Here is a 57,671-nt window from a genome sequence, read left to right as displayed (position 1 = left end):
CAAAGACGAAATCGGCGGTCTGGTTGGCGGTATTAATCATATGAGCGATCAATTGAAAGAACGCCATCAAGAATTGGAAGAAAGTCTCCGTCAAATGGGAGAACAGCATGATGAATTGGAAGCGCAGAATGAAGAGATTCTGATGCAACAGCAAGAGCAAGAAACGATTTTGGAACGATTAACTGAACGTGAGACACAGTTACAACTGATTAATTCGTATCAGGAAAAACTTACCGGTTTTGCACAAATGAATGACTTTTTGGAAAGCAGTCTGCGTGCATTGATGCAAGCTACTCGTCATGATGCTCTGATGTTAGTGGTGCAAGATGAGATTGGTAATCCTGCTTCTTCACGGATGGTGTATTCGATTGGATGGCCGCGTACGATACATGGAGAAGCGATTGAACATTTATTTGGCCCAGCATTACAAGTATTAGAAGAAAAGCTTCCTGTGGTACGTAGTCGCAGTCTAAGTATGGAAGAAAAAGGCATTCATCACGGATATGAGCGGGCTGACGATCATTATTATCCTATTTTCAACGAAGAGATGAATGTGCTCGGATTTGTTCTGTTTACCACATACGGTAGTCTTATGGTTCATATCAAAGACAAGCTGATGACTGAAGGATTAATCGGGCAATTCGGACTGGCATATCAAGCTCAATTAGCGAGTGAAGAGCGGCGTAAGCAAAGTGTTCGTCTGGAAGAACTCAATCTTGAATTGGAATTGGAAAAGCGGATGCTCAAGCAACAACGAGATACGATTCAGCAAATTATCGATTCTTTGCACGAAGGCTTAGTGCTGTGTGATCCTGAAGGTACCATTTCGTTTTGCAACCAGCAGGTCAGTCGTGTGAATCCAGAACTATCTACCGGTGCTAATATTACTTCGCTTGCCCAATACCTAGATCAGCATACCGTAGAACATACGATGCTTAGTGAGCAGATTCAACAGTTACTCACCAATGAGACGAAAGAATGGAAAACGCAGTTCTCCCTACAAGGTCGGGATGGTTCTATTTATTATATGGAAATGTATATGAATATGATCAAAGGGATGAATCTGGAAAATTATCATCTTTTTGTATTCCGTGATCGTACAGAAGAAGAACAAGCCGATCAGTTGAAAAACGAATTTGTAAGTATTGTATCTCATGAACTGCGTACACCGCTTGCGAGTATTTTAGGTTTTGTAGAGATTCTGCTTCATCGTGAAGTAAAACCGGAAAAAGCGAAGAAATACATGGAAACGATTCATAGAGAAGCGAATCGGTTGTCCAATCTGATTAGCGATTTTCTAGATCTACAGCGGATGGAATCAGGCAAGCAGAATTATACATTGGTTCCATTTGATATGAATCCGATTATACAAAATGTCGCCAAGCAATGGGATAACAAGCAGGGATATACGATTGGTATTGATGTGCCTGAAGGCGTATGTCTAGTACGAGCAGATAGTGACCGTATTACACAGATTATGCATAATTTGATCAGTAATGCGATTAAGTATTCGCCCGGACAAGAACGGGTCGATATTCGATTGATGGATGGAGATACCCACTGGATTGCGGCGGTACAAGATTATGGTCTGGGCATACCTGAAGAATCGAAGCCCCATATGTTCGGTAAATTTTATCGGGTAGACAATTCAGATCGTCGTCAGATTGGTGGAACAGGCTTAGGATTGGCAATTGTGAAAGAGATCGTGGAAGATTTGGGTGGAGAAGTATACTTTGATTCGATTTTAGGAAAAGGCAGTACATTTTATGTGAAATTGCCTAAATTCCATCTGCGTACACTGGATAACAAAATCGTTGTGATCGAAGACGATGAAAATCTAGCACGGCTGATCGGAGCTACTTTTGAAGAACAGCATTACGAGATCTTGCGTATGGATACCGCAGAAGAAGCATTGTTAGCTCTAGAATATAGTGAGCAACCGCCACTATTATGTCTGGTCGATGTACAGCTTCATGGCCCTCAAAATGGCTGGGACTTTATTCAAGTGCTCAAAAACAATAAAGCGTATCGCCATGTGCCTGTGATCATCTCTTCTGCTTTAGATCAACCCGATAATTATGCAGAGACTTCAAATGAACGTTATTTGCAGAAACCATTTAGTGTAGAACGGTTGCTAGAGCTAGGGATGCATTTAATTCAGAGTGAAACCAAAAGTGCAGGGCTGGTAATTGCTATGCAAAATGAAGATACGGTCAAGACTACGTTGCAAAAAAATGGACTTGGCGAAGCGGAATTACAAGTAAATGAAGATTTTATTCAAGTGGATTGGATTAAAGAAGACCCTCACAATCCTGAATAAGCATTCCATCATAGAACACCTTCTACTGAAAAAATAAGCTAAGTCGATCCAATTGATCTATAGCCATTTCAGTGTGAAGGTGTTTTTGTGATACGCTTAGAATAGTAAAGATTTACTCTGTTCATTTTATATGATATTATCGCAATACTACATATAACAACCGATTTATTTCGTGTATACACTTACGGATTCAAATTTATTTATTGTTATAACCTTGAAATTAAAGGAGTGAACATTCATGGATCAGGTGGATCAACATATTCTACTCTGTCTGCAAACCCAAGCACGTATTTCAATGACCGAATTAGGAAAAGAAGTAGGGCTGTCTCAACCAGCCGTCACGGAACGAGTACGTCGAATGGAAGAGAGTGGAGTGATTCAACAATACCGAGCAGTGGTCGCACCGGATAAGATTGGACAACATACAACAGCGTATTATTTATTCCGTGCGCATGATGGTATTTCGTTTGTGCAATTTTGTCAGGATACTGCTCAGATCGTAGAATGTCACCGAGTAAGCGGAGATTACAATTATTTGATTAAAGTAGTGACTGCATCTATTATGGATTTGGAACCTTTTGAAAATTGCATTACTAGCCACGGCTCGTATACTACGTTAATTACACTTTCTTCTCCTATCGATCACAAATCTCTTGTTCCTGCTATGAGCAAAGATCAGCAAACGATCTAATGTTGTTTGGTGTTAGCCAAAAAAGGATCTTGTAGAGACAAGATCCTTTTGCGTGCTATAGACTGTTCTGGTAGTGATTATGATGTATCTAAGGCGTCTCTAATGTACTGCGACGATGTTGATGATGCCATTGTTCATAGATTCCACCTATTTCAGAAAAGGCTTGATTGGCTTGTTCTTCGATAGATATTTCATCTCTAGCTGTATAAGAAGAATCCTGTTGACGTTGTAATCGATCAGTATGTAGAATCAGTTGAATCGTATCTTCCAAAATCCAGTACACCACATCATCTACATCGGTCGTAAGTTTGTTGAGCATTTGCACATTGCGTTCGTACATTTGTAATACATATCCTTCGTCTGTAATCTGAACATATGGAGAAAGTTCAAATGGCTCTTGATCGAAAAAAGGAGCACGTACCCATTTCATATGGTGCTGTTGATCATAGATTGTTGTTTTCTGAAGTAGTGTTGTGATCTTTTCTATAATTTGATTGGCAGGATAGATCATTATAACAAGAACCTCATTTCTAGAGCTTGAGTATAGCTCGTGTGTCATTTTGTCGTGTCTATTATAGTATAAATAAACTGAATGACTGCTTCAATCTCATCAAATAGTTACAAAATCTCAACCTGCAATCGCTTTCAAATATAGTCATATGTATGTTTTAATAGATATACATCACCAATTTATAGCCAAAGGAGTGTCTACAGCAGATGCAAATTTCTTCTTTTTTATTACCTAAAGAACAAGTCGCTTATATTCCTTCAACGATTTCGATGTTTGAAGCCTTAGAGATATTAGAGCGTCATTCTTATACTGCTTTGCCGATTATTGATGAATCTGGACGGTATGTAGGGACTCTTTCTGAAGGGGACTTATTATGGAAACTCAAAAATACATGCAATCTTGATTTTGAAAAAATGCGTGAGATTCCGGTCTATGATATTCAAAAGCATGTCCGCAACGAAAGTGTTATTATCACCGCAGCGATGGAAGATATGTTATCGCTTGCCGCTGATCAGAACTTTGTACCTGTGATTGATTCTAAAGGCATATTTCTAGGGATTATTCGTCGCAAAGATATTATTGAATACTATAATGATAATATTACAGACTAAGTGGTCTGTATCTAGAGATAGCATACGATTATAAAATCATACACGCCCAACTGCTCATCAGATATGAACAGTTGGGCGTGTATTGTTGTTCTCTTATTAGCTAAAATCCATCGTTGCGATCGAAGCACCAATACCAGGATCATTAGGATTATTGATCCCGCGCGGTTGATCAAAATTACTGATATATAATGTGTTACCTACAAAATGAAGACTGGCAGGAAATTCTAACGGCCCATTGTTATTATTGCTAGCGATATCACGTACCTGTCCATCCAGACCAACACGTACAATGGCATTTCGTTCGTTAGCTGCTACATAGATAGCACCATCCGGTCCGAAATTTAAGCCGTCTGCTCCATATAATAGCGGGCTTTGAGCAACAAGTTGTCGTTGTCCTAGAGAACCATCGCTGTTGATCGCAAAGCGATTCACTTCTCCAGAACTTGTATTGCTTACATATAATTGTCCATCTGTACCGAAAGCAATTCCATTCACTACAATTTTTTGCTCTTCACGTGTAGGCAAGATCCCGCTGGCATACGTACTGACTTGTCCGCTTGCCGAAACTTTATAGATAGCTCCGGTAGCTCCACCGCTTACATACAGATTACCACTACCATCAAAGGCTAATCCGTTCGCTCCCGGAACTCCACTGGCATAGGTGACTACTTTGGAAGAGTCAAAAGCCGCACTGGATAAGTCTTCTTCATTGATCCGGTAAATAAGACCTTCTTCGCCTCCGCTTGCAATATAGAGATTACCATCCGTATCAAGTGCCATTCCTGTACCTGAACGTGGTAATTCGGTCAATGCATTCATTTGTCCGGTATCTGCGGCAATCCGGTATAATGTTTTACTTCCCATTTCGACAGTAAACACTTGATTATCTGCATTAGCAATCACACCTTCTATCCGCAGACCTGTAGCTGTGCTTGGATCAAGGTCTGTTAAAATCGAGACTGATTGGTAAGTGTCTGATGTTGCTGTAGGCGTAGGATTAGAGATAACAGGAGCAGAAGGTTGAATAGTGACAGAGCGAGTAGCAGAAGTGTATATCACTTTGTAGTCAAAAGCTTCAAAAACAGCACGTACAGATACGAATACTTGGTCCCCTACAAGTTGTAGTGTAGGATACGATGCGGTTGTAGATGTAGCACGATCACTGAGAGTGATTTTGGTTGTACCTTTGGTCAGTGTTAAGGTGCCTTGATCGGCATCCCATGTAGCTTGAGCATCTAACTGATCAGCTACCAAGGCATAAGGACTGTACAAGGTCTGACCGATTAATCGGCTGACTTGATCGGTACTTTTGCCATCTACAATAGTCTGCATATTCGAATCTACCTTATCTGCTGCCCACCCAGTCGATGGTGATAATAATAAACACCCCGTCATAGCGACAATAACCCCAAGCGACTTACACTTTTTCAAAAATAATCCCTCCTGTACATTTCATTTGGCATCATAAGCCTAAGGGTAGCATTCGCTATCGAAAGGGAGCATCCTTCTTTTAACAACAAAAAGACAATAGTTACATATCTATCGAAAAATATACAAGAGTATCTAGTCTTTCAAGAATGATCTGCATCGTATTTTGACTGGAATTATATTACATTTGTAGATAACAAGAAAATAATTATCTTTTTGAGCTATTTAAAAATAACCTGAGTCATGATTTATCGTCTGTATAAGTGAAGAGTATATGTAGCACAAAGGAGAGCCTATACGTGGAAGATAACGAAATTATAGAACTATTTATAACGAGAAATGAAGCAGCGATAGCAGAATCTTCCCGCCATTACGGAAGATATTGCTATACGATCTCTTATAACATTTTGAGTGATTCCGAAGATGCAGAAGAATGCGTTAATGACACATGGTTTCGTACATGGAATGCCATTCCTCCACAACGACCGAGTAAACTGTCTTTTTTTGTAGGCAGAATTACTAGAAATCTATCACTTGATAAATTTAAAGCGAAAAAAGCCCAAAAGCGTGGTGGAGAAATGACTATTATTCTTGGCGAACTCGATGATTGTATCCCTTCTGATCATGATGTCGAACAAGCTATTTTGGAAAAAGATTTAGCGAAAACGATCAACCAATTTCTGCATACGTTACCTGAGCGTGAATGCAATTTGTTTTTAGCCAGATACTGGTATAGCCGTTCACAAGCAGAGATGGCTGAGCAATTTGCTATGAAAGAGAACAATGTCAAAGCTAGTCTTTTTCGTACACGTACCAAGCTTAAAGCTTATCTTCTAGAGGAAGGAATCTACTTATGAATAGTGAACAACTTTATCGTGCTATTGGACAGATCGACGATGATTTATTGACCCGATATGAAGCACGTCGTCAACCAAGATCGAAGTATTGGCTGAAATGGTCAAGTGCTATAGCTTTTGCCGCGGCGGCAGTTATTATTTCATTTATGGCTACAAATGTCTGGAATCAACAAGATCCGATCTATACAGCACCTGGAACGGTTATTCAAAGTGAAACTACTCCTTCAGGCGGTATTCCATCAGATAGTTATGCGACACCTGTCAATGGAAGTAAATTCTATAGTCCAGAAGTTCAACAAGCTTTGAAGAAAAACGCAGGGAAAGATGTGAAATACTTTGTAGCGATTGATGTATTTAACGATATGAAGCCTATAGAGGTTAACAGTGCAGAAGCTGTGAACGAATTAGAACGTCTGACTGCGCTCCATTATAAGGTAGGTTATGCTACAGCGTGGACGTATCAAGGCAATCAACAACAAGTCGATTACTCCTATATTGCAGGTTATTTTACAGCCGATCAATTAAAGAATTTTGTAGCAGATTCGCAGTATGGTTACGGATTCCGCTTTGCTACCAATGGTGATGGTTTGCCTGTAGATGCAGATCAAGGTATTGATATCGATTTTAAAAAATAATGGGAAGCAAAAATAACCTGATCTGCTAAACGTCGTCTTTTATAGTGTAAGCCATTATTGTTCAAACATTCGAGGAGGAATTACCATGAATAACAAAAACAACAACATCAATAAAAAAATCGTAACATCAATCTTATCTGCATCTATTTTATCTTTATCACTAGGGAGTATGTCTTTTGCAGCTACATCTAGCGTTCAAGACTTGAATGGTGTAACCGGACAAGAAAGAATGGTGAAATTACATGCTCAACCGACTATTAATGGAGTTAGCAATACAACTATTGCATCCAGTAAAACATTAACACAAGCACAAGCGAGCCAAATGATTGAAAAAGCATTCAAACTGAAATCCAAAGCAGCACATTCTAACCAAAAGATTAGTCGTGAACGCTATATTGATGAAGTAATGACTGCTCTACAAACAGCAGGAAACATGCCAGCGATTGATGTGATTACACCTAATATCAAAGATATGAAAAAGTTAAATCCTTCATTCTTAGGTTCAGTACAATTGGCTATCGTGCTTGGAATTGTAAAGTTAGATCACAACAAAAACTTGAATCCGAAAAAAGAAATCACTCGTGCAGAAGCAAATGCGATCCTGCATCATGCTTTAGGATATTTGAAAAAGATCAAAAACGATAAAGTAGCAAAACCGAAAGACAAAGGAGTAAGAATCGATGTATTACCGCACGAGAAAAAAGGATCTGACCCTGTCGCTCAGCCCAATAGTGGAGGCATGGTATCTGAAAGTTATGCAACACCGAACAACGGAGAAATATTGTACGTGAGTGGAGTGAAAAAAGCTTTAGATCAATATGCCGGAAAAGATGTGAAGTATTTTGTAGCGATCGATTTATTTTCGAACGGCACTCCTTTAGAAACCCATAGCAAAGAAGTACAAGCCGAAGTCAAACGTCTACAAGGATTGAATTATGATGTGAATGTTGCCAAAGCATGGACATATGAAGGAAATGCGCAAAAAGTAGACTACAACTATGTAAGTGCGTACCTCACAGCCGATCAATTGCAACATTTCAAAGCAGATACCAATTACGGCTATGCTTTTCAATTTGCAAGTAATGGCGATGGTTCACCTGTCACTGGTCAAGCAGGCAGTATCAATGGAGTAAGTGGTAACAGCAATATTGCAGATTAATCATATAAATAGGTAAAAAAACGACTGTGGATGATCTACAGTCGTTTTTGGTGTACATTTGATTGATATTATGTTGATCAAATAAAATTCGGAAGTACCAATGCACCATAGACAAAAGCCGCTAGAATCACAAAAGCAGGATGAATCTTGCGAATTTGCATCGCCCAGAAAGCGACAGCAGCAATACCAAGACTTTGCCAGATGCCTATCGAGACAAACGAACCTGCTGTTAATTGCCATGTCAGTACTGCCATCATTACAGCGATGACAGGCTGAACCAGTAATGTTAATCCTTTGACTACAGGAGAAGTACGGTATTTCTGCAATAGATTAAGCAGTAGAATCAAAGCCACTGCCGAAGGGACAATCGTCGCAAATAAAGCGATAAATATTCCGCCTATCCCTGAGACATCATACCCGACAAAAGCAGCAATCTTCGTGGCAATAGGCCCGGGAAGTGTATTACCAAGCGCCAGCACATTCGAAAATGTTTTGTCATCTAGCCAGTGGTAATGCGCTACAATCTCGTTGTACATCAGTGGAATCGAAGCAGGGCCTCCACCATAACCAAGTACATTGGCTAGAAAAAAGCCCCAAAATAAACGAAGCCATTCGATCCAATCAATAGTCAGTGTCACCATTAAGCACCACCGCCTTCAGTCGGCTTTACAGGCGGATTAGGTGGGTTACGGCGATCTTTCAGCCATTGAACAAATTTGAAATGAACCGCTCCATAGGCTAAAAATAATGCAATCACAATAGCCGCATGGACATTTACCAGTTGCAACAGAATAAACGCTACAATAAATAGTCCAATACCGACTTTAATACCTAGTCCTTTAACCGCTTTTTCGCCAAATTCGTATGCCATTACGCCCAGCATGACAGCAATTACAGGCACCACAGCAGCAATCATCCCTTGAATGATTTTGGACTGGCTTAAGTAAGAGACTGCTGATAATAACACGATCATCGCTAGACAAGAAGGGAGAATATGAGCGATCACAGCTAAAATAGCCCCGAGCACACCTTTGCCACGATAGCCCAAGTACGCCGCCATCTTCGTAGCAATCGGACCGGGTAAAGCATTGCCAAGCGCTAGAATTTCGCCAAATTCATCATCACTTAACCAGCGATAACGAGTCACTGCTTCATAACGAAAAAGAGGCATAACCGAAGGCCCACCGCCATAACCAAGAATACCGGTACGTACCATCGCCCATGATAATTCACTATAGGTCGCTTTATGATAAACAGGAGTCGTAGATGTAGATTTGGAAGGTGTAGTCGATGGTTTACTCATATATTACAGCCTCATTCCCATCCGACTTTTGTAACGGGTAATCAATACCTGGCAATCTACGCTCATAATACCCGGCATATTGTATAATTTATCTTTTAGAAAAGACTCCATTTCTTGATTGTCGATAAATAATCCGTGCATATGCAATTTGCTAGGGCCTGTCATATGGTAAAGGCTAGTGACAAACGGTTCTTCGGCTAATTGATCCGCAGTTTCTTGAAGATGCTTGGGTTCTACTTCTACATTGAAGAATGCCGATACAGTAATCCCAATTTTGGCAGGGTTAATAACAGCAGTGAAGCGCTCAATCACTTCATTTTCTATCAAAGCATTGATTCGAGCTTGTACAGCTACACGAGATAAACCAATATCTTTGGCAAGGTCAGTATATGAAATTCGACCGTTTTTATTCAGAATGGTAATAATTTTGCGATCAATCTCATCAATATCGACAGGTTGATCGGTTAAAGAACGGTGATGATTCATCTTATTTATGCCTCCTAATCATTTTTATTTACATCGTTATCTTATTTCGTTTTGGTTCGAAAATAACTCTTTCATTTACGATATGTTTAAATATATAATGATTAAAAATCGTTTTCAACATAAAAATTGAAATTTACTTACACAAAGCTTACGTGGATATGTAGGAATGAATAGAGATGGTATCGGTAGGGAGGAATAGAGATGAGTTCAACATGGAATGCCTTTATGAACGAGCAATTGACGATGGCTTCATCTTCACCACAGGCGCTACAAGGATCACTTTCTGGATGGACATTCGGAGTTAAAGATGTATTTGCTCTTGCAGGTCATACAGCTAGTGCAGGGAATCCAGACTGGTTGCGGACTCATTCGCCTGCTAGTTACACTTCTTCAGCGATAGAGCGATTACTCGAAGCTGGAGCTATTCTACAAGGAACAACACATACCGATGAATTGATGTATAGCTTAAATGGGCAAAATATTCATTATGGAACACCGATTAATCCACAAGCAGCAGATCGTATTCCGGGAGGTTCTTCTAGTGGTTCAGCTGTAGCTGTTGCCGCAGGTCTACGAGATTTTGCGATCGGTACAGATACAGGAGGTTCTGTACGTATTCCTTCATCGTATTGTGGTATTTATGGAATGCGCCCTACACATGGTTTGGTTCCGATCGACGGAGTGATTCCACTTGCACAAGGATTTGATACCGTAGGTTGGATGGCGAACTCTGCTGATATGTTATTAGAAGTAGGCAAAGTATTAATCGATTCCTTAGAAGAGCATAATGAGCATTCTCTATTCGATCATATTTATTTTCCAGAAGAAGCTTGGGCATTAGCAGAACCTGATACACGTACCGCTTTGCAAGAATCGTTGGAAGAAATGACTCACTATCTTAAAGAAAACAACGGTCATACTTCATGGACAGAGATTGCACCGGAAGGATTGTCGGCATGGATGACTGCTTTTCGTACGATCCAAGCTTTAGAAATCTGGCAAGAACATCAGCAGTGGATAGAAGCCACACAACCTTCTTTTGGCAAAGATATTGCAGATCGATTTGCATGGGCTTCCACATTACGTCTGGAAGATCATTCATATTCATTTGCTCTAAAACAACAAGTGAGTGAGCGTCTATATCAATTATTGGGTACTCATGGACTACTGGTGTTGCCAACAGCAACAGGTGCAGCTCCTTATCTTAATATTCAAGGAGAAGAAAATGAACGTCGTCGTTCCCAGACGATGCAATTGTCTTGTATTGCAGGTCTAGCCGGTCTGCCACAGATTAGTATTCCAGTCGCTACAGTACAAGGTGCACCGATTGGATTGTCAGTGATCGCTGGGAAAGGGCAAGATATTCGCTTGCTTGAATGGGTGAAAGACTGGACTCATAAACGTCAGAAATGAGTAAATATCACATAAGCTCTATATCGCAAATTCCTTTTATATCTCGAAAGGTTTTCGATGAGAGCTTGTTTTATTTTACCAATATCTGGAGCAGAATTAATATGGTTTAACATTTGTTGACAAGCTATCAACATATCTATTACAATAACAATGAATTATATAGATAGTTACTAAATGTTACTTAATTCACAAATGAAATTAAGTTTATCGTTATCTTTCATCAACCCCCACCCCAAAGGAGAATAAACCTATGTCTAACGCAATTAAGCCAGAAACGATTCAAGTGATAGAGCAACGCCATTCTGTAAAATCGTATGAAAAAGGTTACCAAATTCCGCAAGAAGATATGGATACAATTCTGACAGCAGCTAATGATGCTCCATCTGCTTGGAACCTTCAACACTGGAAATTCCTTGTCATTGACGATGAAGCGAAAAAACAAGAATTGTTGCCAATCGCTTATAACCAATCTCAAGTGTCAGACAGTTCTTTTGTAGTTGCTATTCTTGCGGATCTAGAAGCGAACAAAAATGCAGGTACAATTTATGATGCAGCTGTTGAAGGAGGAGCATTGACTCAAGAAATTCGTGATTCATTAGTGGCTCAAATTGATGGAGCTTATCAAAGTGCTGAATTTGCACGCGATAGTGCAAATGTCAATTCTTCTTTTGCAGCGATGAACTTAATGCTTGCAGCAAAAGCATTGGGTTATGATACTTGTGCTATGGGTGGATTTGATAAAAATAAATTTGCAGAACATTTCAATGTACCTGCTCGTTATATCCCAACGATCCTAATCAGCGTAGGTAAAGCAGCAAAACCTGCTTATGCTTCTGGACGTTTTGATTTAACTGAAGCAGTTATCAAAAACTCATTCTAAGATTATTTCTTCTAAATGAGTAGATGATATATAATCAAAAAGCCTGACGTGATATACGTCAGGCTTTTTGATATGTCATTGATCTTAAAGTGGATTATTTTGTCATAATTAGCTTTAAACTATGAACTATTTGGAGTAATATGTCGAATATAGAGAAAGGATAGCAGATTCGTTAGAGGATGTGAGGATATACCCTATGGTACTTGAATTGATTAATAATTTAACGTTAACCTCAACCTTTTTGTTTTTAGGTAATTTGTTACTAAATAAAGTTCGTGATGAATTAATAAAACGAAAATGGTTTTTTATAAGTCTAGCTGGTATTGTGTATGGTCTTTTTGGATTAGTTCTTATTCTGTGGGGATTCCATCTTCCTGAAAGTCATGTTGTAATTGACCTCAGAGCATTAGCAGTGATTGGAGCCGTCTATACAGTAGGTAGACTATCTGGTTTGATTGCAGGAACAATTATTATTTTCGGGCGACTGTTCCTTTTTGAATACGGTGATATAGATGTATTAATGGTCAGCATAGCGATAGTACTAGGCGCATGGATATGTTCTTCACTATTATTGATTGGAGATCGTCGGGTACTGCTAAGTCGCTGGTTGATTACGATTTGTTGTTCGATGATTTTGCCGCCGATCTTATTTTATTTTACGTTAGAAGATCCAATGTTATGGCAATTTCTGATCGTTTTAAGTGTGTTTTTGGTAGGCGGATTATTCACTTATATCATTCTTGTGTACCTTACACGATCGAATCATTTGTTTCTATTATTGAAAGAGTTAGCGAATCGAGATCATTTAACAGGGCTGCACAATCCACGTGCTTTTGAAGCTTTATTCGAAGAAACGATGAATTATGCCAAAGCCAATCAAAAAAGTTTTTCTTTATTAATGATAGATATCGATTATTTCAAATCAATCAATGATACGTATGGACACAGTAGCGGAGACGCTGTGTTATCTCAGATGGGAGAATTACTACAAGAATTTGTACGCTCAGGGGATACCTGCGCTCGCAAAGGTGGAGAAGAGTTTATTGTTATTTTAAATTACTGTACTCAAGACAATGCTAGTCATGTAGCTGAAAAATTGCGGAATGTGATTGAGCAGACTACATTTCTTTTACCTGATCAACGTACATTATCGATTACTGTATCTATAGGTGTAGCGACTTTTCCAGATACCAAGCCGAATGTTATGCTAGCCAAAGTGGATGAAGCTTTATATGAAGCGAAGCGTCAAGGACGTAACCGAGTCTGTGCTGTTTAACAATGTTGTATAATGTGGATATAAGAAATAGAGTATTTTATTACACAAGGAGGTGAACCGGAGTCGTTATCTAGACTCTGGGGAATAATGAAAATTGCAGATCATATCGAAATGTTAGAAATTAAAATACCGATGGGCGAACATGAAATGGTGATCCATCCAGTGGTTATTTATACAGAAGATCAAGCGGTGTTAATTGATACGGGTGTTCCAGGTTGTTACGACACTATTATGCAACAGATTGATCCTGCGTATCCAGTCAAAACGATTATTTTGTCTCATGATGATCTCGATCATGTGGGAAGTTTACCTCAGTTTTTGGAAGCTACTCAAGATCAGTTAAATGTATATGCACAAGCTAAAGATGCAGGGGCGATCAATGGAACACATCCTTTTGCCAAAGCCAAACCTGAACGGATCGATACAGTACTTGAACCGCTATCCGAGCATTTACAACAATCATTCCGCAAAGTATTTTCAGCGAATACGCCGGATAATGTGACTCATGTTCTACAAGGAAATGAAATTCTTCCTTTTGGTGAAGGTCTACAAGTGATACATACACCGGGGCATACGCCAGGGCATACGAGCTTTTATGATATCGCGAGTAAAACGTTATTTGCCGCAGATGCGATGATCGTTGAAAATGGTGAATTGCAAGGGCCTAATCCTATGTTTACATTAGATATGGAACAAGCCACCGAATCACTTCGTGCTTTTCAACAGCTTCCGATCGAAACGGTTATTTGTTATCATGGCGGATTATTTAAAGGGGATATTCAGCAACGACTTAACGAGATCGTGAATCCTTCGTGATTGAGCCAAAGCCATGGATCAGATGGTTATATACGCTGACACTTGCATTGATCGGTGGATTATTATTTAAAGTCATTCATCTACCGATTCCGTGGTTGCTCGGACCGATGATCGTTATTTTTATCAGTTCCAAATTATTCCCCTCATTACCGCCACTATGGCCGAATGCAGCACGTAATGCAGGGATGATTATCGTCGGTTATTCGATTGGATTATCATTGACTATCGCAACTTTGCAACAGATCGGTGGACAATTGCCTTCGATGATCGGCTTAACCGCTCTGCTGATTTTATTTGCAGTGTTTACAGCGTATATCATTACCAAAATCTCAGGAATTTCATTTCCAACAGTATTGTTAGGGAGTATTCCAGGTGGATTAACACAGATGGTTATTTTGGCAGAAGAAGTCAAAGGTATTGATATAACTGTTGTTACTTTTCTTCAAGTCTCACGCTTAATGATGATTATTATTGGTGTACCGCTTTTGATATTTAGTCCTATTTTCGGTGTGGATATGGACAGTGTAACCGAAGCATTAGCCCATTCGACAGCCAATTGGAGCGGATTGTTTCCGAATATCTTTTTATTTGCTATCGCTTGTACAGGTATGGCTATACTGGGTAAAAAAGTTCGGTTTCCTACCGCTTTTATTTTGCTTCCGATGATTACGACTGCTGTGATCCAGTTGGCAGGGATACACGCACCTGCTTTGCCTTCTGCGATTCTTGATGCGGCGCAATTGCTGATTGGTAGTGCGATTGGATTGATGCTCCAGCCAGAACGATTGACCAATAAGTTGCAAATGATCGCTTTGGCATTAGGTAGTGGAGCAGTTTTGTTGTTATTTGCTGGTATGCTTGCTTTTATATTGTTGAAATGGCATCATGTCTCTCCAGCAACAGCTATGTTAAGTATGTCACCGGGTGGTATGGATCAGATGAGTATTATTGCTCATGAAGTCAATGCAGATATCGCAACGGTAAGCTGTTATCAGTTATTTAGAACGCTGTTTATTTTTCTAGCAGTTCCGCCATTATTGAAATTGATTTTTCGGCGAATTGCCAGATGAATGATTCAATCCCCTCTCGGAGTCGTTATAAGATAGAGGAAGTCTTTATGTAGTTGATGACTGAAAGGGGATATAATCATGTCTGTTTTTGAAAATGAAGTCTGGTTCTATATCGGTACGTATTCAAGTGAAGAAGAAGTAGGTATTCAGACAGCAGTAATGAACACAGATACAGGTGAATTACGTCTGGTTGGTGGGATCAAAGGTATCGAAAATCCTTCATATCTCGCATTATCCACAGACAGCACCGTATTATATGCCGCTAGTGAAAAAGGCGAAGGTGAAATTTTAACGTATCAAATCAATCCCGAAACACGTGAACTTCATTTGTTAGATCGTAAGTCTACAGGTGGAGGCGCTCCTTGTTATGTACAATTAACACCAGATGGTAAGCATCTATTGGCTTCTAATTATACAGGCGCTAATATCAATGTTTTTGCTGTAGGTGATCAAGGTGCTCTAGCTGAAATGACGGGTGAAGTGAAGCATACCGGAAGTGGAACCGACCCAGATCGTCAAGATGCTCCGCATCCACATTCAGCAGTCTCTTCATTAGATAACCATCATGTGTATGTATCTGATCTAGGTTTGGATAAGGTATTTACATATCGTTTAGAAGATAACGGTACATTGACAGAAGAAGGTGCTACTGAGCTTCCTGCACAATCGGGCCCTCGTCATTTGATTTTCCATCCTAATGGTCAATTGGCTTATGGAATCAATGAACTCAATAGTACAGTAACAGCGTATGGTCGTAATCCTGAAGATGGTCAACTAGAGATTATCGGTCATGTCTCTACATTGCCAGAAGATTTTACAGGTGAAAATACAGGCGGAGATATTCGTATCTCTCCATGTGGACGTTTTGTCTATGCTTCTAATCGTGGACATAACAGTCTCGTCCATTACAATATTGATGAACTTACAGGCGAATTGTCGCCGATCGAATGGGTCACTGTCAAAGGAGAAACTCCACGTAATGTAGCTGTTGTACCTGGTGGATATATTCTGGTGAGCAATCAGGACAGCAACAATATTGTACAATTTGCGATAGAAGCAGATACAGGAAAGTTATTGCTAACAGGTAACGAGTTAACACTGAATCGTCCAGTCTGTGTGATGGCTGAACAACCTGAACCGGGCGTACAATAAATAGACAATCAATAAAAAACACTTCAGTACTCAAGCAGATCAAGGCTGCTGAACTGAAGTGTTTTTTTCTTATTTGATCTCATTAGCTAAACCTTATTCATATTCTCCTACATAAGGACGTTCTTTACGCTTCGGTTCACGTGTAAATCGGAATCCACTAGCAAAAATAAGAACTTGAGCTATCAATAGATAAGGTGCGGCTTGCAGACTTAACATATGTAAAAGACATAATCCGCTGATCAATAACGATAACCAGATAAATACCAACCTACGTGCATTTTGACGAAAGTCGGCTGTGATAATCGCATACAATAACACGAGAGCGCCTGTACATGAAATAAAGCGCAAAATAGCGAATAAAACCGCAGGAGCTTGTAGATATCGAGCCGCCATAAGATCATTCCATAGATTCCACAATAATAATGATTCTATGACTAAGACGAGAAAAGGAATTGCCGGGCAGATCGTAAGCCATAATAATAGTCCCCAACGTGGATGTTCTCCACGAGCTAATATCATTTTGCGCTCACGGGTCAACCGCCGAATATCGCTGTCCAGTGTGCGATACAGTAAAGCCAGACTTTTGCGATCACGATCTTCCATATACTGATCAATCCGCTCCAACAATTCATCAGAAGCATACGTAGCTGCTTTGCAAGCCAGTACACTTTCGGCTGGAACCGGTAAAGAAGCTGGATTTGCATGAGTAGAAGAAAGACTTTTGCTAATCAGTACAGGATAGACTTGTCCTGCCGCTTGCGTTAAGCGATCCAGACTATTTTGAATACGGCGCATACGTTCATCATCTCTATATTTACGTTGCTTGGCTGTAAATCCGTACACGACTGCAAAAGCGAATAGCCCTACCATTCCGATCAGATATAAGCCTATAGCATGAGAACGCAGTAAAATAGACCAATCCAACAGATTCACTCCTTTATCTATCATTCATGTGTTACACATTGTATTTGGATCATTACATCATATCCTTAACCAAAATGGTTATTACAGAATAAGAACGACTGGAATAATTCTGGCTACAACGTAGTAACTTTCTTTTAGAAGTATAACTCTTTGATGTATACTATAGTATATAAGTGCTTGAATACAATGCTTTTTGAAGCTTCAAGATAATCTATCTTATTTGTCAAAACAATCATTCTGATATAGATGAGTAGCGTATAGCTTATTTTAAGGTTAGCAAATAGATAAAGAAGGGGTGCACACTTATGGCATATAATAGCCGTTTTGCAGTGGCTATTCACACATTGTCATTATTGGATGCAAGTGATGGACATATCACTTCGGAATGGATTGCGGCAAGTGTTAATACGAATCCAGTTGTGATTCGCCGTATGATCAGCCAGTTAGCCAAAGCAGGGATTGTACGTACACAGCCCGGTGTAGCAGGTGCCCAAATGACACGTCCTGCCGCTGAGATTACGTTATTGGATATTTATCGTGCAGCGCAAAATGATGCCAAAGATGAACTGTTCGCTATTCATGAACATCCGAATCCCAATTGTGATATTGGACGTAATATTCAAGCGGAACTGGAAAGAGTATTTTATCGTGCACAAAAAGCGATGGAAGATGAGTTAGAAAAGATTACACTCCAGCAGGTGACAACTGATTTGCAGGAAATGGAACAGGTTCGTCAAGCGATCCAGAACTAATACTGAATCATCATCGGCTGAGCAGGGTATGTAAAAAGAAAGACCGCTCATGACGGAAAGGATGGAATCTTAAATGAAAATTGCTATTATTGGTGCAACCGGAACCATCGGACAACGCCTTGTACAAGAAGGACTACGACGTAAATATGAGATCACCGCAGCGACTCGGGATTCTTCCAAAATTGATAAGAATACAGAACGTCTACAAGGAATCAGTGTCAATGTACTGGATCCGATTAGTGTCGAAGCTGTAGTCGCAGGGCATGATGTAGTTATTAATGCTTTTGGCCCGCAATTTGGAAATGAAGGCGAACTGATCGAAGCCGCTAGTGCTGTGGTAGAAGGTATGAAAAGAGCAGGTGTACAGCGTCTATTAGTAGTTGGTGGAGCAGGAAGCCTAGAAGTAGAACCGGGTGTACGCTTGATGGATACACCTGATTTCCCGGCAGAGATTCGACCGCTTGCTCAAGCCCATGTCGATGCTTATGAAATCTATAGCCAGAGCGATCTGGATTGGACTTATGTCAGTCCAGCCAGTTGGATCGAGCCGGGTAAACGCACAGGGAATTTCCGCATCGGTACAAATCGCCTTGTTACCGATGATGATGGAGCAAGTCGCATCTCTATAGAAGATTATGCAGCTGCTTTATTTGATGAAGTTGAAGATCCATTATTTACACGTACTCGCTTTACTGTGGCTTATTAAGCTGAATCTAGATGTAATCAACACACCGTCCTTAGGGGCGGTGTTTTTGTTATCTAGCAAATACGGTTAATACATAATAAGGCAATCGTATAAATACATCCTAAACATAAATGATGTATATAGAGGAGCGAATCGATAATGTATATTGTGACTGCACAACAAATGCGTGACTTAGACCAACATACAATTCAACAGCTAGGTATTCCTGCACTATCCCTGATGGAGAGCGCTGGTAAAGCGATCGCTGAAGAAGTGATTCAGTGGAGTAACAGCGCTAAGCCAGAGCAAGCCGATATTCCTTTCGGTTCAAGCTTGTCACGTGTTGGACAGATTCGAAGCGATAAGAACCTTACTGTACATGATCAGAAGCAACACTGGCTTATTCTGGTCGGTAAAGGAAACAATGGTGGCGATGGATTAGTGGCTGCTCGTTATCTGCAAGATGCAGGCATTAAAGTCACTCTGTTGTATGCTCAAAACCCGGCAGAAATGACCGGTGATGCAGCTATTCAGCGTGATGCAACCCGGCAATCAGGTATTGATGTTGCAATCTGGAATAAGGACTGGGAAAAAGAATCCAACTGGCATTCCTATACAGGTATTGTAGATGCTCTACTAGGAACCGGAAGTAAAGGGGAACCGCGTGCACCTTATGATGCGATGATTACAGCCGCAAATCGTAGCGGTAAGCCTATTATTGCGGCAGATATTCCAAGTGGGCTTCATGCAGATACAGGGGAAGTGGCAGAGACATGTATTCAAGCATCGGTAACCGTCAGTCTGGCTTTTCTCAAGCGAGGATTAGTTCAATATCCGGGAGCAGGAGTCGCTGGCGATGTAGTTGTACGCCAGATTGGGATTCCACGATTTACTGCTCAAACGTTAGATGTAGATACTCATCTGGTTACGAATGAAGTGCTAGAACATGTGTTGGAAGTCGATCCTGAACGTGCACGTGCAGTAGACGGACACAAAGGAACCTATGGGCATGTATTGATTGTAGGAGGAAGTATGAATATGAGTGGAGCTGGATTATTGGCTTCGCGTGCAGCATTGCGGATAGGGAGTGGATTAGTGACATGGGCGCTTCCACAAGCTTTGCTACCACATATTGCAGGTCATGTGCCTGAACTTATGCTTGCTCCTGCTGTAGAAGGCGTAGACGGGAAGTGGGAGCGTTCTAGCACAGATGCTATTCTTCCTTTAGCTGAGAAATGTGATGTACTTGCTATAGGACCGGGTTTAGGTCGATTTGAACAGGATGGAGAATGGTTACAGACGTTATGGGAAAAAACAGATCAGCCACTGGTCTTAGATGCCGATGGTCTGAATATGATCGCTGAAGCAGATGGATTATCCAGCTGGCAATCTCGATCCGCGGATACTGTGCTCACGCCACATCCAGGAGAGATGGGTAGACTTGCAGGTATCTCTACGCCAGAGGTACAACGAGATCGGATCGGCATCGCTCGTGACTTTGCGATCAAGCATGGAATTACACTGGTGCTCAAAGGCGCACGAACCGTGATTGCTTCAGCAGATGGGAGAGTCTATGTAAATACCACCGGACACCCGGGAATGGCAACAGGAGGCTCCGGTGATGCGCTGACAGGCATTATAGCAGGATTACTTGCTCAAGGTCTAAGCGGCATACAAGCGGCTACATTCGGTGTACATTTGCATGGACATGCCGGTGAAGTGGCAGCGAATCAGCGTACAGGTAATCCTGCTTCATTACTAGCAGGTGATCTTATCGAGTCGCTGTAAGACCGAAAGCGTAATTTAAAGATTCAATATCAAGTAGCGAGATATGAGTATAATCTTGTTCAAGATAACGTGTAATCCATGGGTACGTAGACGTTGCTGTCCATAAATGTTGCGGGTGGGTGGCAATTCTACATACCCTGTCTACATATAAGCCCAGTATCGCTTGATTATGCTGGCGTAATATTAAGATGCGTGCAGTCATACATGATTTGGCAAAATCAGCTGAATCGTTGTCGTTCGAATTAGGTTGTAGACGCACAACAGGTAACGTACGACCATACCAACTGATTGTACCTAATACTTGTGGATCGAGTTGAGGTGTAGGGTTAAATAACTCAAAACGGATAATTTCCTGTACTGCATGAATAGGCAGAGCAATCCGCTGGTTATCAGCCATACATTCAATATATTGGTCGGACGATCTGATCATCATAAGTAGGACCTCCATTTATTATTATTTTGACTATACACCAGATCCAAAACTAGATTTTAAACGTAGTTACAGAAGAGTGGAGTTGATCTGCTAATTGAGCTAATGTCTGAGAAGAAGAAGCTGTTTGTTCACAAGCAGAAGCCACTTCTTCCGTAGCCGCAGCAATTTCATTGACTGAATGCATGACATCTACAGATTGAGCACTTTGTTGTTCACTCGCCGCAGCAATACCGTTAATTTTGAGTGAAGAATCACTCACCCGATGAACAATATCTTCAAAAGCATCACTGGTTAAAAGAGAGTGTTCTGCATTGCTGTTAACCGCTTCAATGCTATGCTTCATATTGGTCTGCATCGAGCGAATAATGCCTGTGATTTCTTTGGTAGCTGCGCTACTACGTTCTGCAAGCTTACGGACTTCATCGGCAACCACAGCGAATCCAAGTCCTTGTTCACCTGCACGAGCAGCTTCAATAGCAGCATTCAAAGCAAGCAGATTCGTCTGATCTGCAATCTCATCAATCACTTCGATAATATCACCGATACGAGTAGAATCATTTTCAAGTTTGGACATTTGTTGATTCACTTCTTGAATCGCTTGTGTACCTTGAGCGACAATATGACCGCCATGTTGAGCTTTTTCAACTGTAGTATTGGATAGTTCAGCAGCTTCTTCTGCACTTCGAGCTACATCATCAATAGCAATAGACATATCTTTGAACAATTGAGCAATCGCTTGAGCCGATTGAGATTGATTTTCACTACTTCCAGCGATTTCTTCGGTGCTGGCTGAGATTTCTTCTGAAGTGGCAGCGACACTTTGCGCCGATTCGATAATATTGGCAATTAAGCCGTTAAGACGATTGGTCATATCATTAGCAGCAAGAGCAAGCTGTCCAATTTCATCTTTGCCTACAAGTTTGGATTGTTCACGTAGATCCCCAGCAGCTACTTGTTGAAGTAGACGACTGATTTGTTTTAATGGCACACTGATCATCCGAGAAATCAACGTTCCTAATAAGATACAGAATAAGAAGGCTACCACAATCCATAAGGTCGTCCAGAACTTCGCATTGGCAAAAACAGCTTTGGCTGTGTTATTCGCTGCACTGGCTGTTTGTTCGTTAATTTGGTTTAATTTGGCAATACTATCATACATATCTGTTCCCGCCGGCACAACAGAATTTTGAACAAATGTCTGAAATTCTTGAGGTGTAGCATTTTCGGCTAGGTTGACCGCTTGACTGTATACATCATTATAATTCGCCCAAAATTTATTAAAGTTCTGCAATTCATTACGTTCTTGATCAGACAACGGTGTATTGCTATATTGAGACATATTTTCTTGAACAGCAGTGATGAGATCAGGGATCGAACCAACGACTTTTTGTTTAGCCGTATCATCGGCAGTTAGCGCAATATCTCGAGAAGCGACACGCATTTTTTGCAAAGACAATTCAGCAGCAGAGAGAGCTTGCATAGATACCAGATTATTATTGTACAGACCGTTGACACTTTCATTCATCCGATTCTGATTACTCAAACCGTATAAACCAATTGCAGCTACAATCAAGGCTACACAGATAAAGGCAGCGATTAATTTGGTAAACGTTTGAAAATTAGCACCTATTCTCATCTTGTCCACTCCATATCGATATGTAATTCAATTATCAATTACATCGATCAAATTTTTTGAAAGCAACTTACTTTCGCATTTATGCAAAATAAGTTTTTATACTTACTATGTCGTCTTATAAATTACAATTATTAATACTATTTTTCAAATTTATGTAAATAATTTATGTAAATAAGTGGATAACAATTCAATTGTAAAAAATGTACCGCTGAAAATGTAAAGGTCAATTCATCATCGTGTAAGCTGTCAAACCGTATAAAATAAGGCTTTGTTCAAATTGATCATTTGGAAATAATATAATCTTGTGGGTCTCTCTATTTACAGTCATATACATTTTCTGACTATAAAAAATAATAAATTTTCTTCTGATATGATCAATAATAAAAAAAGCGTCTATAAACCGTAGAAATGACACTCTTTTCTAGGTTTAACAGACGCTTTTTATGTTATCTATTTATTCAGAATCATGGTCAGTCGATTGAGAAGTCGCTCTTTTGCGGCGAGCACTTAACCATTTCCAACCGATCCATGCGACCAGAACGACAAGAATCACAATCGCTACAGGGGTCAAATATTGAGAAGCGAGTGGACCCACCTCTTCCCAGCGTGGCCCTAACTTATAACCGAGATACACATACAGACTGGTGATCGGCAACATCGCAGCAAAGGTATAGATGCTGAATTTCCAGACATTCATATTTGCCATCCCGCAAGGAATCGATACCGCTGTACGTACTCCCGGAAGAAATCTTCCGAAGAAAGCAACGCCACTTCCATACTTTGCAAAAAACTGTTCGGCTTTCACAATTTCTTTTTCCCGAACAAGAAAGTATTTACCGAAGCGAAGAACAAGAGGTCTTCCTCCATAACGACCCAGTGCATACAAGGTCAACGGCCCAGTGACTCCGCCGATTGTACCTGCCAAAATCACCAGAATAATATTGAAATCACCTTCATACACCCAGAAGCCGGCGAGTGGAAGAACCAACTCTGCCGGGACGAATTCGAAGGTCAGGGCTAATGCAATGCCAACATAGCCCAGACTTTTGAATCCCTCGATCAGGCCTATTAACCATTCATGCATCGGCTAATTATAGATCTTCTTTAATCTCTTTTTCGACTTCACGTACAGCATTGTCTTCATCTTTAACTTCTACTTTGCTAGATAACAACCAACCGCATACAGCGATCGCTACAAGTACAATATAGAACGACAATTTCCAGATCGTATTTTCAGGGAAATGCTCAGGCAATATACCTAGCGCTGGATGTGCAAGCGTGATGACAGCAAGCTTCACACCTACCCAACCTACGATAACAAAAGCAGCAACTTCTAGACCTGGGCGACTTTGCAACAATTTCACGAAATAAGAAGCGGCAAAACGCATAATGATTAGACCGATAAATCCACCCAAGAAGATAACGATAAAGTGTCCGCCATCCATACCACCGATAGCAGGCAATCCACTTGCAGGCAATGCAACAGCTAGGGCAACAGCTGCTAAGATTGAATCTACTGCAAATGCAATATCAGCCACTTCGACTTTGAATACAGTCATCCAGAAACCAGATTGCTTTTTAGGCTTACCATCTGGGCCAGCTTCTTCAGCAGCTTCATCAATTTTGGAGCGATGAGAAATAATTTTACGAATAATATGATTAAATGCGATATACAGAAGGTAAAGTGCACCAATCGCTTGAACCTGCCATACATCGACAAGGAATGAAATAATGAATAGTGAACCTAATCTGAAAACAAATGCACCGAATAGTCCATAAAACAGTGCCCTTTTGCGTTCTTCTTCAGGTAAATGTTTAACCATAATTGCGAGTACCAAAGCGTTATCTGCTGCGAGCAGACCTTCCAGTACGATCAGTACAAGTAATACCCATCCATACTCCAATAACAATGCTACATCCATTGAATTGCCTCCCTAAAATCTCGTTTTTTTGTCGTTAGTATATAAAAAAGACCTTTACCATGATTGGTAAAGGTCTCCCAGAAAAATAACGAGTCTTCACCAAAACATGGTAAAGGTCTCGCTAACAATGTTTATCATTGCCAAGCAAAACCGGGGATAAATCCCGTAATGACGACTTTGCCTGTACAGCTACTCCCCTTTAACAGGAATATAGAGTTATGTGGTTAGTAAATCTCTTACAATTCTTACTTAACCATTATCTTACTAAACAAATCATAAGCAATTTAAGAAGATAAGTCAATTATGTTAATGTAGTCATAGCGTTGATATCGGCACTTTTATAGCCAATGTCACTGGATTGACATAAAATAGGTTTTTGCTGGATAGCACTTTGCTGAATATCAATAATTCGTTGATTACGACTTCCCCGATAACGCAAAGAAACATCACGTTGTGACTCTACAAATGGGCCATCAATCAGTATATCGCATTGGTTTAATAATGTCTGAACACCTTCTATAGAAGAAGTATTCAATTCTTCCCATGTATATCCGCTATAGATCCAGATTGAGAAATGAGAGAGCTGATGCCGAACTTCCTGCACAAATGAAGAAACTTCGATAGCGGAGAAAAAAGGATCTCCTCCAGCTATCGTTATTCCATCCAATAAAGGATTCTGCTTCATCTCATCAATAAGTTGTTGTTGAAGCTTCTGGGTAAAAGGTTCTCCTGCTTGAAAAGACCATGTATGTCGACTAAAACAACCTGCGCAACCATGCTTACAACCGCTGATAAAAATGACAGCTCGTAATCCATCGCCTTCATTGACTGACTCGGGAATATAACCACAGATATTCATCGTGAATGTTTCAACCGATCCCGTACTTCTGCTTGCTTGGCAGGATTAAATCGAGTCTGATAATCACCTGTAAGATACCCTGTTACACGGCGCAAGCGAGCGATAGGAACATTCAATTCAGAGGCACCACAAGCAGGGCAGTGACTTCCTATAATGCCTTCGTGTCCGCAACCGGTACAGCGATCAATCGGATGATTAATACTAAAGTAACTAATATGTTGAGCCAGCGCATATTGAATAATCTGTTGCATCGCTTTTACATTATGACGGGCATTACCATCCAGCTCAATATACGAAATCGCTCCTGCATTACAATAACTGTGGAAAGGCGCTTCTAACTGAATTTTGCGAGCAGCGGTAATCGAATAATAGACAGGAATATGAAATGAATTGGTGTAATACTCACGATCGGTCACTCCTGCAATCGCACCATAGTGTTCACGATCAACAGTCACAAATTTACCGGATAATCCTTCAGCCGGTGTTGCCATCAGTGAAAAGTTAAGATTATAGCGCTCACTAAGTTCATCACAAGCAGTTCTCATATAAGCAATCAGTGTCAATGCTTGTTGATAAACGGTATCATTTTCCCCGTGATGTGCTCCATATAGAGCTTTCATACATTCAGCCAATCCAATAAATCCGATCGATAATGAACCATGCTTCAGACAATCTTCTACAGTATCATCGGGAGCAAGAAGGTCGCCGCCTTCCCATACCCCTTCACGCATCATAAAATCAGATGCTTTGGCAGGTTGAGACGCTTGAAGATGATAACGATGCAATAATCCTTGTGCAGCAAGCTCTATACATTCATCTAACTCATGGTAGAATCCTTGCTCGTCAGCGACCGAGCGTTGTCCAGCGATAGCCATACCATAATCCAGTCCCAGCTTCACCAGATTAATCGTATTGAAAGAAAGATTCCCTTTACCAGACAGATGATTACGTCCGAATCGATCAGCCATTACCCGTGTACGGCAACCCATAGTAGCAAATTCAGTATCCGGTTCGCCTGGAATTTCAAGCTCACGGTTGATCGGTGCATCCAGATTGGCGAAGTTGGGGTATAGACGACGAGCCGAACAATCTATGGCTTGAAGAAATAGATCATAATTAACATCGCCAGCTTGCTGGTTCACGCCTTGTTTACATTTGAAAATTTGAATCGGGAAAATCGGTGTCTCGCCATGACCAAGTCCTCGCACAGTAGCAGCTAGCAGACATTGTACGATCAATCGTCCTTCGGTAGAGGTACATGTTCCATAATTAATACTGGTAAAAGGAATCTGCCCACCTCCACGGCTAGACATCGTATTCAGGTTATGGATTAGACTTTCTGCGGCTTGTAATGTTTCGACTTTCGTTTCTTCTAGGGCATATTGATAAGCACGCGGATACTGTTCAGCTAAAGCAATATCATCCATAATAGACTTCTGGAGAAGCTGTTCACTTAACTCGTTACTTTCATCAAAATAACGGAATCCTTTACGCAGATGTTTACGGAAAGACTTGGTGACATAAGGAGCCAGATCGTAATCCAATTTATTAGCGGCTACACCGCCATACTGCGCATTTTGCTGACATTGAAAAATAATCGCTACTTGCGCCATAGCTGTCATAATCGAGTTTGGAGTACGTAGACTGCCATTGCCGCTACTGAATCCATCTCGTAATAATTTATCAAAAGGAATAAAGATACAATTGGTTGTACCGACCGCATAATGATCTAGATCATGAATATAGATGCGATTTTGTGCAACTGCTTGAGCAATCGGTTGAGGTAACAACTGACGCTTGGTATACCATTTAGCATATTCACTACCTAGACGGCTCATTTTACCGGAAAAGCTTGCTCCATTCAGATTGGCATTTTCACGTGCTGATTCATGTTCACCATCAATAATATGTTCACCCATATCCAGAATCGATTGCAATTCAGGAGAAGGTTGAGGTGCTATGTAAGCTGATTTGCGATGTGAAGTCAAAATAGACATTAATCACACTTCCTTTCATTAGATAGAACAGGGATCATCACCTAACAGATAAATAACACCCGACATCATAAAGAGAGAAGGTGTCGGGTGTTAAGGTTACCATTCAGCTAAAGTAGCTATACGTACACATCATCACAAATAAATATTTTTCATTACAAATCTACAGATGATCTATATATAGTTATTACTTTATTAATTTATATCAATATGTTGATTATGTAAGTGATATTTATCTCTTTACAACTTCAATCAATGGAAGAACCTAGCTACAATAAGGTGCACAGAAGATTCACCATAGGCATACCAACCGTAGAATGGGTAAACTATATAATAAGATTAATATTATCTACTCAAGGAGGAGAATAAAATGGCTATAGCTGAAGTAACGGTTATTCCGTTAGGAACAGGAAGTACCAGTATTAGTAGTTATGTAGCACAGATGCAACGGGTATTAAGTGAGCAGACGGGTGTACAGACACAATTAACACCGATGAGTACCATCATTGAGGGAGAGATAGGGGATGTGATGAAAGCGATCCTTGCTTTGCATGAATCTCCTTTTCAAGAAGGAGCAGGACGTGTATCTACATCGATCAAAATAGATGATCGACGAGATTATCCGACTTCAGCACAATATAAGCTAGATTCAGTCAATCAAAAGCTACATTCTTAAATAAATCAAAAAAAATGAATTTTAATGCGATTTTTAGGTGCATTTCATAAAGTTTTAAGATACAGCGGTTATAGTAATGACATACCCCTTTTGAATATATAAGCATTACTGAACTCCATGGACTGCGACCGTGGAGTTCCTTTTTTTGTAAGACATTATAAAGCAAGATACCTAAAATTGAAAAATTAATGTTTCTTTCAGGTTCGCCTAAGGTAATATTAAGATGTACCTATTATAATGACTGTAATAACCCCTTTTGAATTACTATACCTTGACCCCCGCGGCTGCGACCGTTGGGGTCTCTTTTTTTGTTTTGTTAGAGAAAAAGATTATTTTTTACTTTTGCATCGAACGGGATTGAGGATATTTCCAGCATGCAATGACAATAACCATCGCTACCAGACCTACTGGAATCCAGCCGAGCAGTAGAGGAAAGTGGCGTTCTAATACAGTAGCGATCATTGCACCACAAGCATACAGCATAATACCTAAGATGCGTAATCGAGATTCAGTCGATAATAAGCGACTGGTTGTTTGGGTACGATTGAAAAAGAGCTGGCGTAGATGAGCAACCATATCTTCTACAGCATTGACTAGATTGTTGGTGAGTACCGTTGTCGAGATACCGGCAATCCCTAATCGTCTAGCCGCTGTTGTCTGAATCCCCATAGCCATACTGAGGCAACCAAGACAGACAAACACAAGTGTTTCGGTTAAAGGAAGATATGCTATAACAGCAAATGCACAAAGTAGAACCCATTCCACAATCAATGCAGTTGTCACACGAGGATGCCAGAGAGAAGGGGATTTATCACTTCCGATTAGAATAGCAGCAATAATATTACCCAGTATGAATCCAACTAATGCGGTTAATACACGTGCAATCGCCAGATCTTGTAATCGACCGAGCGACATACCCAGTACAACAATATTTCCTGTCATATTCGCTGTGAATACATGCTCTAATCGTAGATAACCAATCACATCAACCAGTCCAGCTGTAAAACATAATAGTAATAACAATACATAACGCAAATGTTGCTTGGACATATCCAATCCTCCAATCGGTTAAGACATAGAAATCCCCGAAAACATAACCTGTAAGCAGGTCTAGATGTTTCCGGGGATGTGTGGGCATAATATCCAAAAGTTATGCCGTTATTGATTGCAACCTAAAAGCCATATGTGTAAAAAATATCAGAAATATGTGATAAATCATTATATTCAAAGTTGCCGCGTATACAAAATACACTTCGTAGGAGCATGATTACTGTAATCTGCCCAGTCTGATGATAATATGGCTGCTGACTGCAGCTATTTTTAACCCGTAACCCCGAATTTGGAAATGGACGGGGACGGTTTTGGTTCGCTCTGTATAACATCTAAGTTACAGTTGAGTCCAAAACAACAAAAGCCCTACCTCTCTCTTGTCCTTGCGGCTCCGATGACCGCGCCAGTGTGAATCGGCAAACTTCAAATTTCTTGGGTTTTAATCATAAAGGAAATTTGAGATGATTCCGGCAGCATACCGAAAAAAGAATGCGAAGGATAAAACCGAGGGTTAAACAATAACAGTAATTATTATACGCTTATTTCAGATAAAAAGCAAGAATTAACTTTTGAGCCATAGACTGTATATTTTGAAAAGAAAAAAGACACCCTCATCGAGGATGTCTTTGCTTATATGTGCTCTACTGAATATCAGCAGATTAATATGTTTTGTTAATTGTAATCATGTTGTTGCTAACGTTCATATCCCACTCAAAGTTATCTACAAACCAACGTACAGGTACAAGAGTTTGTCCGTTACGGGAAATGACCATATCGTTCAAGCCTTTACGCATGTTGTCGACTTTGTATACTTTAGAGTTTACCCAGAACTCATAACGTTGGATACCAGTATCCAACCAAGTTGTAGACGTTTCTTTATTGTAAGATACTTTCATGTTTGCATTCATTGCAAGTTGACGCAATGGTACATATGTAGTTCCTTTATATACAACAGGAGCCATTGGCATAGACATTGAAGCGCCATTAACCATGTACATTTTACTTCCCATTGTAAATTGAATCACTTTCGTTTTTAGTTCAGGACTCATATCTGCTGTTGTTGGTGTTGCTGCAAATGCTCCAGCAGCTGGTAACAATAGGGACAATCCAAGTACAGGTGCAAGCAATTTGTTTAATTTCATGTGTAGTGCTCCTTCGTCTAATAGATATATTTTTTGCTCTCTTACTAACTTATAAACCAATTTAACAATAACTAATCAGTTCGTAATTAAAAAAAATGACAAATGAGTAATATATTAAAGCGAATACAAAAATTAAAGATAAAATGGTCTATACATCAACTAACAATGAACACCAAACAACACCTTGCGCATAGATCTGCACAAGGTGTTGTTTGGCGTCAAACGATTAAAGACAGATCATATTTATAATGATCTAAATATTAATACGTTTTGCTGATTATAACAGTGTTGTTATTCACGCTCATGTTCCATTCAAAGTTGTCTACAAACCAACGTACAGGGATAAGAGTTTGTCCGTTACGAGAAATGACCATATCGTTCATACCTTTACGCATGTTGTCGACTTTGTATACTTTAGAATTGACCCAGAACTCATAACGTTGGATACCAGTATCCAACCAAGTTGTAGATGTTTCTTTTGTATAGAACACTTTCATATTTGCATTCGCTGCAAGGTAACGCAACGGTACATATGTTTTTCCTTTGTATACAGTAGCTGGAGTACTCATCATCATAGATACACCATTAACCATGTACATTTTGCTACCTGGTGTAAATTGCATTACTTTTGTTTTCAATTCAGGACTAGTATCTGCACTTGTACCATTCGCTCCACCTGTAGAAGGTGTTGTTGGTGGTGTAGCAGGCATATTAGGCATACTTGGCATAGAAGGTGTAGCTGGTGTTGCCGGAGTTGGAGTAGCAGTACCACCGAATTTAGCAGGGTATTGCATTACGATTGCTTCGCTTAAAATGTCTGCAAATCCAAACATGTGGTGGTAAGACATACGTGCTTCAGAATAAGCTGTTGTGTAATCTTTAGCTACATAGGAATCGAATGCTTTAAGCAACATTGCGATATGTTCTGTAAGTCCAGCTTCAAGAGCAGCTTGAGGTAAGTTAGGGTTAGCATCAGCGAAGAATTTTGCTTGAGTTACTTTGTACTCAGCTAATTCATCAATCGCTTTTTGTTTTGCTGTTGTATCACCAGCAGCAGTTGCTTTTACATAATCGACAAAGTATCCGATATGAGAAGCCCAGATTGTTTTGAAAGCAGCGCCAGCTTCGTTACCATAAACAGAAGCGACAGCAGCACTTAACTCATCTGTGTTTTTGTTCAAAAGACCAGCGGCTTGTTCGAAATCAGGCGCACCGTCAATTCCTTTTTGCATTGCCCAGACAGCTAATGTTGCATGCTCGCCCAAAATGATACCTAGAGCAGAGCGCAAATCAGAAGCTCCCATTGTAGACATGTCTGTTGTAAATTTGTCAGGATATTGTTTTACAATTGCAGCGCTTAAGATATCACCAAACATATACATATGTTTGTAAGCTTCATCAGCAGTTGTGTATGCTTTTGTATAATCTTTTGCTACATATGCATCAAATGCAGTTAATAGCATATTAATATGTTCTTCCAATCCTGCTTCCAATGCAGATTGTGGCAAATTAGGATTTGCATCTGCAAAGAACTTGGCTTGTGTTACTTTATATTCTTCTAATTCGTCTTTCGCTTTTTGTTTGGCAGCAGTGTCATTAGCAGCTGTTGCTTTCACATAATCCACGAAATAACCAATATGAGAAGCCCAGATTGTTTTGAAAGCAGCGCCAGCTTCATTACCATAAACAGAAGCGACAGCAGCACTCAAATCATCTGTATTTGCATTCAAAGCAGCGGCAGCTTGATCAAAATCAGCTTTGCCATCAATACCTTTTTGCATTGCAATCACTGCGAGTAAAGCATGTTCACCAAGAATTTGTCCCAATGTTGAACGAAGATCAGCACCAGCGCCCTTAGATGTTGCAGCGGCAGCTCCAACGGTTGTTGGTAAGATCAAGACTACTGCCATAAGCAGCATGATGACCTTAGATAGAACAGATTTGTACATGTTTCCACTCTCCTTAAAATAATGTAGGATCAATTGCATACTGTTCAATTAAGAACAGGTATTACGTAAAAGGATACGCTTACTTTGGAGCAGTGGATCATATTTCTGCGTAAACATGAAAAAGATTTAACTGATTTGTAACCCCTTTGTGACGCAATTCTCAGAAGTATAGCAATTAAACTGTCTACTCTACTTAATAAGCCATTGACTTAGAATTGAATCAAGATTTCCAAAATAAACTTAAATTGTAAATTCGAGAATGACAAAATAATATTTTTTGAAAAGTCATCCGTAGCAAAATTTCTTGCGAAGGTTATAATATAAGGGAACGGGAAAGGAGCCCTTGGATGAACGATATAGCAGAAGACAGAGAACTTATGCGACGGATTTCTCAAAAAGACGCCGAAGCACTTGAATGCGTATATGACCGTTATGAACGGGCAGTGTATTCGTTCGCCTATCGGATCGTACAAGATACGATGGCAGCAGAAGAAGTTGTACAGGAATTATTTCTGCGTGTGTGGAATCATGCAGAACGATATGACCAAAGTCAGGGGAAGCTGTCTACATGGATGTTCACGATTACGCGCAATATTGCTGTAGATATGCTGCGTCGTAAATCATCACGGGCGCCTGTTGACCCTACCAAAGATGAAACGCTTCGCGGTATCCCTGATCTGAAGGCGAACACGGAAGAACAAGTTACGCTGAACTGGGAGCGGCAGCGTATTAAAGAAGCGATGAATGAACTTAGAGAAGATCAGAAGCAAGTTATTGAATCTATATATTTTCAAGGATTGACTCAGCATGAAGTCTCCGAGCGATACAGTATTCCGTTAGGGACAGTCAAGAGCAGAGTAAGACTTGCCATAAGGCAGCTTCATAAGAAGCTTGCTGGAGCGGTGAGGGGGGAAAACTATTTATGAATAATGATAATCAATATAAGAAAAGTGATATGCACGATATGATTGAAATGTATGTACTGGGTGGTCTGAACCAAGAAGAACAGCAACGCTTTGAAGCGTATCTGCAAGAAGACGAACAATGCCGTCTGGCGGTTGAAGAACTTCGGGAGGTGATGGATACTTTGCCATTCGCCGTTGAAGACGTTGCGCCACCAAAAGGTATGAAAAATCGTGTGTTGAGTCATATACTTACACCTAGCCATACAGAACAAACGATATCAGATGATCGGGGAACCACTCCTATCGTAGTGGAAAAATCATCGGATGATCAGACTGTGAAGCCATCAGTAGTATACAGCACTCAAGAAGACAAAGCTTGGGTTCAACATAAAGGTAAAAATAGATTCTGGCGTGTTGCTACAACATTGGTTGCTGCTGCCGCTGTGATTATAGGTGTGTACGCTTCTAATTTGCGAGGGGAAATTGATAGTCTACAACAGCAATTAGCGATTTCGAGTACACAAGTGAACAGTTTACAAGGCAAATTAGCAACTGTTTCTATGCCTACACAAGGTCTTAAAGTAGATAAAGCCGTTAAGCTGAATCCAGCTACAGCTGATATTGTAGCTCAAGGTTTGGCTACGATCGTAATTGATGATAAAGGAACACATTTACTCGTTCAAGCCGATAATTTGCCGAAGTTAAAAGGTAAAGAAGCTTTTCAAGTCTGGCTGATCAAAGGTGATGTGAAACAAAGTGCAGGAACGTTCCTTACTCAAGACGGAACAGGAGCGATGTATTATACATTCCAACCCGAAGATTATGACACCATTGCGATTACACTTGAACCGGACAAACAGGGCGATCAACCACGAGGACCTATTGTGCTTGCCGCTGAAATTCAAGGTTAAGCAAGTCCGTTCTTTACAATATTTAAGAATAGATGTACACCCATAGCAAGCGCCCTCCCTTTATCGGAAGAGCGCTTGTTTTGCGTATATAGATTAAGACTAAGACATAAGCTCACCTGTTAGATTAGCGGTGGAGAAGTAGGATCTATCTCGCCTGTAAATAATTTGCGAATATGTTCGCGCTTGGCTTTGGGTCCTAATAGATAGACTTTATCGCCAGCCATCAATACTGTATTACCGCGCGGAGTCAGTATTTCTTCATTGCGAATCAGTGCAGTAATCAATACACTTTCCGGTAAATGAATATCTTGAATTTCTCGATTGATCATACAGCTACGCTTATCGAGAGTCAGATGACTGATCTCTGATGTGGTACGACCGGTCGCTACAAGTTCAATAATCGAAGGTTGTTGATCCGGTACATTCTCGGTTAAGCCTAACTTTTCAGCAAGTGGTGAAATGGTCGTTCCTTGAATCAGTGCAGAAGATAACACGATAAAGAAAACAACATTAAAAAATAAATGTCCGTTAGGAACGCCTGCTAAGAGTGGATAGGTGGCGAGTACAATCGGTACTGCTCCACGAAGTCCTGCCCAAGACAATAACGTTTTTTCCCGAAACGAGAACTTGCTGACCAAAAGACTCAAAAATACACCAACGGGTCTGGCTACGAGAATGAGTAGCACGGATAAGATGATTCCTTGCCAGGCGACAGCAGGTAATTGAGAAGGGAAAACAAGTAATCCAAGTAAAACAAACATCAATATCTGCATAATCCAGCCGAAACCTTGATTGAATTGTAAAATCGAACGTCGATAGGTGAGATCTGAATTACCCATTACCAGTGCCATCACGTATACGCCAAGAAAACCGCTGGCATGAGTTAGTGAACTCACACCATATGTAAATAGAGCAGCTGAAATAGCAAGTACCGGATAAAGACTGGCTGTCTCGAAATTGATTTTGTTAATCAGCATCACAGCGAGCTTACCGCAAATAATACCGAGTACGAGTCCAAAACCCATTTCCCAAAAAAAGAAAGAATTTTGCTCCAGATACTGATCGAAGGATCTTGAATCAATTCGATAAACATAATCGTTAAAAAGACCGCCATAGGATCGTTACTACCGGATTCGGCTTCAAGAGTAGACGTGAGTTTTTTGCTGACATTTTTGCTACCCAGTACAGAGAATACAGCGGCGGCATCGGTTGAACCTACAATCGCCCCGAATAATAATCCTTCTATCAGACTAACACCCAGAATTAAATGAGCAAAATAACCGATAATAAATGTAGTTAATAACACACCAATCGTTGCTAACGATAAGGCAGGACGAATAACAGGCTTTACCATCTCCATCCGTGTCTGCATCCCACCTTCAAACAAAATAATAACGAGTGCTAATACACCAAACCATTGCGTGATAAAAGCATTATCATAATAAATGAAACGCCCGAGTCCCATTCCCGCCAGTATAAAAAAGACTAACGCTGGCATCCCGAAGCGAGAAGAAAATTTGGTCGAAAGCACACCGATCAGTAGAAGGCTTCCAAGAAGTAAGATCAAATTACTGGTCATTTCTGTTGTATGCATAGGCAAGCCCCTTTTTATCATAAAGTATATCTATAGTTATATATTAAGCTTTTATATATAAACGAAATCATCTTTCTAAAAACATCAACTTTTAAAGTGTAAGAACCGAAATAAATAAAGATAAGAAAAAATGATCATGCTAACAAGTACTGTATTTAAGAAAAGAGGAGACTACTTTGAAGTCATATCGAGCATTCCTCAAGCAAATTTTATTGAATTATATAATCGGATCGGTGATTGCAGTCGCTGTCGTTGGTGGATTATTTGTTTTAACAACGGTTGATGCACCACTCTTGCAAAATATAAGAATGGTCGGCATTATGATGTTTTCGTTTCTAATCATGTTAAGTATTGAAAGTCTTGTATTCTGGCATCATATTCGTCCGATTCGTGAAGTATGTGCGATCGATCTGCCTTCTGAAGAAATGCTAGAGCGTGCCTATGTCCAGCTACATAAATTCCCTAAATTATCGGTGTATCGTATCATGTTGCCGCATTTCTTAGGATTAACGGTACCTGCATTGATATTGATGCTGATCTGTATGGGAAAAGGTTGGATTACGTTACCCACTTATTATTTGTGGATTGGTGGCGCAGGTGCATTAATGGTGGCAAGTATGCATGCTTTTATTGAGTTTTTTCTCACAGCCACAGCTATTCGTCCAATGTTAATCGTCATGAAAGAACGTCTGCATCGTCTCTATGACAAAGAAATTTGGTTGTTAGGACAAGTGCATGTATCGGTTCGTCGTAAATTTCAACTCAGTATTTTTTTGATCGGCGTGTTTCCATTGGTGTTATTTAGCTTAGCCGCACAGATTCGTTTGCAAGAAATAACCGGTGTGCAGACCAGTGAATATTGGAGCTGGGCAGGAGCTGTGATTGTGGTTAGTATTGCTTTTAGTATAGTGGGTGCGCAATTATTGGCAAGAGATGTAGAACATCCGATCAGCAATCTATACAGTGAAATGGCACATGTCAAAAATGGTGATTTTAACGGAGAAGCGGAAGATTATTATTCAGATGACTTCTCATTGTTGATCTCAGGCTTTAATCATATGATCAAAGGATTACAATTACGGGATCAACGTAATGCTCAATTGCAAGATAGTTACTTTGCTACACTGGCGGCGGCACTGGATGCACGTGATCCCTATACAGCTGGACATTCGTTACGAGTCGCTGAATATGCCGTCATTATTGGTGAAAATGCTGGGCTTGGCGCTTATGAATTGGATCGCTTACGCAAAACAGCATTGCTTCATGATATTGGAAAGATCGGTATTACCGATTCTGTATTATTAAAAGATGGCAAGCTGACGGATGAAGAATTCGATCAGATCAAAAAGCATCCTGCGCTGGGTGAAAGTATTCTAAAACAGGTTGAGCCTAAAGATGCGATGCAACCTTATCTTCCGGGTGTACGTTCTCATCATGAACGTTATGATGGTAAAGGGTATCCTGACGGACTACAAGGAAATGATATTCCATTGTTCGGTCGAATTATCGCTGTAGCTGATGCGTATGATGCGATGACTTCAAATCGTCCTTACCGTAAAGGAATGCCTTCTGAAAAAGCGATTATGATTTTGGAAGAAGGACGGGGAACACAGTGGGACCCTCAATTTGCTTCCATTTTTATTGATAATTATCGTAAGAAAAAAGAGCTAATCTCTTAAAAGATTAGCTCTTTTTTTAATTCAAGTAGAAGAAGTCGCGCTTATAGTGCCAAGCGCTAGATGTAAGATATTTTGCTATGCAAAAATCAGGTTTGATTGAAGTAGAAGAAGTCGCGTTTATGGTGCCAAGCGCTGGATGTAAGATATTTTGCTGTGCAAAAATCAGGTTTGATTGAAGTAGAAGAAGTCGCGCTTATGGTGCCAAGCGCTGGATGTAAGATATTTTGCTGTGCAAAAATCAGGTTTGATTGAAGTAGAAGAAGTCGCGCTTATAGTGCCAAGCGCTGGATGTAAGATATTTTGCTATGCAAAAATCAGGTTTGATTGAAGTAGAAGAAGTCGCGCTTATGGTGCCAAGCGCTGGATGTAAGATATTTTGCTGTGCAAAAATCAGGTTTGATTGAAGTAGAAGAAGTCGCGCTTATAGTGCCAAGCGCTGGATGTAAGATATTTTGCTGTGCAAAAATCAGGTTTGATTGAAGTAGAAGAAGTCGCGCTTATGGTGCCAAGCGCTTAAGGAATTAGTTTTGTCTTTTTCGCTTTTTCTGCCATTTTCTCGGTTAACGGTCCAAGTGGTTTTTTGAATATGACTGCAAAGAGCATAAACAATATCATAAATCCAACCAGATACATCACATCTCGATAGACCGTCTCCATCAGCATACCGCCGACAGCTTCACGTAGCACTTCAACCGCATACGTAAATGGGAACCACGGATGTAAGGCTTGGAAAAAAGTACCGGTCATACTGACAGGGAATGTACCGCCTGAACTTGAAAATTGCAGTACAAGCAGTATAATCGCAAGACCTTTACCAATATTACCGAATACCGATACAAGGGTGTACGTTAACGTGACAAATACCATACTGATTAACACACTTAATCCGACAAACCAGACTTTATCGACGACATAGGCACCTAAAATAAAGATATCACCGAGTGAAATAATCAGCGCTTGTACCATACCAATCGTCATAAAGGTGAACATTCGACCAAAGTAAATCTGGTATGGACGATACCTTTTCTCAATATCCTCTACTTCCACTTTGAACATGGAGACTAACAACATTGCCCCTACCCAGATCGAGAGTGTGGTATAGAAAGGAGACATGGCTGATCCATAGTTAGGGATAGGATATGTGCGATTAGCTTCTAATTCAACAGGGCTAGATAAAAAGTCACTTTCTTGTTGAATATCCCCTTTAAGCCATTTGATAATCTGGGACAGCTCACTATCACTATTTTTGAGCAAACGAACTTTATTGGCTGCACTGTGCACTGATTTTTCAAGTTCAGGCAGATCATTACGGATAAAGTCGCCTACTTTGTGCACCGCATTTTCAGCTTCAGGCAGTTTATTTTGAATCAAATCAGTAATTTTATCTAATTCTTTCTCTGCTTTGGGTAGATCATTGCGTACAAAGTCAGCAGCATCATGAATTTTAGTCTCTATGCCAGGCAGATCATTATTTACAAAATCAGCAGCATTGTTTATCAGCTTGGTAAACTCGACCATTTTGCTTTGTAGTAGTTGATCGGCATCATGTAATTTTTTCTCAATATTCGGTAGATCGGTCTGCAATTGCTTTAACTCTTCTTGACCGAAAGCCACACCACTTTGAGCATCGTTTAGTACAGCTTCGACATCAGGAAGCTTCTGTTGAGCCGTTTGTAGAACACTGGCTGCGTCTTTGGCGACGGTTTTGAGATTATCTAATCCTTGATTAATATTAGGTACAATCTCTGAATCGTATCTTGAAATAAGATCTCCTAAAGCATCACTTGCATCAGTAGACAATTGACGAAGATTGTTCAAAATATCTTCAGCCGGTTGTTGTCCATTGGTTATCGCTTGATGAATACTGCGTACCAGATCCAATTGACGTTCAAATTTGTCATGCACGGTATTCAGACGACTAATCGGATTATCGAGTGGATGGTTAGGTAGTACATTATTTAAGCGAGTTAATAGATCAGTTGTACGTTCTATAATACCGATAGCACGAGATAATCGTGTATCGAGAAACGACAGAGCATCCAATGCTGCTTGTGGATCAATATCGGCTCCTTGAATCGCATCTACCAGTTGAGTGGTTGCATCCGCTGTTTGTTGTAAAAGGCCTAGGTTTTGACGAACAATAGGTGCTACTGAATCAAAAGCACCATCGTTTTCATCTAAAAATGTATTCACTCGATTGGTAAAATCAGCACTGATATCGGTAATTTCTTTGACTTTAGGTAATGCTTCTTGAGCGGCTGTGATAATGCCGGATAATTTGTCAGCATCATCAATCGCTTGATTCAGCGCATCTTCGACTTTGTAAAAGTTTTTGTCCAGTTCACTGACTTTATCTGCCGCCGCTTGAATTTCAGGCAGACGCTTTTGGAGTAAAAGAATCTGGTTGCCTGCTTCTTTGATCTTTGGTAGATTATCTTCTACCTTGAGAATCATATCGCCAGCGGCTTCGATTTCAGGAATACGTTTTTGCAAAGCAACTATTTTTTGAGCTTGAGCATCAATCTGAGGAAGCTTTTTCTCAAGTTCTAACGCTTTATCTGCAAATTCATCAATCTCTGGCAATCGAGCTTCTAATGTCAAAATTTTATTCTCAATATTACGGATCGTTGGCAATTCTTCTTCTAATTTGATTCCTGCATCTTGCATCTTGGTAAGTACGGCTTCACTTGCAGTCGCTATAAATTCGTCGCTGATCTGTTGAGTAATTGTAGATGCACCTTTATCTGTAATCTTAGGAGCAACTGCACTGATTTTTTCATTCACCGTATAAATGATTTTGGGTTTGACAGGATCATCGGTTAAGATACTTGCGATTTTGTCAGAAAAGTCGGATGGGATTAACAGGCTAGCATAATACTCTCCTGTATCTACGCCATGTTTGGCTGTCTGTTCATCCACAAATGTCCAGCCAAGTGTCGTATTCTTTTTTAAATTTTGCAGTACTTGATCCCCGACATTGATCTCTTTGCCTTCAATCTTGGTTCCTTTATCTTGAGAAGTGATCGCAATCTTGATGCCTGATGTATTGCTGTACGGGTCCCACATCGCTTTGAGGTTAAACCACGCATATACAGAAGGTAATAACATGATCGCAATGACCAGTAGAATACCTGTAGAGACGCCAAAAATGTTTTTCCAATCACTTTTATAAATAGTCCAAATATTTCTCATAACTTTGTTATACCACCTAATCGCCTATAGTCAGTTCAATAGTCTATGATATCATTTAACCTCTAATTCTTAACATTACCCTAAAGATTCAGAAGCAAAAGGTCAGGTTAAATACAAAATAAGATAGCTTCTATCAGTACCTTAAGGTTACACACCTTGAGTATGGATAATAAACGCTATATGCCTAACAAGCAAGTGAATATTATCTTTTTACTTAGGTAGGCTATCTAATTAATATATTATATCATAATTTTCATAATGAGAATGCTTTGAATCAAAGTAAGTCGGTATGAATATCAGATAAAGTTATCATCATTAATCTGATACTAATCCTATCCAAAATGATAAAGGAGCGAATAACCATGAATGATGATATTATCAAAGGTAAATGGACTCAATTTAAAGGTGAAGCGAAAAAACAGTGGGGTAAACTAACTGATGATGACCTTGATGTGATCAACGGTGAGAAAGAGAAGTTTATCGGAAAACTGCAAGAGCGTTATGGACATAGTAAAGAAGCAGCAGAAGAAGAGTACAATACGTGGAGTAAGCGTCACTATGAAAATAGTGCAAATAACACGTTGTTATAAGCTGTATCGAAATAGAATTGAAATTTAGACTTGCCAGAATGGTCAAAGTATCGTAAAATTGGTCTTGCATGTGACTAACAACGACATAGATGGCACATAACATAAAGGGCGATTGTAATATCCTTAATCGGGGATATCACAATCGCCTTATTCATTTGTAATGGGAAAAATAATGGGATGCTGGGGCGCGTGGAGAGGCGCTGAGAGAAGGGGATATTCTTGGCGTCGCTGGTGAACAATGATCCCTTGAATAACCGCTTTGCGGTAGGGATCACCGTTCAAAGGCGACTTTCAGAATATTCCCCTTCTCTCCGCTCACTACGTGCTCAGGCATGGAATAATGATTTTTCTTGCGGCTCCGCCGTGGGTGTGGGCAGGGTAGAGAAGGAAAGTTAAGAGAGTATGATTGGGTTATAGGGATTTTAAGATTTTTGTGTTAAAGAAATTTGTTTGTTTTATATATTATATATACGGGTGAAATGATAGAATAGTTTACAGTTATTGAAAAAAATGTGTGGTACTTTAAATATATTGAATATATTAAATACATTAAATACATATGATTATAAATGAGAATGTAAAAAGGCTGATGCTAGGGAAGTGTTTCTCGCTGGCATCAGCTTTTTGGTATGATTTTTTTTATTTTAGAGTGGGAGTAGAGAGACTTGGGAGCGTTGGCCGACTTGGGTGACCATTTGTTCCCATGCTTCTGGTTTTTGAGCTAGGACGGCGTAGTAACGACGTAGGAACTTTTCGATCAGTGATCCGGGTAGAGATTGAGTTGCAGGATCGTAGGCTAAAAAGCAGAAATCGAGTTCGGATACGGCTTCACCGTCATTGTTCCATGAAGGGTGAATATAAGGGAAGTCTAATTTGCGATAGCCTAGATGAGACAGAACTTCGCGGCGTACAAATGGGTCCATGGGTTTGATGCCACCAAACTCATGATGTTCTATACGATAGGGATCGTAGATTTCAGCGAACATACCGAATAGTTCTTTGCCTGCTTTACTAGCGACTTGTTGTAGATCGAGCTGGCGTTGTTGGGCTAGAAAAGCGCCGATCCCAAGTCCGGGTTCACCGATAATTGTAAAGTCAGTCATTGCTACATTATCATCTTCGTAATAACGGTATTCTGTTGCACCTACGACTTTGCCTTCATGTACAGCTACAAACACGCGGATACCCGGATCTTCTAACGGTTCTTTCCACAGGTCAAATGATAGTACTTCCTCTGCGGGGAAAATCCGTCCCATTAAGCCGTGCATATCTGCAAATAACGGATCTTCGATATGATTGATACGTACAAATTCCATTGATAAGGTCATCCTTTCAAGTTACGTTTAATAAGAAGCGGATTTTGCCATTCCATCAGAACAGCATAATGGAGTGATTCTTTATCATCTAAATAATTTTCAATAATCGTTAGTGGTGTTCGTCCGCATCGCAGTAGAAAAGAAATCACAGGATCGTACTGTGTACCCTGTGTAATCGCTTCGACATATTGTTGTGGCGTGTAGTCCTGAGCGACTTTGTGATACCCGGGCATACGACCTGCACCAAGCAATCGGGTCAGTCCCATCGCTGTGACCACTTCATACATCGACTGCATCATTAATTTACCCAAGCCCCATTGCCGATAATGAGGGTGTACACATAGATCAGCGACATACAGTGTATCTCCTGACGGTTGATGATTGCGAATATACCCGTTATCTGTGACTTCTTCCCATGTATGCTGAGGATGTGCAGGATCGAAATGAATCAATAATGAAGTCATCGAACCTGCTAGCACACCATCGATTTCGATACAAAGAGCTCCTTGCGGAAAGCGAAAAATATGTTCATGCAGTTGCTCGGCATTCCACCACAACTCCGAAGGATAGGGTGGAGGGAACGCCGCACGTTGAATTTCGATCAAGTCTGCAAAATCTTTTTCGGTATAAGAACGCACAATAGCAGGATATGGCATTTGGTTATGGAATACATAACAAGATTTATAATATGATGGAAGAGTACCTTCGAAAGTGCCCATGACTTAAGACCAATCGGTGTAGAGATCGGTACGGCGATCACGCCATGTGGTAACAGACCCTTTTTCACGGACTTGATATAATAGTTCTAGATCCAGATCGGCAGTCACGATCATATCATCATTAATCTCGCCTTCGACTAGAATACCTCGTGGTGGAAAAGGAACATCGTTAGGCGTAATAACAGCCGCTTGTCCAAAGTTACCACGCATAAAGTCTACCGTTGGTAAAGAACCGACTGTTCCTGTAGTGACTACATAGATTTGATTCTCGACAGCACGAGCATGACTGGTATAGCGAACACGATGGAATCCATGACGATCATCAGTACAGGATGGACAGAAGATGACATCTGCGCCTTTAGCTTTTGCCATACGCACAATTTCAGGAAATTCAATATCGTAACAAGTTAATAAAGCAATTGTACCTTTATCGGTCTCAAATACGGTTAAGCCTTCACCGGGTGACATATTCCATTCGGTCACTTCTGTTGGTGTAATATGAAGTTTGGGCTGTACAGCTACCCGTCCATCTGGATAAAATAAATGAGCAGTGTTATATAGTTTTCCTTCTTTTTCGATCACATGGGTACCACCGATAATATGCATACCTGTTTCTTGAGCTAATTGTTGAAACAAATGTATATAAGAGTCGGTAAACTCGGGCAATTTCTCGATACCTAAAGCTTTGCCGTGCACATCACCTATGGATAACAATTGAGTGGTGAAAAATTCGGGAAACAGAATAAAATCGACTTCAAATTCTTGAGCCGTCTTCACATAATGAGTAACTTGAGCTGCAAAGTCTTCGAAAGACGCTATCGTTTGAAGGCGATATTGTACCGCCGATACGCGAAATTTCATAACCAATTCAAACCTCCTTGAAGTTCATATACAGACATCATAACAGAATTTATAAACGTTACCAAAAAGCAAAAAAGATGTGGTATATACTGCAAATTTAATTGGAATATACTATAATAAATTTACTTTATTTTACATTAAAATTAGAGGTGATCATGTGGGGTTCATAAAGAATTTCCTGATGAATGCGGGTATGATGGTCACCATTGCATATGTGGCAAATATTATTTATAAATATGCCCTTATACGCTTTTCAGCACGCATTAAGTATATTAGTTCAATCTTTTTATTGATTTTTGCGGGTTGGGCAAGTTGCTTTTTTGGATTTCGGTTAAGTGAAAACGTTATTTTTGATCTGCGATTTTTACCTTTGATCGTAGCAGCGGCTGTTTATTCACGTCCGATTGTCATTATGTTGGTAGGTATTGGGATAGGATTAACTCGATTAACCTTCAGTATTGATACAGCGGCTTTTGTAGGTGTATTGAATTTGACCATTTTGGGAGCAGTCTGTGCTGTTCTTAATATTTGGATGCGTAATAGTGCGGTGAAGTTGTCTATCAAAGGGATTGTCACTGTGCTGGTCGTGAATATGGTTAATGCATTTGATATTGCTGTATTAGGTGTTGTACCGACACGTGTCTATGTATTCGAGATCATGCCGTTTACTTTGCCGATGTCTATTTTAATGAGTGGCGTATTTGTATTGATTTTGCGTGACTTTCATATGGAACAACAACGTATGTTGCAACTTGAACGAGCCAATGAGCTATTGTATCAACAGACGGAAGAACTGCAACAGACTCAATTTGTGTTAGAAGAACGAGCCAAGCAATTGTTATTGGTCTCTCAATATAAATCTGAATTTTTGGCTAATATGTCTCATGAATTGCGCACTCCGCTTAATAGTATTATCAATTTAGCGCAGATGATGGCAGACAAAGAAGATCAACGGACAGTAGAAGAAACGGTTCTTTATAGTGAAATGATCTATCGATCGGGTCTGGATCTTCTCGAATTGATTAATGATGTACTCGATTTGTCCAAAGTAGAAGCGGGCAAACTGGATATTACGTATGAAGAAGTGAATCTACGTGAACTGCTGGAAGGATTACGGATGCATTTTGAGATTATGGCTCGTAAAAAAGGGATTGCTTTCTATACAGAACAAGAAGATGATATTCCACCGACTATGGCATCAGATGCTCAGCGTATCCAACAGATTTTGCGTAATTTGCTTGCCAATGCTTTTAAATTTACACAAAAAGGTAGCGTCACGTTGCATCTTTATCTGTATCGCTGTGCAGAAGATCATAGCGAATGGATTGTATTTTCAGTACAAGATACAGGTATTGGGATTCCTCCGTCTCAGCATCAATTGATTTTTGAAGCTTTTGAACAAGCAGATAGTTCGATCACTCGTCGTTATGGAGGTACAGGTCTGGGATTATCGATCAGTCGTGATCTAGCGAATATGTTAGGTGGTTATCTGCATATGGATAGTACAGAAAATGAAGGGAGCACGTTTGCCCTCTATCTTCCGTTGTTACATATGGATCGTGATGAGCCTTCATCTCCCACGCTGTAAATCCATCATTTATCATCGGCATAAGCAAATTGAACAAATAAATTCAATTTATTTATCAATTTGTTTGTTGCATGATTACTGAAATGATAACGGATACATGTCTAAACAAGAGTATAATCAACGTTTGGTTATCTTCAGGAAGGGTAAACAAACCTAACTCTAAAGTTTTCGTAGTCAAGGTTACTTTTGTCATTTACGAAGGAGAGGATACTTATCAAACGAAGACGTGCTCTTGGACTTAACCGTTTGAATGTGCAGAAGCGACGATATTCGATGTATCGTAATCATTTACGAATCGCTACAGCAGAAGGCATTCCAGCTACGATATTTGCGACGTTATTAGGAGGACCTTTTTTAACCGGTTTTTTACTGTATCTTGGTGCGACAGCAGGAGAGATTGGATTTGTGATTGCATTAACCACACTGGTCAATGTCGGACAGGTGATTGTTGCTTTTCTTATCCAACGATTACATAAGCGGAAATGGGTATTGATTTTATCTGTATTTCTGCACCGCGTATTATGGGGAGCCACAGGGCTTGTACCGTTTATTTTTGCCAAAGAACTCTGGGTTCCTGCTTTTATTATGTTGTATATTTCAGCCTTTGTAGCGAATGCCGTAATTGGTGTCGTATGGGCTTCGTTGATCGGGGATATTGTGCCCGGACGATTACGAGGTAGATATTTTGGGATTCGCAATACAATATTGAATGCGCTCGGTAGTATCACGTTATTTGTCGGAGGATTTCTACTGGATAAGTATCCCGGCGGGCAAGGTTTTCTGATTTTATATATTATTGTCTGGATCTGTGTTGTTATGAATGTGGTGATCTTTTTATTCTATCCAGATGCACCTTTCGAGCGTTCAGCAGAGACCAAGTTCGTACCCATGTTGCGTAAGCCGTTATATGATGGTCTATTTATGAAAGCAACATGGTTTCTAGCGTGCTGGTTATTGTTGCAGACACTGGTTGTTCCGTTATACTCGTATGTGATGTTAGAAGTACTGCATGTGAGTTACTCGATTACATCGACGATGACAGTAGTGCAGACCATATTTATGATGATCAGCTTTTATTTCTGGGGCAATATGAATGCACGCTTTAGCAACAAAACATTGCTGTATTGGACATTGCCATTTATTGCGGCTTCTTGTATCGCTTGGAGTCTAAATGCGATTATTCCGACGGTGCTGGCATTATTGATTATTCATATGTTGCTAGGCGTAGGAGTGGGTGGATTCAACCAATTATCTTTTAACTTTATTATTGGAGATACGCCGAAAAATGATCGTCCGATGTTTATCGCTGTCTATTCTGCCATTACAGGACTAACTTCTTTTATTGGGCCACTGGTAGGCGGTAAGATTTTTGAATGGATTGAGCCTTTGCCTAGATGGGTGCAGGTATTTGGATTTCAGACAGCGGTAGGTATTCTATTGTTATTACTAGCCTTGACAGTAGGACGTAAAGTATTGAAAAATCCCAATCCTCATTCTTTGTAAATCTAACGAGTGACTTAACAGATAGAAGATTATCATGATTGAACAGATAAAAATTGCCAAACTCCAGTGTACACGCTTAAAATGAGTTCAGACATACTGCAAACTATAGGTATACATTCAATTACACTATTTTGATGAAAAGAGGTTATGATCAATGAGCAAACAACCGATTTCTACCGATCGTGCTCCTGGAGCACTTGGACCTTATTCCCAAGCGATTGATACAGGGCTTTTTATTTTCGCATCTGGTCAATTGGGTCTTGATCCTGTCAGTGGAGAATTAGCAGAAGGTGTACAAGAGCAAGCACGTGTAGCTCTTGAAAATGTCACTGCTGTTCTAGATGCCGCAGGTAGCAGTTTAGATCAAGTGGTCAAAACGACTGTATTTTTGCAAGACATGAATGATTTCGCAGCAATGAATGAGATTTATGGTCAATTTTTCAAAGAACCCTATCCGGCACGTAGTGCTGTACAGGTAGCTCGTCTACCGAAAGATGCTTTGGTTGAGATCGAAGTTATCGCTTTGAAAAAATAATTAGATGAACTTAAAAAAGACGTTCTCGTGTATAGAGAACGCCTTTTTTTGATCAAATTAAAGATCATGCAACACAATCGCACTACATATCTATTACATTCTTAATCCCGTGTACGATTACGAACAAAGAAGATAAAGATCGCATAGATAAACAGCACAACTGCTAAAATAATAGCCGTTAACCATGTGGCATGGGAGTCTTGATGTTTGAATGCAATCGCACTATACGCCCATACAAAGACTAGCGGATAAATACTATCACGATAGCGATATCCAATCACAAGAGCAATCAATGCACCTACGATTAGTCCAATGACTGACCAGACAGTCGGTGATAGTCCAAAACCAGACCAATCATTTTTGTGTAAGACGATTCCTATATTCAAAATCGTAGCTACGGATACCCAACCCATATAAATACTGAAAGGTAATTTGACGAGAATAATCTGCGCTACAGAAGGACGAACGATTCTTCTTGTGCGTACATACAACACAATGGTGGTTAATAATAACAAAATAATAATCACTGTTGCAATCTCAGTTAATAAAGAGTGCCAGAAGAATAACCAGATGATATTACATAATGAATTGATGACTAACCACATTCCGACTGCTTCGATTCCTTCGTTACTTTCAGAAGAATTGCGGAATTGATAAATTACAAAGCCGACTAATAGCAGATAGATTACAGACCATATGGAAAATGCATAACTAGCAGGTGTTAATAGAATTTCGAACATGTCTGAAATTTCACCTGTACCTCTACCAAATAACGGTAATGTTGCTGCTAGATAATTCATAACCAATACAGCTGCAATAGCTACTGCATTAAGCCATTTGTACGTATTGAGTTTGGACAATAGGAGCCCCTCCTTATTTTTTTGAGTTTATATGTAAAGCTAACATTCAATAAACAGAATGCTTTAACTATATACCCATTTGAAGCTGTAATTACACAGGATAAGTTATTTACCACCTATTAGCAGAAGTGATAAAAGTAATCATATGGATATACTCATATATGCATGTATTGGATTCAAAAAAATGAATACGCTCTCATAATTTGAAATGAATATTCCTAAAACAGTCATCAATTTGACAAACCTTGGGTATATAACAATATGTTGATTGTTTCAGCTGATAAAAGGGACTTGAAGGAGGACATTGAATATGGTCGGTAAAAAAGCGTCACAATGGATTCAACAGATTGTTTTTGTAGGACCTGCAACGTTGTTTTTTGCATTGATTGTGATTATCCCCTTTATTTTGGGACTGTACTACTCATTTACAGATTGGAATGGGATTTCGAAAACAATCAACTGGGTTGGATTTAGCAATTACACACATATCGTTACCAAAGATCCTGATTTCCGAAATGCATTTTGGTTTACCGTTCGCTTTACAGTAGTAGGCATTATTATTACCAATGTTATAGGCTTTGCTTTAGCGTATATTTTGACCAAACCTTTATTTACACGTAATCTGATGCGTACGATTTTCTTTATGCCGAATATGATCGGTGGATTATTACTTGGATTCATCTGGCAGTTTATTTTTATCAAAGGATTTGCTGCTGTCGGTGAAGCTACTGGATTATCGTTATTCAATCTTCCATGGTTAGGTGATCGCGCTACTTCATTCTGGGGAATCGTGATTGTGTTTGTCTGGCAGACCGCAGGTTACTTGATGGTTATTTACATATCGTCGTTAAACAATGTACCCAAAGATGTTTTGGAATCGGCTGAGATTGATGGAGCGACACGCTGGCAAGTAGTGCGTCATATTATTTTCCCATTAATTATGCCTGCGATTACGATCTGCTTGTTCTTAGCGATCTCATGGGCATTCAAAATGTTCGATCTCAACTTAGCGTTAACCAATGGTGGACCATTCAAAGCGACTGAATCGGTAGCATTGGATATTTATAATGAAGCCTTTACCAATAACCGTCTAGGCTTAGGTACAGCAAAAGCAGTTATTTTCTTCGTGATTGTTGCACTGATTACCAGTGTGCAGGTACGTCTGACGAAAAGCAGGGAGGTTGAACTGTAATGGATATTCAAAAACGATACGGTGTGCGTACACTGATTCTCGAAATTATTGTTGTGATTGTCGGCTTAATCTTCCTGATTCCGTTTTATTTTCTATTGGTCAACTCTGTTAAGTCATTTGCAGACATTTTGTCCAATTCAGCAGGCTTGCCGCAAGCTTATTTATGGAGCAATTATGCCAAAGCATGGACAGCTATTGATTTTCCTACAGCACTTAAAAATTCATTGATCGTTACGATCGTTAGTAATCTATTACTCGTCTTAATCAGTTCAATGGCGGCTTATCAGATGGTACGTCAGCCTTCTTTGTTTAATCGCATTCTATTCTTCGTATTTGTTGCTGCGATGGTTATTCCATTTCAATCAATCATGTTGCCATTGATGGAAATGGCAAGTAAATATCGTTTGAATAATAGCATGTACGGGTTGATCGTAAGTTATCTTGGATTTGGGGCACCGTTATCTGTGTTTCTTTTCCACGGATTCGTCAAAACGGTTCCTCTTGAAATTGAACAAGCGGCGCGTGTAGATGGTTCTTCACGTTATGGCGTATTTTTCCGTATTGTGTGTCCATTAATGCAGCCGATGTTTGTAACAGTTATTATTCTGAACACATTATGGATCTGGAACGATTATCTTTTGCCTTCTCTAATCTTATCGAGTCCAGAATTACGCACCATTCCTATCGCGACGTATAGCTTCTTCGGTCAATACACGAAGCAATGGGATATGGCATTACCTGCGTTGGTACTTGGCATTACGCCTATTATTATTTTCTTCCTGTTTATGCAGCGTTATATTATCGAAGGTATCACTTCAGGATCAGTTAAAGGGTAATAGGAAGATTCTCTGACCTACAATTAATATTCAAAATGAAATAGAGAAAAAATCTAAATCAGCAAAACAGGAGGATCGAAGTATGAAAAAAATACTTTTACTACCACTGACTTTGCTATTCGGATTAGCGACAGTATTATCCGGTTGTGGCAATCAGAATACAGAAGATGCAGGTGGAACCAAAACGATTCATATTTATCAATATAAAGTAGAAATCTCTGATGCACTTGCCAAATTAAAAGTAGAGTATGAAAAAACACATCCTGGCGTGAAGTTGGATATTCAGTCTGTCGGTGGCGGTAGTGATTATGCTGCTTCGCTTAAAGCCAAATTTGCTTCAGGGGATGAACCTGATATTTTCAGTAACGGTGGATATGAAGAAATGAATCTGTGGTTTGAATACATGGAAGATTTGTCAGATCAGCCGTGGGTGAGCGATCTGGTCGATGGAGCGAAAGAATCGATTAGTCGTGACGGACACATCTATGGACAACCGATCGGTTTAGAAGGATATGGATTTATTTATAACAAAGATATTTTTGATAAAGTAGGGATTAAAGAATTACCTACCACATTAGAAGAATTACAAGCCGTCTGTGAAAAGCTGAAAGCTGCCGGTTATATTCCATTCTCAAATGCATTCCAAGAATGGTGGGTGTTAGGGAATCATAATTCCAATATTCCGTTTGCGCATCAAAGTGATCCTGTACAATTTCTACAACAATTGGATGCAGGTACAGCACAGATTCCAGGAAACGAGAAATTTACAGACTGGTTGAATCTGGTTGATCTGATGGTGAAATACGGAAATAATAATCCGTTAACGACGGATTACAATACACAGGTAACGTTGTTCGCCAATGGTAAAGCCGCTATGATGCAACAAGGGAACTGGACACAGGTACAGATTGACGGGATTAAGCCGAATATGAATATTGGACTTATGCCTATCCCGATTAATAATGATAAGCAAGAAAATGATCGTCTATTTGTTAGCGTGCCTAACAACTGGATTGTGAACAAAAACTCACCGGTTAAAGCAGAAGCAAAAGAATTTTTAAATTGGTTAGTGACTTCAGATACAGGAAAACACTATATCACTGACGAATTTAAATTTATACCTGCTTTCAAAAGTATTCCTACCACTGATAAACAGCTAGGTCCTATCGGTTCAGATATTGTAAAATACAATGAAGCAGGCAAAACGCTCCAATGGGTATTCCCACGATTTGCAACAGGATTAACCAAAGATTACGGCAGTACGATTCAAGCATACATCGCTGGCGAGTTGACTAGAGATGAGATGCTGGAACAAATGCAAGCAGAATGGGTTAATTTGCAATTAAGATAGTCTGACATGAATAGGTCTTGTCGTAGATCAGGCTAAGCGAGTAGCAGGCGTAAGCCTGATCTATGATCAAGGTATATCATGTCCCACCAAAAGCCAAAGTGGAGGGGAAAAGTAGAATGGAAGATACTAGCGAAGCGATACACCCGGACAAAGCAGGATTACCTGTCGTGCAAGAAACATGGAACTCATTTGGACATATGATTCGCTGGCAAGAACATAATGGAGCTTACCTTTGTTACGGAGAACGCAGTCATGCCGCCCTTATTTTTTTATCAGATGGCGAATTTCGCTTCAAAGTATTTCAAGGAGAATATCCTGATTTATCGACAACGATAGCCATATTACCTCGCACAGAAACATCCCAACCAGAAGTTGAAGAAAATGAAGAAAACCTTGTTTTTACAACATCGGTTATTCAAGTTTTGCTCAATAGGCAAACGTTTGCACTAACGGTGTTAGACAAGAATGGTCAAGAGATTGCCCGTCAAGAAACAGTCAGTTGGAGTCCGCGTGGAGCAACAAATGGATTGTTCAATATGCAAGAAGGCTCTCACTTTTATGGCTTAGGGGAAAAGTCGAGCTTTCTTGATAAACGTGGAGAACGGTACACGATGTGGAATACGGATGTGTATGCTCCACATATGCCAGAGATCGAAGCGTTGTATGAATCGATTCCATTGTTACTGCATATGCAAGGCGAGACCACATACGGCATTTTCTTGGATAACCCGGGGCGTTCAGACTTTGATATGCGTTCACATGGTGTAGCCTATACGATTGGATGTTCTACAGGTGAATATGATATTTACTTTATCTATGGACCGGAATTGAAAGATGTAATTCGTCGGTATACCGCTATGACCGGACGTATTTCTTTACCACCCAAATGGGCGCTTGGTTATCATCAATCCCGTTATAGTTATATGAACCAGAGTGAAGTGATGCAGTTAGCACGTGATTTCCGTGAGAAAGATATTCCGTGTGATGTGATCTATCTGGATATTCATTATATGGAAGGCTATCGTGTATTTACGTTTGATAAAATTCGCTTTCCTGATCCGAAAGGTATGATCGCCGAACTGAAGGAAATGGGGATTCGTATCGTACCAATCGTCGATCCCGGCGTGAAAAAAGATCCTAAATATCCCGTATATCGTGAAGGGGTGCAAGAAGATCATTTCTGCCGTTACTTAGAAGGAGATATTTATTTCGGAGATGTATGGCCGGGTACCAGCGCTTTTCCTGATTTCACAGATAATCGAACAGCGGAGTGGTGGGGTCAATTGCATGAATATTATACCTCACTCGGGATAGAAGGCATCTGGAATGATATGAATGAACCGGCTGTTTTTAATACATTGAAAACGATGGACTTGGATGTGATTCATAAAAATAATGGCAAGCCAATGACACATGAAGAATTGCATAATTTGTACGGATTATTAATGTCCAAAGCGACATATGAAGGTATGAAAGATCATATGAATGGTCGTCGTCCGTTTATTTTGACCCGTGCAGGCTATTCAGGTATTCAGCGGTATGCGGCTATCTGGACAGGGGATAATCGTAGCTTCTGGGAGCATATGGCGATGGCGATTCCTATGGTACTTAATATGGGTCTATCCGGATTACCTTTTGCAGGGCCTGATATTGGCGGATTCGCACATCATACGTCTGCACAGTTATTGGTAAGATGGACGCAGATGGGAGCCTTTTTCCCGTATTGTCGGAATCACTCTTCTCTGGGCACAACACGTCAGGAACCATGGTCGTTTGGTGAGCAGATTGAAGGTGTTTTGCGTGAATATATCGGGCTACGTTATCGCTGGTTACCCCATCTGTACAATCTATTTCATGAAGCGTCCCAGACAGGAATGCCGATTATTCGTCCATTGATTCTAGAATATCCACGTGATCCACAAGTGACGAATCTATGTGATCAATTTCTTGTAGGCGCCGATGTATTAATTGCACCGATCTACCGACCGGATACTTACTGTCGTGCAGTGTATTTACCAGAAGGCATATGGCATGATTACTGGACAGGTGAACGTCATCAAGGAGGCAAGCATATATTAGTTGATGCTCCGCTGGATGTATTACCGATGTTTATCCGTGCAAGTTCGATTGTAGTTGAAGGATCTTTACGTCAATATACCGGTGATCAAGCTGACGATTCGATTACATTCCATATTTATGGTGCGATTGCAGATACTTCATTTACCGCGGGATACAGTCTATATGAAGATGATGGAGAAACATTTGCTTATGAAAATGGCAAGCACTCAAAGCTGGATATTCGTGTACAAGGGGAGACCGATGGATTACGGTTGTCGATGCGCTATGCTCATAGAGAATATGTAGCTGTACGTGAGCAATTGCGCTTTACATTACGTCAACCTGAATTCACGCCATCCGAAATTGTAGGGCTAGAGTCAATCACATTGGATGATCTGGCTGAAGGGAAAACAGGCTGGAGTATGGATGAACAAAGTGGCGATATTTTAATTCAAGTATTGGATACCGAACAAAATGAATGGATTCTAAAAGTCTAAAAAAAGGTCATTTCTTTCACAGAGATTGGTGAAGGAGATGACCTTTTTTAGCTAGCATTAGTTATCTAGAAACAGTTGTCTGAACTTTTGGGCTTCTTTGTCCAGAAGATTCGCGGTCTGATTGATATGCTCAAATTCTTCAATAATATGATGAATGAGTGCTTCACGGGTAGCCAAGTTGCTTTTCGATTCATTCGTATCTTCGCTAACTTTAACTATATTCTTTTTGAAGTCACTTATTTGTTGTTCTGCCTGCATAATCGTCGCTTTCGTTTGCTGAGATAGCTTTCTTACTTCTTTGGCGACCACTTCAAATCCTCGCCCATGTTCTCCCGCTCGTGCAGCTTCGATCGTCGCATTTAAAGCAAGCAAATTTGTTTGTTCAGCAATATCTTTGACCCCTTGAATAATCGTATAGATGGATTTGAAATTATTTTCTAGATCACTTAGCGTAGCTAAAGTAAGATTTAATTCGTGTACCATATTTTGCATCACAGTTGATAATTCCTGATTACGGCTTGTACCCTCATGAGCGCGCAACTTCAGATGACTGGATGAGGCTAATAATTCGGAGACTAGAGCCAGATTATTATTTTCACGCCAGGTAATATCTGTCGCTATTTTCAAAATGCCTTCGATATTTCCTAAATGGTCTATTATCGGCATATATGTAGCCTCAAACCAAAGTTTTGAACCGTTTTTAGCAATCCGCAAAATTTTACGTTGAATCTTTTCGCCACGAGTAAGCATAGTCCAAAATTCTACATATTCTGGACTGCTGACAAATTCATCAGAACAAAACTGATGGTGTAGCATACCTAGGATCTCAGATTCGGTATAACCCATTACTTTAGCGAAGGGAGAGTTAACCCATAGTACCTGATGTTGTAAATCGAATTCAATCATGGCCAGTGAGTATTCCAATGCAGTCAATACAGAATCTGCTTCTAAGACTTGAGTGCTTCGTCGAGCTATAAAATTCAATGAAAGACCTCCTATTTTCTTAGCATTTGACGCAAACCTTACATAAACAACAGTCTTTTTCATTCGTTAGAAAAGGATCAATATTTTTATTAATAGGTTGTTATAAGAATATTTACATAGATGTACAATCCCAAATAAAAATTATGATACAATATTTTGGAATAGATAATTTAGTTTAAATAACATCTATGGATTCATCTTCCATCTTCAAATGATCTATAATCTTACATTTATACTTTTTACCGGAACGTTCACCATATAAAACATGATTAAGATAACTTTTGCTTGTGCCTATTTGTTCAGCTAGTTGAATTTGCGAGATGCCCAAGTCTAACAGTCTTTTTCTGACTTTAAGTCCGAATGGAGTCAACTTTCGTCTAGTTATACAACTCCCTCTCCTTTCTAAAATATACAAAACTTTTGAAAAAGAATATGCGAATACATATTCTATATAACTCATTTTATTAATTATTATTAGTAAATGCAATACTTTCACTAATAATTTTTAGCGGAAGGAAGATGCTTATGTTATCTATTGGAGAAAGAATACGTTATTTAAGAACTGCTAACGGGCTATCTATGAAAGAATTAGCAGATATTATTGGTAGTAATAGTGCGGCGATCAGTAATTATGAAAATAACAAAAATGTGCCAGGGGGTAAGATTATAATTTTATTGTCGGACTGTTTTCGTGTATCTACCGATTGGATTTTGATGGGTACAACAGAATTGAAAGGACCTACAACGAATAAACAATCTAATGTAAACGAAAGTGAATTAACGCTGGCTTCTCAGATTAACCTTTTAAGCAAATTGGAAAAAAGAGTTGTTGAAACGGTTGTACGCGAAATGATTCGTACTCGACACGATCAAGGTGAAGCGCAATAAATAGGTACCATCTATCTTATGATTGAACAACTATTTAATCATTTCATGTTTTCTTTTATAATAAAATGTTTCTTTGTGTTACAAAGTATAATTTTTCAGGACGAATGATTCGATAACATTGTATAGCAATGTTACATAGGAATCTTAAACTGATGGAGATGAACACATGCAATCATGCTGGATCGGAATAGATATAGGAGGCACTGGCATCAAAGGTGCTTTGGTAAATGAGCAGGGACAGATGATTGAACGTATGGAGTTGCCTACCCAAGCAGAACAAGGTGCTGAATTTATATTAGGACGAGTCTTATATATCGCCAATGAACTCAAAAGTATTGTCTATGATAGTGTGAAACAACGCTTTATCTCGGTTCATGGTATCGGTATCGGTTCCGCAGGTCGAATCGATCGTGAAAGTGGGATCGTAATTGATGCGACTGATAATTTGCCGGGATGGAAAGGGATGCGTCTGGCTGAATTGGTTACTGCTTCAACAGGACTACCATCATGGATTGTCAATGATGCTCATGCTGCTGCCGCAGGAGAAGACTGGATTGGTGCATCTTCTCAGGTACAATCTTCTATCATGCTAACGATCGGAACAGGAGTAGGTGGTGCGCTTGTTCACTATGGTGAAGTCATCTCCGGTCAATACGGAGGAGCTGGTGAATTAGGGCATATGATTCTACACCCTGGAGGCTTACCTTGTAATTGTGGTAAAAAAGGATGTGTTGAACAGTATATCTCAGGCACAGCACTACATCGTCGTGCAGATGAGTATGTACCCGGTTGGAATGCATATACTTTGATGAGAGAAGCCAAGCAAGGCACAGCAGAAGCATTATTTATATTAGACGGATGGATCAATGATCTGGCAAATACGATTATTAATATGGATCAAATCTTTGATCCACAGGCGATTGTGATCGGTGGTGGTGTAATTGTTACACGTGGAACGTGGTGGGAATTGCTTCTTCAACGTATTCAAGAATTGGGCGGTAGACCGGTATTATTAATGCCTGCACAATTAGGGAATCATGCAGGCATGGTAGGAGCGGCTCGAATTGCTATGTTAAATGCTCAATTGTAAAATACGCTGTGCTTCGGCGATTCGTGCGGGATCAAGAGCAAGCTGAATATCGCTATTGATACGCATAGCGCTACCCAAATGAACTTCTTGAATACATGTCTCTT

52 protein-coding genes and 1 pseudogene (2 of these 53 cut by a window edge) are annotated in these 57,671 nt (G+C 39.9%); 29 read left to right on the top strand and 24 right to left on the bottom strand.

Annotated elements, in window-relative coordinates; genetic code table 11:
* Both RCP16_RS16955 and RCP16_RS16950 read left to right on the top strand, forming a co-directional pair.
* Window positions 1-2,320 carry the 3' portion of an ATP-binding protein gene (locus RCP16_RS16955; RefSeq protein WP_308640877.1) on the top strand. 701 nt of this gene lie to the left of the window's left edge, so 2,320 of the gene's 3,021 nt are visible here — the last part of the coding sequence; the start codon falls outside the window, past its left edge; its stop codon occupies window positions 2,318-2,320.
* A gap of 238 nt (window positions 2,321-2,558) precedes the next feature.
* Window positions 2,559-3,011, top strand: a complete 453-nt coding sequence (locus RCP16_RS16950; RefSeq protein WP_069329568.1) for an Lrp/AsnC family transcriptional regulator — start codon at window positions 2,559-2,561, stop codon at window positions 3,009-3,011.
* A gap of 88 nt (window positions 3,012-3,099) precedes the next feature.
* On the opposite strand, the gene RCP16_RS16945 is transcribed toward RCP16_RS16950, so the two are convergent.
* Window positions 3,100-3,522: an Imm63 family immunity protein gene (locus RCP16_RS16945; protein WP_308640876.1), complete on the bottom strand. Its 423-nt coding sequence runs from the start codon at window positions 3,520-3,522 to the stop codon at window positions 3,100-3,102.
* A 206-nt stretch (window positions 3,523-3,728) separates the two neighbouring features.
* Here RCP16_RS16945 and RCP16_RS16940 point away from each other — a divergent pair, with 206 nt between their 5' ends.
* Window positions 3,729-4,133: a CBS domain-containing protein gene (locus RCP16_RS16940; RefSeq protein ID WP_069329566.1), complete on the top strand. Its 405-nt coding sequence runs from the start codon at window positions 3,729-3,731 to the stop codon at window positions 4,131-4,133.
* A 96-nt stretch (window positions 4,134-4,229) separates the two neighbouring features.
* Here the strand turns inward: RCP16_RS16940 and RCP16_RS16935 are convergent, their stop codons facing one another.
* Window positions 4,230-5,564 (bottom strand): SMP-30/gluconolactonase/LRE family protein, encoded by a 1,335-nt coding sequence (locus tag RCP16_RS16935; RefSeq protein WP_308640875.1) that lies wholly within the window; start codon window positions 5,562-5,564, stop codon window positions 4,230-4,232.
* Window positions 5,565-5,860: 296 nt separating this feature from the next.
* Here RCP16_RS16935 and RCP16_RS16930 point away from each other — a divergent pair, with 296 nt between their 5' ends.
* The 3 genes from RCP16_RS16930 (at window position 5,861) to RCP16_RS16920 (ending at window position 8,212) form a co-directional block, all read left to right on the top strand.
* Complete coding sequence (locus RCP16_RS16930) at window positions 5,861-6,418, top strand: RNA polymerase sigma factor (RefSeq protein ID WP_308640874.1); 558 nt, start codon at window positions 5,861-5,863, stop codon at window positions 6,416-6,418.
* A complete protein-coding gene (locus RCP16_RS16925) occupies window positions 6,415-7,053 on the top strand; it encodes a hypothetical protein (RefSeq protein ID WP_308640873.1) in 639 nt (212 codons plus the stop codon). Before RCP16_RS16930 ends, RCP16_RS16925 begins: the two co-directional genes overlap by 4 nt.
* Before the next feature lie 85 nt (window positions 7,054-7,138).
* Complete coding sequence (locus tag RCP16_RS16920; protein WP_308640872.1) at window positions 7,139-8,212, top strand: S-layer homology domain-containing protein; 1,074 nt, start codon at window positions 7,139-7,141, stop codon at window positions 8,210-8,212.
* A 77-nt stretch (window positions 8,213-8,289) separates the two neighbouring features.
* On the opposite strand, the gene chrA is transcribed toward RCP16_RS16920, so the two are convergent.
* Genes chrA through chrS form a run of 3 tightly spaced genes read right to left on the bottom strand, consistent with a single transcriptional unit; the run spans window position 8,290 to window position 10,001 of the window.
* Window positions 8,290-8,853, bottom strand: coding sequence for a chromate efflux transporter ChrA (chrA, locus tag RCP16_RS16915; protein ID WP_069329561.1), 564 nt, complete (start codon window positions 8,851-8,853; stop codon window positions 8,290-8,292).
* On the bottom strand, window positions 8,853-9,515 hold the full coding sequence (gene chrB / locus RCP16_RS16910) for a chromate efflux transporter ChrB (RefSeq protein WP_137225918.1): 663 nt from the start codon (window positions 9,513-9,515) through the stop codon (window positions 8,853-8,855). Before chrB ends, chrA begins: the two co-directional genes overlap by 1 nt.
* Before the next feature lie 3 nt (window positions 9,516-9,518).
* Window positions 9,519-10,001: a chromate efflux transcriptional regulator ChrS gene (gene chrS, locus RCP16_RS16905; RefSeq protein ID WP_308640871.1), complete on the bottom strand. Its 483-nt coding sequence runs from the start codon at window positions 9,999-10,001 to the stop codon at window positions 9,519-9,521.
* A gap of 201 nt (window positions 10,002-10,202) precedes the next feature.
* Between chrS and RCP16_RS16900 the strand changes: the two genes are divergently transcribed.
* The 6 genes from RCP16_RS16900 (at window position 10,203) to RCP16_RS16875 (ending at window position 16,608) form a co-directional block, all read left to right on the top strand.
* The gene (locus tag RCP16_RS16900; RefSeq protein WP_308640870.1) at window positions 10,203-11,414 is read left to right on the top strand and encodes an amidase; all 1,212 of its coding nucleotides are present in this window, start codon (window positions 10,203-10,205) and stop codon (window positions 11,412-11,414) included.
* A 250-nt stretch (window positions 11,415-11,664) separates the two neighbouring features.
* Window positions 11,665-12,294 (top strand): nitroreductase family protein, encoded by a 630-nt coding sequence (locus RCP16_RS16895; RefSeq protein ID WP_069329558.1) that lies wholly within the window; start codon window positions 11,665-11,667, stop codon window positions 12,292-12,294.
* 196 nt (window positions 12,295-12,490) lie between these two features.
* Window positions 12,491-13,570 (top strand): GGDEF domain-containing protein, encoded by a 1,080-nt coding sequence (locus tag RCP16_RS16890; RefSeq protein ID WP_273593048.1) that lies wholly within the window; start codon window positions 12,491-12,493, stop codon window positions 13,568-13,570.
* Window positions 13,571-13,657: 87 nt separating this feature from the next.
* Window positions 13,658-14,386 carry an MBL fold metallo-hydrolase gene (locus tag RCP16_RS16885; RefSeq protein WP_308640869.1) on the top strand — a complete coding sequence of 243 codons (729 nt, stop codon included), beginning with the start codon at window positions 13,658-13,660 and terminating at the stop codon, window positions 14,384-14,386.
* Window positions 14,383-15,456 (top strand): AbrB family transcriptional regulator, encoded by a 1,074-nt coding sequence (locus tag RCP16_RS16880; protein WP_139129302.1) that lies wholly within the window; start codon window positions 14,383-14,385, stop codon window positions 15,454-15,456. Before RCP16_RS16885 ends, RCP16_RS16880 begins: the two co-directional genes overlap by 4 nt.
* Window positions 15,457-15,534: 78 nt before the next feature.
* The gene (locus tag RCP16_RS16875; protein ID WP_069329555.1) at window positions 15,535-16,608 is read left to right on the top strand and encodes a lactonase family protein; all 1,074 of its coding nucleotides are present in this window, start codon (window positions 15,535-15,537) and stop codon (window positions 16,606-16,608) included.
* A 93-nt stretch (window positions 16,609-16,701) separates the two neighbouring features.
* On the opposite strand, the gene RCP16_RS16870 is transcribed toward RCP16_RS16875, so the two are convergent.
* Window positions 16,702-17,532, bottom strand: coding sequence for a hypothetical protein (locus RCP16_RS16870; protein ID WP_308640868.1), 831 nt, complete (start codon window positions 17,530-17,532; stop codon window positions 16,702-16,704).
* Between the two features lie 305 nt (window positions 17,533-17,837).
* Between RCP16_RS16870 and RCP16_RS16865 the strand changes: the two genes are divergently transcribed.
* From RCP16_RS16865 to RCP16_RS16855, 3 genes are all read left to right on the top strand, one after another.
* Window positions 17,838-18,284: an Rrf2 family transcriptional regulator gene (locus RCP16_RS16865; protein WP_137225904.1), complete on the top strand. Its 447-nt coding sequence runs from the start codon at window positions 17,838-17,840 to the stop codon at window positions 18,282-18,284.
* A gap of 73 nt (window positions 18,285-18,357) precedes the next feature.
* On the top strand, window positions 18,358-18,990 hold the full coding sequence (locus RCP16_RS16860) for an NAD(P)-dependent oxidoreductase (RefSeq protein WP_069329552.1): 633 nt from the start codon (window positions 18,358-18,360) through the stop codon (window positions 18,988-18,990).
* A 138-nt stretch (window positions 18,991-19,128) separates the two neighbouring features.
* A complete protein-coding gene (locus tag RCP16_RS16855; RefSeq protein WP_308640867.1) occupies window positions 19,129-20,757 on the top strand; it encodes an NAD(P)H-hydrate dehydratase in 1,629 nt (542 codons plus the stop codon).
* Here RCP16_RS16855 and RCP16_RS16850 read toward each other — a convergent pair.
* From RCP16_RS16850 to RCP16_RS16825, 6 genes are all read right to left on the bottom strand, one after another.
* Window positions 20,741-21,190 carry a chemotaxis protein CheW gene (locus RCP16_RS16850; protein ID WP_161594335.1) on the bottom strand — a complete coding sequence of 150 codons (450 nt, stop codon included), beginning with the start codon at window positions 21,188-21,190 and terminating at the stop codon, window positions 20,741-20,743. The genes RCP16_RS16855 and RCP16_RS16850 overlap by 17 nt on opposite strands.
* A 49-nt stretch (window positions 21,191-21,239) precedes the next feature.
* Window positions 21,240-22,826, bottom strand: a complete 1,587-nt coding sequence (locus RCP16_RS16845; protein WP_069329549.1) for a methyl-accepting chemotaxis protein — start codon at window positions 22,824-22,826, stop codon at window positions 21,240-21,242.
* Between the two features lie 454 nt (window positions 22,827-23,280).
* Window positions 23,281-23,910: a DedA family protein gene (locus RCP16_RS16840; protein WP_069329548.1), complete on the bottom strand. Its 630-nt coding sequence runs from the start codon at window positions 23,908-23,910 to the stop codon at window positions 23,281-23,283.
* Window positions 23,911-23,917: 7 nt separating this feature from the next.
* On the bottom strand, window positions 23,918-24,748 hold the full coding sequence (locus RCP16_RS16835) for a TerC family protein (RefSeq protein WP_308640866.1): 831 nt from the start codon (window positions 24,746-24,748) through the stop codon (window positions 23,918-23,920).
* 301 nt (window positions 24,749-25,049) lie between these two features.
* Window positions 25,050-25,607, bottom strand: a complete 558-nt coding sequence (gene nrdG, locus RCP16_RS16830) for an anaerobic ribonucleoside-triphosphate reductase activating protein (protein WP_308640865.1) — start codon at window positions 25,605-25,607, stop codon at window positions 25,050-25,052.
* A complete protein-coding gene (locus RCP16_RS16825) occupies window positions 25,604-27,604 on the bottom strand; it encodes an anaerobic ribonucleoside triphosphate reductase (RefSeq protein WP_371748117.1) in 2,001 nt (666 codons plus the stop codon). Before RCP16_RS16825 ends, nrdG begins: the two co-directional genes overlap by 4 nt.
* Before the next feature lie 367 nt (window positions 27,605-27,971).
* Between RCP16_RS16825 and RCP16_RS16820 the strand changes: the two genes are divergently transcribed.
* Window positions 27,972-28,277, top strand: a complete 306-nt coding sequence (locus tag RCP16_RS16820) for an MTH1187 family thiamine-binding protein (RefSeq protein WP_308640864.1) — start codon at window positions 27,972-27,974, stop codon at window positions 28,275-28,277.
* 336 nt (window positions 28,278-28,613) lie between these two features.
* On the opposite strand, the gene RCP16_RS16815 is transcribed toward RCP16_RS16820, so the two are convergent.
* From RCP16_RS16815 to RCP16_RS16805, 3 genes are all read right to left on the bottom strand, one after another.
* On the bottom strand, window positions 28,614-29,327 hold the full coding sequence (locus RCP16_RS16815; protein WP_137225890.1) for a YoaK family protein: 714 nt from the start codon (window positions 29,325-29,327) through the stop codon (window positions 28,614-28,616).
* Between the two features lie 659 nt (window positions 29,328-29,986).
* The gene (locus RCP16_RS16810; protein ID WP_069329542.1) at window positions 29,987-30,469 is read right to left on the bottom strand and encodes a stalk domain-containing protein; all 483 of its coding nucleotides are present in this window, start codon (window positions 30,467-30,469) and stop codon (window positions 29,987-29,989) included.
* A gap of 260 nt (window positions 30,470-30,729) precedes the next feature.
* Window positions 30,730-32,418 carry a stalk domain-containing protein gene (locus RCP16_RS16805; protein ID WP_308640863.1) on the bottom strand — a complete coding sequence of 563 codons (1,689 nt, stop codon included), beginning with the start codon at window positions 32,416-32,418 and terminating at the stop codon, window positions 30,730-30,732.
* Between the two features lie 377 nt (window positions 32,419-32,795).
* On the opposite strand from RCP16_RS16805, the gene RCP16_RS16800 reads away from it, so the two are divergent.
* Together RCP16_RS16800 and RCP16_RS16795 are read left to right on the top strand one after the other, a co-directional pair.
* Entirely contained in the window at window positions 32,796-33,344 is a 549-nt protein-coding gene (locus tag RCP16_RS16800; RefSeq protein WP_241669457.1) for an RNA polymerase sigma factor, read from the top strand.
* Window positions 33,341-34,234 carry an anti-sigma factor domain-containing protein gene (locus tag RCP16_RS16795; RefSeq protein ID WP_069329539.1) on the top strand — a complete coding sequence of 298 codons (894 nt, stop codon included), beginning with the start codon at window positions 33,341-33,343 and terminating at the stop codon, window positions 34,232-34,234. The genes RCP16_RS16800 and RCP16_RS16795 overlap by 4 nt, the downstream gene beginning before the upstream one ends.
* A 119-nt stretch (window positions 34,235-34,353) precedes the next feature.
* Here the strand turns inward: RCP16_RS16795 and RCP16_RS16790 are convergent.
* A pseudogene (locus tag RCP16_RS16790) lies at window positions 34,354-35,828 on the bottom strand (potassium/proton antiporter).
* Between the two features lie 176 nt (window positions 35,829-36,004).
* Between RCP16_RS16790 and RCP16_RS16785 the strand changes: the two are divergent.
* A complete protein-coding gene (locus RCP16_RS16785) occupies window positions 36,005-37,507 on the top strand; it encodes an HD-GYP domain-containing protein (RefSeq protein ID WP_069329538.1) in 1,503 nt (500 codons plus the stop codon).
* A gap of 513 nt (window positions 37,508-38,020) precedes the next feature.
* Here the strand turns inward: RCP16_RS16785 and RCP16_RS16780 are convergent.
* On the bottom strand, window positions 38,021-40,699 hold the full coding sequence (locus RCP16_RS16780; RefSeq protein ID WP_308640862.1) for a YhgE/Pip domain-containing protein: 2,679 nt from the start codon (window positions 40,697-40,699) through the stop codon (window positions 38,021-38,023).
* A 362-nt stretch (window positions 40,700-41,061) separates the two neighbouring features.
* Between RCP16_RS16780 and RCP16_RS16775 the strand changes: the two genes are divergently transcribed.
* Complete coding sequence (locus RCP16_RS16775; protein ID WP_069329536.1) at window positions 41,062-41,289, top strand: CsbD family protein; 228 nt, start codon at window positions 41,062-41,064, stop codon at window positions 41,287-41,289.
* A gap of 644 nt (window positions 41,290-41,933) precedes the next feature.
* Here RCP16_RS16775 and RCP16_RS16770 read toward each other — a convergent pair.
* The 3 genes from RCP16_RS16770 to RCP16_RS16760 form a co-directional block, all read right to left on the bottom strand.
* The gene (locus RCP16_RS16770; protein ID WP_069329535.1) at window positions 41,934-42,605 is read right to left on the bottom strand and encodes a GNAT family acetyltransferase; all 672 of its coding nucleotides are present in this window, start codon (window positions 42,603-42,605) and stop codon (window positions 41,934-41,936) included.
* 8 nt (window positions 42,606-42,613) lie between these two features.
* Entirely contained in the window at window positions 42,614-43,261 is a 648-nt protein-coding gene (locus RCP16_RS16765; RefSeq protein WP_308640861.1) for a GNAT family N-acetyltransferase, read from the bottom strand.
* A gap of 66 nt (window positions 43,262-43,327) precedes the next feature.
* Window positions 43,328-44,185 (bottom strand): carbon-nitrogen hydrolase family protein, encoded by an 858-nt coding sequence (locus RCP16_RS16760; protein WP_069329533.1) that lies wholly within the window; start codon window positions 44,183-44,185, stop codon window positions 43,328-43,330.
* Between the two features lie 157 nt (window positions 44,186-44,342).
* Here RCP16_RS16760 and RCP16_RS16755 point away from each other — a divergent pair, with 157 nt between their 5' ends.
* The 3 genes from RCP16_RS16755 (at window position 44,343) to RCP16_RS16745 (ending at window position 47,811) form a co-directional block, all read left to right on the top strand.
* A complete protein-coding gene (locus RCP16_RS16755; RefSeq protein WP_371748116.1) occupies window positions 44,343-45,773 on the top strand; it encodes a sensor histidine kinase in 1,431 nt (476 codons plus the stop codon).
* A 273-nt stretch (window positions 45,774-46,046) separates the two neighbouring features.
* Window positions 46,047-47,276, top strand: a complete 1,230-nt coding sequence (locus RCP16_RS16750) for an MFS transporter (RefSeq protein ID WP_273593064.1) — start codon at window positions 46,047-46,049, stop codon at window positions 47,274-47,276.
* A 154-nt stretch (window positions 47,277-47,430) separates the two neighbouring features.
* Entirely contained in the window at window positions 47,431-47,811 is a 381-nt protein-coding gene (locus RCP16_RS16745) for a RidA family protein (RefSeq protein WP_137224838.1), read from the top strand.
* A 101-nt stretch (window positions 47,812-47,912) separates the two neighbouring features.
* Here the strand turns inward: RCP16_RS16745 and RCP16_RS16740 are convergent, their stop codons facing one another.
* Complete coding sequence (locus RCP16_RS16740) at window positions 47,913-48,671, bottom strand: TspO-related membrane protein (protein WP_137224840.1); 759 nt, start codon at window positions 48,669-48,671, stop codon at window positions 47,913-47,915.
* Window positions 48,672-48,981: 310 nt separating this feature from the next.
* Between RCP16_RS16740 and RCP16_RS16735 the strand changes: the two genes are divergently transcribed.
* The 4 genes from RCP16_RS16735 (at window position 48,982) to RCP16_RS16720 (ending at window position 54,605) form a co-directional block, all read left to right on the top strand.
* Window positions 48,982-49,863, top strand: coding sequence for a carbohydrate ABC transporter permease (locus tag RCP16_RS16735; protein ID WP_069329528.1), 882 nt, complete (start codon window positions 48,982-48,984; stop codon window positions 49,861-49,863).
* Window positions 49,863-50,699, top strand: a complete 837-nt coding sequence (locus RCP16_RS16730; protein WP_069329527.1) for a carbohydrate ABC transporter permease — start codon at window positions 49,863-49,865, stop codon at window positions 50,697-50,699. The genes RCP16_RS16735 and RCP16_RS16730 overlap by 1 nt, the downstream gene beginning before the upstream one ends.
* 82 nt (window positions 50,700-50,781) lie before the next feature.
* On the top strand, window positions 50,782-52,050 hold the full coding sequence (locus RCP16_RS16725; protein WP_069329526.1) for an ABC transporter substrate-binding protein: 1,269 nt from the start codon (window positions 50,782-50,784) through the stop codon (window positions 52,048-52,050).
* A gap of 116 nt (window positions 52,051-52,166) precedes the next feature.
* Entirely contained in the window at window positions 52,167-54,605 is a 2,439-nt protein-coding gene (locus RCP16_RS16720) for a glycoside hydrolase family 31 protein (RefSeq protein ID WP_308640860.1), read from the top strand.
* A gap of 57 nt (window positions 54,606-54,662) precedes the next feature.
* On the opposite strand, the gene RCP16_RS16715 is transcribed toward RCP16_RS16720, so the two are convergent.
* Together RCP16_RS16715 and RCP16_RS22515 are read right to left on the bottom strand one after the other, a co-directional pair.
* Entirely contained in the window at window positions 54,663-55,589 is a 927-nt protein-coding gene (locus RCP16_RS16715; protein WP_308640859.1) for a methyl-accepting chemotaxis protein, read from the bottom strand.
* 175 nt (window positions 55,590-55,764) lie between these two features.
* The gene (locus tag RCP16_RS22515; RefSeq protein ID WP_371748115.1) at window positions 55,765-56,049 is read right to left on the bottom strand and encodes a helix-turn-helix domain-containing protein; all 285 of its coding nucleotides are present in this window, start codon (window positions 56,047-56,049) and stop codon (window positions 55,765-55,767) included.
* A 65-nt stretch (window positions 56,050-56,114) separates the two neighbouring features.
* Between RCP16_RS22515 and RCP16_RS16710 the strand changes: the two genes are divergently transcribed.
* Entirely contained in the window at window positions 56,115-56,477 is a 363-nt protein-coding gene (locus RCP16_RS16710) for a helix-turn-helix domain-containing protein (protein WP_308640858.1), read from the top strand.
* A 166-nt stretch (window positions 56,478-56,643) separates the two neighbouring features.
* Window positions 56,644-57,567: an ROK family protein gene (locus RCP16_RS16705; RefSeq protein ID WP_069329524.1), complete on the top strand. Its 924-nt coding sequence runs from the start codon at window positions 56,644-56,646 to the stop codon at window positions 57,565-57,567.
* Here the strand turns inward: RCP16_RS16705 and RCP16_RS16700 are convergent.
* Window positions 57,550-57,671: the 3' end of a copper homeostasis protein CutC gene (locus RCP16_RS16700; protein WP_308640857.1), read on the bottom strand. The gene runs 577 nt beyond the window's last position; only the last 122 of its 699 coding nucleotides appear in the window; the start codon falls outside the window, past its right edge — the gene reads right to left on this strand; it ends in the stop codon at window positions 57,550-57,552. The two genes, RCP16_RS16705 and RCP16_RS16700, sit on opposite strands and share 18 nt — an antisense overlap.

The organism is Paenibacillus nuruki (assembly GCF_963311185.1).
In the GTDB taxonomy this organism is placed as follows: Bacteria; Bacillota; Bacilli; order Paenibacillales; family Paenibacillaceae; genus Saccharibacillus; species Saccharibacillus nuruki.
Note: the sequence above shows the minus strand (reverse complement) of the source record. Positions and strands in the feature narration are given on the sequence as shown.

Excerpts from the sequence above, each read along its gene's own strand:
- RCP16_RS16780 (WP_308640862.1), bottom strand. The coding sequence starts at position 40,699 with ATGAGAAATATTTGGACTATTTATAAAAGTGATTGGAAAAACATTTTT.
- RCP16_RS16810 (WP_069329542.1), bottom strand. The coding sequence starts at position 30,469 with ATGAAATTAAACAAATTGCTTGCACCTGTACTTGGATTGTCCCTATTG.
- RCP16_RS16805 (WP_308640863.1), bottom strand. The coding sequence starts at position 32,418 with ATGTACAAATCTGTTCTATCTAAGGTCATCATGCTGCTTATGGCAGTA.
- RCP16_RS16860 (WP_069329552.1), top strand. The coding sequence starts at position 18,358 with ATGAAAATTGCTATTATTGGTGCAACCGGAACCATCGGACAACGCCTT.
- RCP16_RS16945 (WP_308640876.1), bottom strand. The coding sequence starts at position 3,522 with ATGATCTATCCTGCCAATCAAATTATAGAAAAGATCACAACACTACTT.
- RCP16_RS16765 (WP_308640861.1), bottom strand. The coding sequence starts at position 43,261 with ATGCCATATCCTGCTATTGTGCGTTCTTATACCGAAAAAGATTTTGCA.
- RCP16_RS16735 (WP_069329528.1), top strand. The coding sequence starts at position 48,982 with ATGGTCGGTAAAAAAGCGTCACAATGGATTCAACAGATTGTTTTTGTA.
- RCP16_RS16895 (WP_069329558.1), top strand. The coding sequence starts at position 11,665 with ATGTCTAACGCAATTAAGCCAGAAACGATTCAAGTGATAGAGCAACGC.
- RCP16_RS16770 (WP_069329535.1), bottom strand. The coding sequence starts at position 42,605 with ATGGAATTTGTACGTATCAATCATATCGAAGATCCGTTATTTGCAGAT.
- RCP16_RS16815 (WP_137225890.1), bottom strand. The coding sequence starts at position 29,327 with ATGTCCAAGCAACATTTGCGTTATGTATTGTTATTACTATTATGTTTT.
- nrdG (WP_308640865.1), bottom strand. The coding sequence starts at position 25,607 with ATGAATATCTGTGGTTATATTCCCGAGTCAGTCAATGAAGGCGATGGA.
- RCP16_RS16840 (WP_069329548.1), bottom strand. The coding sequence starts at position 23,910 with ATGCATGAATGGTTAATAGGCCTGATCGAGGGATTCAAAAGTCTGGGC.
- chrB (WP_137225918.1), bottom strand. The coding sequence starts at position 9,515 with ATGAGTAAACCATCGACTACACCTTCCAAATCTACATCTACGACTCCT.
- RCP16_RS16950 (WP_069329568.1), top strand. The coding sequence starts at position 2,559 with ATGGATCAGGTGGATCAACATATTCTACTCTGTCTGCAAACCCAAGCA.
- RCP16_RS16885 (WP_308640869.1), top strand. The coding sequence starts at position 13,658 with ATGAAAATTGCAGATCATATCGAAATGTTAGAAATTAAAATACCGATG.
- RCP16_RS16850 (WP_161594335.1), bottom strand. The coding sequence starts at position 21,190 with ATGATGATCAGATCGTCCGACCAATATATTGAATGTATGGCTGATAAC.
- RCP16_RS16845 (WP_069329549.1), bottom strand. The coding sequence starts at position 22,826 with ATGAGAATAGGTGCTAATTTTCAAACGTTTACCAAATTAATCGCTGCC.
- RCP16_RS16745 (WP_137224838.1), top strand. The coding sequence starts at position 47,431 with ATGAGCAAACAACCGATTTCTACCGATCGTGCTCCTGGAGCACTTGGA.
- RCP16_RS16825 (WP_371748117.1), bottom strand. The coding sequence starts at position 27,604 with ATGTCTATTTTGACTTCACATCGCAAATCAGCTTACATAGCACCTCAA.
- RCP16_RS16710 (WP_308640858.1), top strand. The coding sequence starts at position 56,115 with ATGTTATCTATTGGAGAAAGAATACGTTATTTAAGAACTGCTAACGGG.
- RCP16_RS16800 (WP_241669457.1), top strand. The coding sequence starts at position 32,796 with ATGCGACGGATTTCTCAAAAAGACGCCGAAGCACTTGAATGCGTATAT.
- RCP16_RS16725 (WP_069329526.1), top strand. The coding sequence starts at position 50,782 with ATGAAAAAAATACTTTTACTACCACTGACTTTGCTATTCGGATTAGCG.
- RCP16_RS16820 (WP_308640864.1), top strand. The coding sequence starts at position 27,972 with ATGGCTATAGCTGAAGTAACGGTTATTCCGTTAGGAACAGGAAGTACC.
- RCP16_RS16925 (WP_308640873.1), top strand. The coding sequence starts at position 6,415 with ATGAATAGTGAACAACTTTATCGTGCTATTGGACAGATCGACGATGAT.
- RCP16_RS22515 (WP_371748115.1), bottom strand. The coding sequence starts at position 56,049 with ATGAGTTATATAGAATATGTATTCGCATATTCTTTTTCAAAAGTTTTG.
- RCP16_RS16705 (WP_069329524.1), top strand. The coding sequence starts at position 56,644 with ATGCAATCATGCTGGATCGGAATAGATATAGGAGGCACTGGCATCAAA.
- RCP16_RS16865 (WP_137225904.1), top strand. The coding sequence starts at position 17,838 with ATGGCATATAATAGCCGTTTTGCAGTGGCTATTCACACATTGTCATTA.
- RCP16_RS16855 (WP_308640867.1), top strand. The coding sequence starts at position 19,129 with ATGTATATTGTGACTGCACAACAAATGCGTGACTTAGACCAACATACA.
- RCP16_RS16940 (WP_069329566.1), top strand. The coding sequence starts at position 3,729 with ATGCAAATTTCTTCTTTTTTATTACCTAAAGAACAAGTCGCTTATATT.
- RCP16_RS16775 (WP_069329536.1), top strand. The coding sequence starts at position 41,062 with ATGAATGATGATATTATCAAAGGTAAATGGACTCAATTTAAAGGTGAA.
- chrS (WP_308640871.1), bottom strand. The coding sequence starts at position 10,001 with ATGAATCATCACCGTTCTTTAACCGATCAACCTGTCGATATTGATGAG.
- RCP16_RS16720 (WP_308640860.1), top strand. The coding sequence starts at position 52,167 with ATGGAAGATACTAGCGAAGCGATACACCCGGACAAAGCAGGATTACCT.
- RCP16_RS16795 (WP_069329539.1), top strand. The coding sequence starts at position 33,341 with ATGAATAATGATAATCAATATAAGAAAAGTGATATGCACGATATGATT.
- RCP16_RS16890 (WP_273593048.1), top strand. The coding sequence starts at position 12,491 with ATGGTACTTGAATTGATTAATAATTTAACGTTAACCTCAACCTTTTTG.
- chrA (WP_069329561.1), bottom strand. The coding sequence starts at position 8,853 with ATGGTGACACTGACTATTGATTGGATCGAATGGCTTCGTTTATTTTGG.
- RCP16_RS16760 (WP_069329533.1), bottom strand. The coding sequence starts at position 44,185 with ATGAAATTTCGCGTATCGGCGGTACAATATCGCCTTCAAACGATAGCG.
- RCP16_RS16920 (WP_308640872.1), top strand. The coding sequence starts at position 7,139 with ATGAATAACAAAAACAACAACATCAATAAAAAAATCGTAACATCAATC.
- RCP16_RS16730 (WP_069329527.1), top strand. The coding sequence starts at position 49,863 with ATGGATATTCAAAAACGATACGGTGTGCGTACACTGATTCTCGAAATT.
- RCP16_RS16835 (WP_308640866.1), bottom strand. The coding sequence starts at position 24,748 with ATGGATGTAGCATTGTTATTGGAGTATGGATGGGTATTACTTGTACTG.
- RCP16_RS16900 (WP_308640870.1), top strand. The coding sequence starts at position 10,203 with ATGAGTTCAACATGGAATGCCTTTATGAACGAGCAATTGACGATGGCT.
- RCP16_RS16750 (WP_273593064.1), top strand. The coding sequence starts at position 46,047 with ATGTATCGTAATCATTTACGAATCGCTACAGCAGAAGGCATTCCAGCT.
- RCP16_RS16875 (WP_069329555.1), top strand. The coding sequence starts at position 15,535 with ATGTCTGTTTTTGAAAATGAAGTCTGGTTCTATATCGGTACGTATTCA.